The sequence below is a fragment of the Amycolatopsis sp. NPDC001319 genome, from assembly GCF_042896185.1.
GTDB lineage: Bacteria > Actinomycetota > Actinomycetes > Mycobacteriales > Pseudonocardiaceae > Amycolatopsis.
Genome location: NZ_JBIAWY010000007.1, coordinates 333709 through 386946, shown reverse-complemented (window position 1 = coordinate 386946; position 53238 = coordinate 333709). Strand labels below are relative to the sequence as shown.

62 protein-coding genes, 1 tRNA gene and 2 pseudogenes (1 of these 65 only partly in view) are annotated in these 53238 nt (G+C 69.7%); 37 read left to right on the top strand and 28 right to left on the bottom strand.

Annotation, left to right across the window (positions count from 1 at the left end):
• Nucleotides 1–33 precede the first annotated feature (33 nt).
• Both ACFY1H_RS28295 and ACFY1H_RS28290 read left to right on the top strand, forming a co-directional pair.
• Nucleotides 34–367, top strand: a pseudogene (locus ACFY1H_RS28295) (winged helix-turn-helix transcriptional regulator).
• A 55-nt stretch (nucleotides 368–422) separates the two neighbouring features.
• Nucleotides 423–584 carry a hypothetical protein gene (locus ACFY1H_RS28290; RefSeq protein WP_386951173.1) on the top strand — a complete coding sequence of 54 codons (162 nt, stop codon included), beginning with the start codon at nucleotides 423–425 and terminating at the stop codon, nucleotides 582–584.
• A 36-nt stretch (nucleotides 585–620) separates the two neighbouring features.
• On the opposite strand, the gene ACFY1H_RS28285 is transcribed toward ACFY1H_RS28290, so the two are convergent.
• From ACFY1H_RS28285 to ACFY1H_RS28275, 3 genes and pseudogenes are all read right to left on the bottom strand, one after another.
• Nucleotides 621–693, bottom strand: a tRNA-Arg gene (locus tag ACFY1H_RS28285).
• Nucleotides 694–2252: 1559 nt separating this feature from the next.
• Nucleotides 2253–2648, bottom strand: a complete 396-nt coding sequence (locus ACFY1H_RS28280; RefSeq protein WP_386951170.1) for a hypothetical protein — start codon at nucleotides 2646–2648, stop codon at nucleotides 2253–2255.
• A gap of 16 nt (nucleotides 2649–2664) precedes the next feature.
• A pseudogene (locus tag ACFY1H_RS28275) lies at nucleotides 2665–2841 on the bottom strand (cytochrome b); the annotation flags it as partial.
• Nucleotides 2842–3103: 262 nt separating this feature from the next.
• Between ACFY1H_RS28275 and ACFY1H_RS28270 the strand changes: the two are divergent.
• The 8 genes from ACFY1H_RS28270 (at nucleotide 3104) to ACFY1H_RS28235 (ending at nucleotide 7399) form a co-directional block, all read left to right on the top strand.
• Nucleotides 3104–3682: a VOC family protein gene (locus ACFY1H_RS28270; protein WP_366584780.1), complete on the top strand. Its 579-nt coding sequence runs from the start codon at nucleotides 3104–3106 to the stop codon at nucleotides 3680–3682.
• Nucleotides 3679–4080: a nuclear transport factor 2 family protein gene (locus tag ACFY1H_RS28265; RefSeq protein WP_366584783.1), complete on the top strand. Its 402-nt coding sequence runs from the start codon at nucleotides 3679–3681 to the stop codon at nucleotides 4078–4080. The genes ACFY1H_RS28270 and ACFY1H_RS28265 overlap by 4 nt, the downstream gene beginning before the upstream one ends.
• On the top strand, nucleotides 4080–4916 hold the full coding sequence (locus ACFY1H_RS28260) for a fumarylacetoacetate hydrolase family protein (RefSeq protein WP_386951166.1): 837 nt from the start codon (nucleotides 4080–4082) through the stop codon (nucleotides 4914–4916). Before ACFY1H_RS28265 ends, ACFY1H_RS28260 begins: the two co-directional genes overlap by 1 nt.
• A 1-nt stretch (nucleotide 4917) precedes the next feature.
• Complete coding sequence (locus ACFY1H_RS28255) at nucleotides 4918–5556, top strand: TetR/AcrR family transcriptional regulator (RefSeq protein ID WP_386951164.1); 639 nt, start codon at nucleotides 4918–4920, stop codon at nucleotides 5554–5556.
• A gap of 165 nt (nucleotides 5557–5721) precedes the next feature.
• Nucleotides 5722–5988 carry an SDR family NAD(P)-dependent oxidoreductase gene (locus tag ACFY1H_RS28250; protein ID WP_386951161.1) on the top strand — a complete coding sequence of 89 codons (267 nt, stop codon included), beginning with the start codon at nucleotides 5722–5724 and terminating at the stop codon, nucleotides 5986–5988.
• A complete protein-coding gene (locus tag ACFY1H_RS28245) occupies nucleotides 5931–6131 on the top strand; it encodes a hypothetical protein (RefSeq protein WP_386951158.1) in 201 nt (66 codons plus the stop codon). The genes ACFY1H_RS28250 and ACFY1H_RS28245 overlap by 58 nt, the downstream gene beginning before the upstream one ends.
• Entirely contained in the window at nucleotides 6107–6442 is a 336-nt protein-coding gene (locus ACFY1H_RS28240; protein WP_386951156.1) for an SDR family oxidoreductase, read from the top strand. The genes ACFY1H_RS28245 and ACFY1H_RS28240 overlap by 25 nt, the downstream gene beginning before the upstream one ends.
• Nucleotides 6443–6484: 42 nt before the next feature.
• A complete protein-coding gene (locus tag ACFY1H_RS28235) occupies nucleotides 6485–7399 on the top strand; it encodes an NADP-dependent oxidoreductase (RefSeq protein WP_366584791.1) in 915 nt (304 codons plus the stop codon).
• A 75-nt stretch (nucleotides 7400–7474) separates the two neighbouring features.
• Here ACFY1H_RS28235 and ACFY1H_RS28230 read toward each other — a convergent pair whose 3' ends face one another.
• From ACFY1H_RS28230 to ACFY1H_RS28215, 4 genes are read right to left on the bottom strand one after another with little or no spacing between them, the layout of a single operon-like run.
• Nucleotides 7475–7969: a flavin reductase family protein gene (locus ACFY1H_RS28230; RefSeq protein WP_386951153.1), complete on the bottom strand. Its 495-nt coding sequence runs from the start codon at nucleotides 7967–7969 to the stop codon at nucleotides 7475–7477.
• A 20-nt stretch (nucleotides 7970–7989) separates the two neighbouring features.
• Nucleotides 7990–8916 carry an alpha/beta hydrolase gene (locus ACFY1H_RS28225; RefSeq protein WP_386951150.1) on the bottom strand — a complete coding sequence of 309 codons (927 nt, stop codon included), beginning with the start codon at nucleotides 8914–8916 and terminating at the stop codon, nucleotides 7990–7992.
• 35 nt (nucleotides 8917–8951) lie between these two features.
• Nucleotides 8952–9554, bottom strand: coding sequence for an NADPH-dependent FMN reductase (locus ACFY1H_RS28220; RefSeq protein WP_386951148.1), 603 nt, complete (start codon nucleotides 9552–9554; stop codon nucleotides 8952–8954).
• A gap of 5 nt (nucleotides 9555–9559) precedes the next feature.
• Nucleotides 9560–10009 (bottom strand): RidA family protein, encoded by a 450-nt coding sequence (locus ACFY1H_RS28215; RefSeq protein ID WP_386951145.1) that lies wholly within the window; start codon nucleotides 10007–10009, stop codon nucleotides 9560–9562.
• A 114-nt stretch (nucleotides 10010–10123) separates the two neighbouring features.
• On the opposite strand from ACFY1H_RS28215, the gene ACFY1H_RS28210 reads away from it, so the two are divergent.
• The 16 genes from ACFY1H_RS28210 to ACFY1H_RS28135 all read left to right on the top strand — a co-directional run bounded on the left by ACFY1H_RS28210 (nucleotide 10124) and on the right by ACFY1H_RS28135 (nucleotide 24187).
• Nucleotides 10124–11521, top strand: coding sequence for an amidohydrolase family protein (locus ACFY1H_RS28210; protein WP_386951142.1), 1398 nt, complete (start codon nucleotides 10124–10126; stop codon nucleotides 11519–11521).
• Between the two features lie 89 nt (nucleotides 11522–11610).
• The gene (locus ACFY1H_RS28205; protein ID WP_386951139.1) at nucleotides 11611–12591 is read left to right on the top strand and encodes a tRNA U-34 5-methylaminomethyl-2-thiouridine biosynthesis protein; all 981 of its coding nucleotides are present in this window, start codon (nucleotides 11611–11613) and stop codon (nucleotides 12589–12591) included.
• A complete protein-coding gene (locus ACFY1H_RS28200) occupies nucleotides 12584–13417 on the top strand; it encodes a hypothetical protein (RefSeq protein WP_386951137.1) in 834 nt (277 codons plus the stop codon). Before ACFY1H_RS28205 ends, ACFY1H_RS28200 begins: the two co-directional genes overlap by 8 nt.
• Before the next feature lie 18 nt (nucleotides 13418–13435).
• On the top strand, nucleotides 13436–13732 hold the full coding sequence (locus ACFY1H_RS28195; protein ID WP_220244443.1) for a BMC domain-containing protein: 297 nt from the start codon (nucleotides 13436–13438) through the stop codon (nucleotides 13730–13732).
• Between the two features lie 52 nt (nucleotides 13733–13784).
• Entirely contained in the window at nucleotides 13785–14129 is a 345-nt protein-coding gene (locus tag ACFY1H_RS28190) for a BMC domain-containing protein (protein ID WP_366584808.1), read from the top strand.
• On the top strand, nucleotides 14126–14404 hold the full coding sequence (locus tag ACFY1H_RS28185) for a EutN/CcmL family microcompartment protein (protein ID WP_366584810.1): 279 nt from the start codon (nucleotides 14126–14128) through the stop codon (nucleotides 14402–14404). Before ACFY1H_RS28190 ends, ACFY1H_RS28185 begins: the two co-directional genes overlap by 4 nt.
• Nucleotides 14401–15465 (top strand): PEP/pyruvate-binding domain-containing protein, encoded by a 1065-nt coding sequence (locus ACFY1H_RS28180; RefSeq protein WP_386951132.1) that lies wholly within the window; start codon nucleotides 14401–14403, stop codon nucleotides 15463–15465. The genes ACFY1H_RS28185 and ACFY1H_RS28180 overlap by 4 nt, the downstream gene beginning before the upstream one ends.
• A 43-nt stretch (nucleotides 15466–15508) precedes the next feature.
• A complete protein-coding gene (locus tag ACFY1H_RS28175) occupies nucleotides 15509–17332 on the top strand; it encodes a PEP-utilizing enzyme (RefSeq protein WP_366584814.1) in 1824 nt (607 codons plus the stop codon).
• Nucleotides 17333–17335: 3 nt separating this feature from the next.
• Nucleotides 17336–18037 carry an HAD-IA family hydrolase gene (locus tag ACFY1H_RS28170; protein ID WP_366584816.1) on the top strand — a complete coding sequence of 234 codons (702 nt, stop codon included), beginning with the start codon at nucleotides 17336–17338 and terminating at the stop codon, nucleotides 18035–18037.
• A 17-nt stretch (nucleotides 18038–18054) separates the two neighbouring features.
• Nucleotides 18055–18726, top strand: coding sequence for a histidine phosphatase family protein (locus ACFY1H_RS28165; RefSeq protein WP_366584818.1), 672 nt, complete (start codon nucleotides 18055–18057; stop codon nucleotides 18724–18726).
• 26 nt (nucleotides 18727–18752) lie between these two features.
• The gene (locus tag ACFY1H_RS28160; protein ID WP_366584820.1) at nucleotides 18753–20219 is read left to right on the top strand and encodes a 2-hydroxymuconic semialdehyde dehydrogenase; all 1467 of its coding nucleotides are present in this window, start codon (nucleotides 18753–18755) and stop codon (nucleotides 20217–20219) included.
• A 10-nt stretch (nucleotides 20220–20229) separates the two neighbouring features.
• Nucleotides 20230–21042 carry a 2-keto-4-pentenoate hydratase gene (locus tag ACFY1H_RS28155; protein ID WP_386951127.1) on the top strand — a complete coding sequence of 271 codons (813 nt, stop codon included), beginning with the start codon at nucleotides 20230–20232 and terminating at the stop codon, nucleotides 21040–21042.
• Complete coding sequence (locus ACFY1H_RS28150; protein ID WP_366584824.1) at nucleotides 21042–21974, top strand: acetaldehyde dehydrogenase (acetylating); 933 nt, start codon at nucleotides 21042–21044, stop codon at nucleotides 21972–21974. The genes ACFY1H_RS28155 and ACFY1H_RS28150 overlap by 1 nt, the downstream gene beginning before the upstream one ends.
• Entirely contained in the window at nucleotides 21971–22984 is a 1014-nt protein-coding gene (gene dmpG / locus ACFY1H_RS28145; RefSeq protein ID WP_386951124.1) for a 4-hydroxy-2-oxovalerate aldolase, read from the top strand. Before ACFY1H_RS28150 ends, dmpG begins: the two co-directional genes overlap by 4 nt.
• A complete protein-coding gene (locus ACFY1H_RS28140) occupies nucleotides 22981–23757 on the top strand; it encodes a fumarylacetoacetate hydrolase family protein (protein WP_366590633.1) in 777 nt (258 codons plus the stop codon). Before dmpG ends, ACFY1H_RS28140 begins: the two co-directional genes overlap by 4 nt.
• A 13-nt stretch (nucleotides 23758–23770) precedes the next feature.
• Nucleotides 23771–24187, top strand: coding sequence for a RidA family protein (locus ACFY1H_RS28135; RefSeq protein WP_386951120.1), 417 nt, complete (start codon nucleotides 23771–23773; stop codon nucleotides 24185–24187).
• A gap of 40 nt (nucleotides 24188–24227) precedes the next feature.
• Here ACFY1H_RS28135 and ACFY1H_RS28130 read toward each other — a convergent pair whose 3' ends face one another.
• On the bottom strand, nucleotides 24228–25004 hold the full coding sequence (locus ACFY1H_RS28130) for an IclR family transcriptional regulator (RefSeq protein WP_366590638.1): 777 nt from the start codon (nucleotides 25002–25004) through the stop codon (nucleotides 24228–24230).
• 136 nt (nucleotides 25005–25140) lie between these two features.
• On the opposite strand from ACFY1H_RS28130, the gene ACFY1H_RS28125 reads away from it, so the two are divergent.
• The 4 genes from ACFY1H_RS28125 (at nucleotide 25141) to ACFY1H_RS28110 (ending at nucleotide 29290) form a co-directional block, all read left to right on the top strand.
• Nucleotides 25141–27060, top strand: coding sequence for a maleylacetate reductase and hydroxyquinol 1,2-dioxygenase domain-containing protein (locus tag ACFY1H_RS28125; protein ID WP_386951117.1), 1920 nt, complete (start codon nucleotides 25141–25143; stop codon nucleotides 27058–27060).
• Nucleotides 27061–27126: 66 nt separating this feature from the next.
• Nucleotides 27127–28302, top strand: coding sequence for an acyl-CoA dehydrogenase family protein (locus ACFY1H_RS28120; RefSeq protein WP_386951114.1), 1176 nt, complete (start codon nucleotides 27127–27129; stop codon nucleotides 28300–28302).
• Nucleotides 28303–28427: 125 nt separating this feature from the next.
• The gene (locus ACFY1H_RS28115; protein ID WP_366584349.1) at nucleotides 28428–28919 is read left to right on the top strand and encodes a flavin reductase family protein; all 492 of its coding nucleotides are present in this window, start codon (nucleotides 28428–28430) and stop codon (nucleotides 28917–28919) included.
• Entirely contained in the window at nucleotides 28919–29290 is a 372-nt protein-coding gene (locus tag ACFY1H_RS28110; protein ID WP_366584348.1) for a MerR family transcriptional regulator, read from the top strand. Before ACFY1H_RS28115 ends, ACFY1H_RS28110 begins: the two co-directional genes overlap by 1 nt.
• 48 nt (nucleotides 29291–29338) lie before the next feature.
• On the opposite strand, the gene ACFY1H_RS28105 is transcribed toward ACFY1H_RS28110, so the two are convergent.
• A complete protein-coding gene (locus ACFY1H_RS28105; RefSeq protein ID WP_366584347.1) occupies nucleotides 29339–29896 on the bottom strand; it encodes a DoxX family protein in 558 nt (185 codons plus the stop codon).
• A 455-nt stretch (nucleotides 29897–30351) separates the two neighbouring features.
• Here ACFY1H_RS28105 and ACFY1H_RS28100 point away from each other — a divergent pair, with 455 nt between their 5' ends.
• From ACFY1H_RS28100 to ACFY1H_RS28090, 3 genes are all read left to right on the top strand, one after another.
• On the top strand, nucleotides 30352–31554 hold the full coding sequence (locus tag ACFY1H_RS28100) for an acyl-CoA dehydrogenase family protein (RefSeq protein WP_366584346.1): 1203 nt from the start codon (nucleotides 30352–30354) through the stop codon (nucleotides 31552–31554).
• 16 nt (nucleotides 31555–31570) lie between these two features.
• Nucleotides 31571–32491, top strand: coding sequence for an amidohydrolase family protein (locus ACFY1H_RS28095; RefSeq protein WP_386951109.1), 921 nt, complete (start codon nucleotides 31571–31573; stop codon nucleotides 32489–32491).
• A gap of 93 nt (nucleotides 32492–32584) precedes the next feature.
• Nucleotides 32585–33343 carry an SDR family NAD(P)-dependent oxidoreductase gene (locus ACFY1H_RS28090; RefSeq protein ID WP_386951106.1) on the top strand — a complete coding sequence of 253 codons (759 nt, stop codon included), beginning with the start codon at nucleotides 32585–32587 and terminating at the stop codon, nucleotides 33341–33343.
• Nucleotides 33344–33419: 76 nt separating this feature from the next.
• Here the strand turns inward: ACFY1H_RS28090 and ACFY1H_RS28085 are convergent, their stop codons facing one another.
• From ACFY1H_RS28085 to ACFY1H_RS28020, 14 genes are all read right to left on the bottom strand, one after another.
• The gene (locus ACFY1H_RS28085; protein ID WP_366584343.1) at nucleotides 33420–35015 is read right to left on the bottom strand and encodes a ubiquinol-cytochrome c reductase cytochrome b subunit; all 1596 of its coding nucleotides are present in this window, start codon (nucleotides 35013–35015) and stop codon (nucleotides 33420–33422) included.
• Nucleotides 35012–35401 carry a hypothetical protein gene (locus ACFY1H_RS28080; RefSeq protein WP_366584342.1) on the bottom strand — a complete coding sequence of 130 codons (390 nt, stop codon included), beginning with the start codon at nucleotides 35399–35401 and terminating at the stop codon, nucleotides 35012–35014. Before ACFY1H_RS28080 ends, ACFY1H_RS28085 begins: the two co-directional genes overlap by 4 nt.
• Entirely contained in the window at nucleotides 35398–36699 is a 1302-nt protein-coding gene (locus tag ACFY1H_RS28075) for an NAD(P)/FAD-dependent oxidoreductase (protein WP_366584341.1), read from the bottom strand. Before ACFY1H_RS28075 ends, ACFY1H_RS28080 begins: the two co-directional genes overlap by 4 nt.
• A 244-nt stretch (nucleotides 36700–36943) precedes the next feature.
• Nucleotides 36944–37225 carry a muconolactone Delta-isomerase gene (gene catC, locus ACFY1H_RS28070; protein WP_366584340.1) on the bottom strand — a complete coding sequence of 94 codons (282 nt, stop codon included), beginning with the start codon at nucleotides 37223–37225 and terminating at the stop codon, nucleotides 36944–36946.
• A gap of 7 nt (nucleotides 37226–37232) precedes the next feature.
• Nucleotides 37233–38078 carry a catechol 1,2-dioxygenase gene (gene catA, locus ACFY1H_RS28065; protein WP_366584339.1) on the bottom strand — a complete coding sequence of 282 codons (846 nt, stop codon included), beginning with the start codon at nucleotides 38076–38078 and terminating at the stop codon, nucleotides 37233–37235.
• Between the two features lie 27 nt (nucleotides 38079–38105).
• Entirely contained in the window at nucleotides 38106–39206 is a 1101-nt protein-coding gene (locus tag ACFY1H_RS28060; protein WP_366584338.1) for an enolase C-terminal domain-like protein, read from the bottom strand.
• Between the two features lie 24 nt (nucleotides 39207–39230).
• Nucleotides 39231–40286, bottom strand: a complete 1056-nt coding sequence (locus ACFY1H_RS28055; RefSeq protein ID WP_386951099.1) for an NADH:ubiquinone reductase (Na(+)-transporting) subunit F — start codon at nucleotides 40284–40286, stop codon at nucleotides 39231–39233.
• Nucleotides 40287–40300: 14 nt separating this feature from the next.
• Entirely contained in the window at nucleotides 40301–40621 is a 321-nt protein-coding gene (locus ACFY1H_RS28050; protein WP_366584336.1) for a phenol hydroxylase subunit P4, read from the bottom strand.
• A 1-nt stretch (nucleotide 40622) separates the two neighbouring features.
• Nucleotides 40623–42149, bottom strand: a complete 1527-nt coding sequence (locus tag ACFY1H_RS28045) for a YHS domain-containing protein (RefSeq protein WP_366584335.1) — start codon at nucleotides 42147–42149, stop codon at nucleotides 40623–40625.
• Nucleotides 42150–42152: 3 nt separating this feature from the next.
• Nucleotides 42153–42437 (bottom strand): MmoB/DmpM family protein, encoded by a 285-nt coding sequence (locus tag ACFY1H_RS28040; protein WP_220244472.1) that lies wholly within the window; start codon nucleotides 42435–42437, stop codon nucleotides 42153–42155.
• Nucleotides 42434–43450 carry a phenol 2-monooxygenase gene (locus ACFY1H_RS28035; RefSeq protein ID WP_366584334.1) on the bottom strand — a complete coding sequence of 339 codons (1017 nt, stop codon included), beginning with the start codon at nucleotides 43448–43450 and terminating at the stop codon, nucleotides 42434–42436. The genes ACFY1H_RS28040 and ACFY1H_RS28035 overlap by 4 nt, the downstream gene beginning before the upstream one ends.
• Nucleotides 43451–43465: 15 nt before the next feature.
• Complete coding sequence (locus ACFY1H_RS28030; RefSeq protein WP_366584333.1) at nucleotides 43466–43873, bottom strand: hypothetical protein; 408 nt, start codon at nucleotides 43871–43873, stop codon at nucleotides 43466–43468.
• Nucleotides 43874–44005: 132 nt separating this feature from the next.
• Nucleotides 44006–44899: a LysR family transcriptional regulator gene (locus ACFY1H_RS28025; RefSeq protein WP_366584332.1), complete on the bottom strand. Its 894-nt coding sequence runs from the start codon at nucleotides 44897–44899 to the stop codon at nucleotides 44006–44008.
• Nucleotides 44900–44927: 28 nt separating this feature from the next.
• Complete coding sequence (locus ACFY1H_RS28020) at nucleotides 44928–46160, bottom strand: NAD(P)/FAD-dependent oxidoreductase (protein ID WP_386951092.1); 1233 nt, start codon at nucleotides 46158–46160, stop codon at nucleotides 44928–44930.
• A gap of 220 nt (nucleotides 46161–46380) precedes the next feature.
• On the opposite strand from ACFY1H_RS28020, the gene ACFY1H_RS28015 reads away from it, so the two are divergent.
• Nucleotides 46381–47070 carry a fumarylacetoacetate hydrolase family protein gene (locus ACFY1H_RS28015; protein WP_386951089.1) on the top strand — a complete coding sequence of 230 codons (690 nt, stop codon included), beginning with the start codon at nucleotides 46381–46383 and terminating at the stop codon, nucleotides 47068–47070.
• Here ACFY1H_RS28015 and ACFY1H_RS28010 read toward each other — a convergent pair.
• Nucleotides 47063–47851 (bottom strand): IclR family transcriptional regulator, encoded by a 789-nt coding sequence (locus tag ACFY1H_RS28010; RefSeq protein ID WP_366584328.1) that lies wholly within the window; start codon nucleotides 47849–47851, stop codon nucleotides 47063–47065. The two genes, ACFY1H_RS28015 and ACFY1H_RS28010, sit on opposite strands and share 8 nt — an antisense overlap.
• A gap of 172 nt (nucleotides 47852–48023) precedes the next feature.
• Between ACFY1H_RS28010 and ACFY1H_RS28005 the strand changes: the two genes are divergently transcribed.
• Entirely contained in the window at nucleotides 48024–48530 is a 507-nt protein-coding gene (locus tag ACFY1H_RS28005) for a RidA family protein (RefSeq protein ID WP_366584327.1), read from the top strand.
• 18 nt (nucleotides 48531–48548) lie between these two features.
• On the opposite strand, the gene ACFY1H_RS28000 is transcribed toward ACFY1H_RS28005, so the two are convergent.
• The 4 genes from ACFY1H_RS28000 to ACFY1H_RS27985 are packed head-to-tail and all read right to left on the bottom strand — an operon-like array spanning nucleotide 48549 to nucleotide 51711.
• The gene (locus ACFY1H_RS28000; protein ID WP_386951083.1) at nucleotides 48549–49319 is read right to left on the bottom strand and encodes an SDR family NAD(P)-dependent oxidoreductase; all 771 of its coding nucleotides are present in this window, start codon (nucleotides 49317–49319) and stop codon (nucleotides 48549–48551) included.
• Between the two features lie 12 nt (nucleotides 49320–49331).
• Nucleotides 49332–49928 (bottom strand): ester cyclase, encoded by a 597-nt coding sequence (locus ACFY1H_RS27995; RefSeq protein WP_366584325.1) that lies wholly within the window; start codon nucleotides 49926–49928, stop codon nucleotides 49332–49334.
• Nucleotides 49929–49930: 2 nt separating this feature from the next.
• Entirely contained in the window at nucleotides 49931–51067 is a 1137-nt protein-coding gene (locus ACFY1H_RS27990) for a luciferase family protein (protein ID WP_386951079.1), read from the bottom strand.
• A 14-nt stretch (nucleotides 51068–51081) separates the two neighbouring features.
• The gene (locus ACFY1H_RS27985; RefSeq protein ID WP_366584323.1) at nucleotides 51082–51711 is read right to left on the bottom strand and encodes an NADPH-dependent F420 reductase; all 630 of its coding nucleotides are present in this window, start codon (nucleotides 51709–51711) and stop codon (nucleotides 51082–51084) included.
• Between the two features lie 109 nt (nucleotides 51712–51820).
• On the opposite strand from ACFY1H_RS27985, the gene ACFY1H_RS27980 reads away from it, so the two are divergent.
• On the top strand, nucleotides 51821–52267 hold the full coding sequence (locus tag ACFY1H_RS27980; protein ID WP_366584322.1) for a MarR family transcriptional regulator: 447 nt from the start codon (nucleotides 51821–51823) through the stop codon (nucleotides 52265–52267).
• 63 nt (nucleotides 52268–52330) lie between these two features.
• Nucleotides 52331–53238 carry the 5' portion of an LLM class flavin-dependent oxidoreductase gene (locus ACFY1H_RS27975; RefSeq protein ID WP_386951075.1) on the top strand. 223 nt of this gene lie beyond the right edge of the window, so 908 of the gene's 1131 nt are visible here — the first part of the coding sequence; it begins with the start codon at nucleotides 52331–52333; the stop codon falls past the right edge of the window.

Below are 53238 nucleotides of genomic sequence, written 5' to 3'. Positions count from 1 at the left end.
ACTTTCGGGTGCCCCCGTTCCCAAGAGGTAACCATGACCGCGGACGACGAGTGCCGGACCCGCGAGGTGCTGGACATCTTCGGGGACAAGTTGTCGCGGCTCGTCGTGCGCCATCTCAGCGACAGGCCGCCCCGGTTCACTGAGCTCAGGCGCGCCGTCGGCGGTGTCAGCCGGCGCATCGTCACCGTCACCCTGCGTACCGTGGAACGCGACGGGATCCTGGCGCGCCGTCATGCCGCCGCACGTCAGCTACGAGCTCACCGCGATGGGCAAAACCCTCCGTACGGCCGTCCTGCCGCTGCTGGAGTGGAACACCAAGAACCTGCCCCACATCGACCGCGCCCGCACCGAGCACGACACGCAATGAGGTGTCCGCGACGTCTTCCGCCACCATTCGGCCTCCGGCCGAAGGAGCGTGCACGATGGCCTACCCGGAGCATGTGCTGGTCACGAAACCCGCCGCCCGCATCTGCTGGCTTGCGATGGCCAGTGCCATCCCGTTGGCTTCGCGCCGAGACGTCAACACGATCTCTTCCGGCCCGCGAGCCGTCAACGCCTCGCCCGCCACCCCGCGTCTGAGCTGACGAAACCCCTGGTCATACCCATGACCAGGGGTTTTGTGCCCCCGGCAGGATTCGAACCTGCGACACCCGCTTTAGGAGAGCGGTGCTCTATCCCCTGAGCTACGAGGGCATGCGGACGTACCTTAGCACCCCGGGAGCACCACTCCCGAAGCTCAAGCCGCCGCAGCTCAGGCCGATCGCGGGGCCATCGCGGCGAAGGGCAGAGTGATCTACGCCGAATTCGTGGTGGCGACGCCGTCGGCGGCCCCGCGGGCTCGCCCGACAACCACGACGTCGGACGTGCGGTAACGACCCTCGACGGTCGAGGCGGTAACGCGGTCGTCGGGCTCTCGGCGAGGTCGACTTCGGGCATCCTCCTGCGGCGGTTGCTCGGTCCAGCCGAACAAAGTCGTGCCATTCAGGTCCACCCCGGCCTCGGCGGCGATGCCTTTGTCCGCCGTAGGCACGCGGCGGATATCAGGGATCGATTGGCGCGGGTCAGCGAAACACCGTGAGCCTCAGCCTTGACAGCCTCCGGGGACAGGTCGGATTCAAGCCAGGCCCAGGGTGATCGTGACCACTGCCCTGGGCAGGAGCAGACGTTAGGCCGTCTCCTCCGCGGCGACGTCCTCGGCGTGAACAGCAGCATCGCCAGCAAAGTCGTGGTGTGGCAGAAGTAGGTAGAGGGAGACCAAGACGTCCGCTTCCGCCGGCGGCTCCGTGACGCACCACCGCGGCGATTGGTCGTGGAACCGTTCCGCGGTCAGCGCTACGGCCGGTCCGCCTCGACGCGACATTCGGGGAAGTACGCGTGACAAGGACGAAGATGCCGACCTGTCGTGCGGACTCATACAAGCAGGGTGGGCGGCGCATCGCCGGCATTGATCAAGGTGCGGGAAACTGAGTTCGCCCGTTGGACACCGAGGGCACGCGGTCGTGGTATTACCTCGACGAAACAGGGCCGCAGGTGCTCGGTCTGGTCGAATGCACGTACGGGCGCCCGCAGTCGGGCCCGGCCCCACCGGGAAACTGGCCACTCGACCCACTGGTGGAAGACGGGTTGTCTCGGTCGAGACAATCTGAAGCTCCTCGTGGACCCGCCGAGCAGCCTGTAGCTGAGCGGCGCCCAGCACGAAGGTGGGATCAACGACGACCGAGCGGTCGCTCACCGATCACTCAACCCGATCCACGTAGGCAACGTGACGTTCAGCGAATACCAGATAACGGAGTAGGGCATGACGCTGCATGGTCGGGGCAGGTACGTGACGACCATGTCTACCTACAAAGCGTTGGACATCGCGCAGATCCACCGCTCCAGAATTCGACACACCAAGCCTCACGGACACGCCAACGGAGTATCGTAACGTCCACTGGCGGTTTTTTCACATTTCCCGACTTGGACGCCCCCAACTTTGCAGGCGCACCAATTACTTTTGAATGCCGTCAATCACGGATCGAACGTTCGCCGCAGTGGGATGCACCTGCCCGTACGACGAGATTAAATTCGTAAGCACCGGCGGCGAGGTGCACATTCCAATCTGTCGGCGTAGTTCCGTTGGCCGCGGATCCCGATCGCCATATACTGTCAGTTCGTCGGCAAGAAGCGCCCCCGCGACATCAACAGCATTGTCGAACTCTCCCAGCGATGCACAACAGAGAGCTTGCTGGAACCGACAACGTAACACGAACTCATCGGGTGATGCCGAGCCGGTGTAGCTCTACGATGGCGATGCGCTGCTTCAGCGGAACCACGTCGTCGTCGAGAATGGCCGAGCGATGGTCGCCTGGGACTGCGTAAAGTCTCCGCGCAAGAGGTTGGCGACAGACCAGCTGAAGCTCGCCGACGGCCTGGGCGCCCTGCTCACAAAAGATCCCCTCCACGGCCACCGTACGGTGATCTAGTCGTCGATGGGGAAGGAAACGTTTCCCGTCGTTCGGCTCGTCGGTTCCGTGGAAGAGGCCGTCTCCCAGCTGCAGGGCCAGGGCAGCACGAAGGTCGGTGGTGTGCCGCAGACCGGAGGCGAAGGTTTCCAACCGTGGGAACAACTCGCCGAGCCGGCGATGCCGGCCCCGATCGAGGACCACGCTCGGAGCGAGTTGTTAACAGCAGCAGCATTCCGATCGCGCCGGGGAAGAACACGGCCGGGATCGTGTAGTTCCCGAGGTAGAGCTCCCAGGCGGGCCAGATGCGCAGCAGGCCGTCGGCCCACGCCAAGTACCAGTCGGGTTGCGAACCGGCCGAGACCTGCGACGGGTTGTACGGGCCGATGTTCCAGATCTCAGGACGTGCGCACGGTCGTCGAGTTTGCCGGGCCGGTGGTGCGCCACTAACCCCGACGTGGCTCGCGGTGCGGCGCTCGGATCACCTGATCGAGGTGCTCGACATCGCGACCGGAGCGGTGCTGCGCCGCGGTGAAACCGGTGGCTGACCAGGTCGAACGTCGATCCACACTCGCCCAGCAACAGTGGCGACGCGAACTTGACTTGGAGTCAAGTCAGTCTTAGCTTCAGGGGATCGAACCGACCTCGGAGGAGGAAACGTGGCTTCACCGGCGAAGCTCTCCCACGTCGTCCTGTACAGCAGGCAGGTGCCGGCGATGCGGGACTGGTACGTGAAGACCCTCGACGGCCGGGTGGTGCACGAGACGCCCGGCATGGTTTTCGTGACCTACGACGACGAGCACCACCGCATCGCGGTCGCGGACCCGACGTCTGCGATGGCCGACGGGGAGGTCGCGGCGCTGCTGGGCGGCCCGAAGACGGAGCTGTCGGCCGAGGAGCTGGCGGCGCTGCCGTTGCACGGGCTGGCGCACGTGGCGTTCACCTACGGCAGCCTGCGGGAGCTGCTCGAGACGTGGGAACGCCTTGACGCCGAGGGGGTGCGGCCGCTGCAGGCTGTCAACCACGGGCCGACGACGTCGGTCTACTACGCCGATCCCGACGGCAACCAGATCGAACTCCAGATCGACAACTTCCCGACCACCGAGGAGGGCACGGCCTTCATGCAGTCCGAAAGCTTCGCGCGCAATCCGTTCGGAGTGGTCTTCGACCCCGCCGCACTGCTCACCGAGCTGCGCGCGGGGAAGACCGAGGCCGAGCTGACGGTGCCGACGTGGTGAGCGAGGCGCGGTTCGCGTGCGAGGACGTGGTGCGCACGTCGTTCCGGCTCATCGACGAGGGCCACGCGAGCGAGTCGGCCGAGTGCTACACCGCCGACGCGACGCTGGTGATGACCAGTACGAAGGAGATCCGCGCGGAGGGCGCGCAGATCCGCGAGGCCATGCGCCGCCGGGAGCAGGAGGACCGGCCGACGCTGCACGTGGTGTCGCCGTCGTGGTTCGACCTCGACGGCGACCGCGCCGAATGCCGCTGCGACCTGCAGGTGTACGCCCTCAGCGACCCGGCCGCGCCGCCGCACCTGCGGACGGTGAGCCGCGTCCACGACGTCCTGACCCGCGAAGCGGGCCGCTGGCGCATCGCCGAACGCCGCATCACCGTGCTGGCCGGGGGCGCCTGATGCGGCTCTACCGGACCACGCAGGGGCTGGCCCGTGGCGAGGGCGACGAGCTGCTGTTGCTCGACGCACCGCACCACGACGTCGCCGAGCTCCTGGTGGACAAGGCGCAGAACGCGCCCGTGCGGGGCCGGGTGCCGCTGTCGGAGGCAACGCTGCTCGCGCCCGTGGCGCAGCCGAAGACCGTGGTGATCGTCGGGGCCAACTACGCCGGGCACATCGCGGAAGCGGGCCTGAAAGTCCCGGCCACACCGGCGTTTTTCCCGATCACGCCGGGGCCGGAGCTGTTCATCGGGACCGGGAAGCCGATCGTCCTGCCGGCCGAGGCGCCGGATCGGGTCGACTACGAAGCCGAGCTCGCCGTCGTCCTCGGGGCGCCGGCGCAAGACGTCCGAGCCAGGGACGCGGCCGGGTACATCGCGGGGTTCACCGTCGCCAACGACGTGTCGGCGCGCGACGTCCAGTTCCGCGGGATGCGCGACGGTGCCGTCGTCGACCTGTCGCTTCTCCAGCGCGCCAAGGGATTCCCGACGTTCAAGCCACTCGGCCCCACGCTCGTGACGCCGGACGAGCTCGGCGAAGACGTCGCCGTCACCACCCGGGTGAACGGCGTGCTCAGGCAACAGGGGCGCACGAGTGAGATGCTGTTCCCGGTGGCCGAGCTCGTCGCGGCCGTTTCGGCGAAGGTCCCGCTCGCGGCGGGAGACGTCATCCTCACCGGAACGCCCGCCGGCGTCGCACTCGCGTCGGGTGAGTACCTGCGGGCGGGTGACGTCGTCGAGGTGAGTGTGGAGGGGATCGGCAGCCTGCGCAACGAGGTGAGCACAGGAGGCAGCTGACATGAGTTCCGAGAAGCGCACGGCGCCGCCCCGCGGGCAGCGGCGCGCGGCGCTGATCGAGGTTGCCGCCGACCTGTTCGCCCGCAAGCCCTACGACGAGATCTACATCAGCGAGATCGCCGAGGCCGCGGGCGTCGCGCACGGGCTGTTGTTCTACCACTTCAAGGACAAGCGCGGCCTGTACCTCGCGGTGCTGCAGCAGGCGCTCGACGAGCTCATCGAGCTGCACCGCCCCCGCGACGACGAAGACACGCGCGAGCAACGCATGCGCGGCCTGCTGCGCCGCCACATCGAGTACCGGCGCGCGCACGTCCACACCATGCTCGCGTTCATCCGCGCCGGCGGGCAGGACCCGGAGGTGGACGAGCTCTTCGAACGCGCCCGCCGCGCCGGCGCCGAGTTCGTGGTCGACCTGCTGGGCCTCACCACGGAACCGCCGCCGCGCGTGCGCGTCGCGATCCGCGGCATCATGGGCATGCTCGACGAAACCACGCTCGACTGGCTCACCCACGACTGCGACGTGCCCGCCGCCGAGCTCGAAAACCTCGTGTACGACGCGGTTGTCGCCATTCTCGCCACGGTTTCGTCGGCGCACCCCGAGCTGGGCGACGTGGTCGCGGAGCTGCACGCGGCCGCCTGATGGGTACCCACGCCAAGGAGCGGCGCGTGAACTCTCCGGGCGGGTAAATCTGGACCTCCAGGGGAAATTCGCTCCGGCGAGCGCAAGCGTTCCGGGGTCGGCGGCAGATTTCCCACGGCACCTCGCGATGAGCCACCGCGAGGTCGAAGGTGGGCCGGAGGAATCATGAGTCTCGACGGAAAAGCAGCGCTCGTCACGGGTGCCTCGAGCGGAATCGGCAAAGGCGTCGCGGAACGGCCGGCCAAGGACGGCGCCCGGGTGATCGTCGCCCATCATCCGGCCCAGCGGGGGCAGGCCGAGGAGGTGGTAAACGGCATCGCCGCCACGGTGGCACCGCGATCACAGCGGCGGCCGACGTCGCCGACGCCGCACAAGTGCGGGGCCTGTTCGACGTCGCCGAGACGGAGTTCGACGGGGTGGACATCGTCGTGAGCAACGCGGCCGACTACCGCTTCAAGAGCTTGGCCGGCAGCACCGACGAGGACTTCGACACCGTTTTCGCCACCAACACCCGCGCCGGCTTCGTGGCCATGCGGAGTCGGCGCTCCGCATGCGGACCGGCGGGCGAATCGTGATGATCTCCGCGGGGCTCACGCTCATGCCCACGGCCGGCACGGCTCTCGACGCGTCGAGCAAAGCGGCCCTCGACCACCTCGTCCGGGTGGCGGCCGTCGAGCTCGGGCCCAAGCACATCACCGTGAACAGCGTGCTGCCCGGCATGGTCAGGACTCCCTCGACGGCGCACTTCTCCGACGAGGAGATCGCCGCCGAAGCCCAGAGCACCCCGCTCGGCCGCATCGGCCGACATCGCGGACGTCGTGGCCTTCCCGGTCTCCCACGACGCCCGCTGGGTCACGGGGCAGCGCATCAGCGCCGGTGGCGGTAAGTTCTGACCACCACGGTCCTTCTCCTGCAGAGGCTGGGAACCATGAAAGCCATCACCGTCCAGGATCGCACCGCCGGCGTCGGCGGCATGTCCCTTGTGGACCGTCCCCATCCGCACGCCGCGGAGAACGACGTGATCGTGCGGGTGCACGCGGCCGGCTTCACGCCCGGCGAGCTGGAGTGGCCCGGCACGTGGACCGACCGCGCCGGGCGGGACCGGACGCCGAGCGTGCCCGGGCACGAGCTGTCCGGGGTGGTGGCCGAGCTCGGGTACGGCACGACCGGGCTCACGGTGGGGCAACGCGTGTTCGGGCTCGCCGACTGGACGCGCGACGGGTCACTCGCCGAGTTCACGGCCGTGGAGGCGCGCAACCTCGCGCCGCTGCCTGCCGACATCGACCACTCCGTCGGCGCGGCGCTGCCGATCTCCGGGCTGACAGCGTGGCAGGCGCTGTTCGACCACGGCCGGCTCGAGCCCGGGCAGACGGTGCTGGTCCACGGCGCCGCGGGCGGCGTCGGGTCGATCGCCGTGCAGCTCGCGCGGGAGGCGGGGGCGACCGTGATCGGCACCGGGCGGGCGCACAACCGCGAGGCGGCCCTCGATCTCGGCGTGCACTCGTTCGTGGACCTGGAGGCCGACCGGCTGGAAGACGTCGGTGAGGTCGACCTGGTGCTGGACGTGTTCGGCGGGGACACCGGGGACCGTTCGGCCGGGATCGTCCGCGCCGGCGGGACGCTGGTGACCATCGCGGGACCGCCCAACGCGTGGCCGCGGGACGGGCGCGCCGTCTTCTTCGTGGTCGAAGCCGATCGGGCAAGGCTGGCCGACCTGGCGCAACGGGTCCGCGACGGACGGCTCCGGGTGCTCGTCGGTGCCGTTCACCCGCTGGCGGAAGCCGCGACCGCGTTCGCACCGGGCCGGCGCAGCCAGGGAAAAACGATCATCCGCACCAGCTGAGCCGGCGTGAACGCGCGGGATCAAGCGCGTTCACGCCGAATTTTGCAATCGTTTGCAAACTGGCACGGAAAAACTTCACGCACTCTGGGCCAGCAACGAATGCGTGCCGAACGTCCGCGAGTGGTACGTCAGCGGAGCCGCCGTGGCCGTGGAAGCCGAGACGACCTGTCCGAAAAGGACGATGTGGTCACCGCCTTCGACCTCCTGGCTCAGCGTGCACGCCAGCCATCCGGGAACGCCCGCCAGCCGGGGCAGTCCGTTGTCGTGCTGCCAGTCGACGCCGGCGAACTTCTCCCCCATTTCGAGCTTCTTCGCGAACGACCGTGCCGTCTCGGCCTGTGCCGCACCGAGGACGTTCACTCCGAAGCGCTGCGACTTCCGGATCAGACCCAGGAGCCGCGACGTTTTGTCCAGCGACACCAGCACCATCGGCGGGTCCATGGACAGCGAGGTGAACGCGCTGACCGTCGTCCCGTGCGGCGCGCCCTCGTGGAACGCGGTCACCACCGAGACCGGGGTGGCGACTCCCGCCATGACCTCGCGAAAGTCGTTCTGCAACTGCGTGAGCATGCTACCTCCTTGTGGCACGGCTAACGTCGGTCGAAAAGATCCACAATGGACTCGGTGAGATCACCGCGGTCATCGGCGAGCGCGTCGAGCTCGTCGAAGTGGTTGAATCCGGGCCGCGGCAGACAGCGAACGTCCAGGCCGTGCGCCTTCGCCGCGGCGAAGTAGTCGGTGGACTGGCGCACGAACTCCGCCGTCTGCTCCGTGCCGTAGGTGATCACCAGCGGCGGCATCGTCTCCGGCAGCGCGAGCACCGGACTGTTACGCAGCACCTGATCCGCCGTCAGCCGCAGATCGGTCTGCACCGAGGTGAACGGCAGCGGCCGCAGGTCGAACAGGCCGCTGATCGCGCACCCGCCCTTGATCACCGACGGATCGATGCCGTAGTTCTCGGCCCAGCGCGTGGCCAGCACCATCGCAACGCCGTGCCCGCCGGCCGAATGCCCGGCGACCACCACCCGCCGCGGATCCGCGCCGTACGAGGCGATCGAGCGCACCGTCCACGCGACCGCCGCGCGCTCCTGCCGGACGATCTCGTCGAGCGACACCGCCGGGCACAGCGAATACGTCGGGACCACCACGGTCACCCCGCGCGCCACCAGGCCGGCCGCGGCGAAGCTGAACTCCGCCGACGTCAGCGCCCGCCAGTACCCGCCGTGCAAGAACACCACCACGGGCGCGCCCGGCGAACCGGGGAACACGTCGAGCCGCTCGTCGACGGTCGGGCCGTAGGGGATGTCGAGGAAACACTTGAGCCGGCCGCGGGTCTCGGCACTGCGGGCGACGAAACTCGCGGCCACCGCGGGGAAGTCGGGCACCGTCCACTCGATGTCGTACTCGCGCGTCAGCTCACCCGCGTCGGTGAACCGGCGCCCGCTCGGGGCGAGGTAGAGCGTTTCACCGGTCGGACGGACGCCCGGCGGCGCACCGAGGTCGGGCGGACTGTCCACAAGGCACCATCCCTTCGTCGGAATCTTCAGGAGCGTCAGAAAACGAATTCCCGTTCCCGCGGGTCGAGGCCACGCGCCTTGGTGCTCCGTGTGAATTCCACGAAGTCGGACAGGAACCGGCGAAGCAGCGCCCGGACTTCCTCGTCCTTCAGGTTTCCCTCGTCGTCGAACTTCATCTTGCCCAGGCCGACTGCGACCTCCGGCCGGCCCATCAGCATCGCGTCGAAGAACAGCAGGGCACCGCGCAACGCCGACTGGCCACGCAGCGTGCCGCCGGTGCCGATGCTCGCGCCGACCAGGCCGATCGGCTTGAACCGCAGGCAGTTGAACGGGGGCGGGAAAGAGAGCCAGTCGAGCAGGTTCTTGAACGCGCCCGGCACGCTGTTGCAGTACTCCGGCGTCGCGATCACGAGGCCGTCCGCCGCGCGCACCTGCTCCGCGACGGCCCGCACCACCGCGGGCGGCTGCCCGTCTTCGAGGAGGTCGACGTTGAGGTTCGGTACCTCGCTCCAGTCGCCGAGGAGGTCGAGGGTGACGCCGGCGGGTGCCTCGTCAGCGAGGGCTTTGAGCAGCCCGTGGTTGTAGGAGCCGGAACGAAGGCTGCCGCAAATTCCGAGTAGGCGAAGATCTTTGGTCATGAGAATCAGCCGCTCTGATCCAGGACCACGGGACCAGAACGAGCTGGCACGGCCGCGATCGCGTTGACTTCGAAATGAAGACCCCTGGGCACGAGACGGGAAACCTCGACTGTGGTCGAAGTAGGCATCACGGGGAACAGTTCGCGCATCACGGTCGTGACGATCGCATTGTCCCGTTCGACATCGGTCAGGAACTTGGTGAGGGAAACTACGTGCTCCAGGCCCGCTCCCGCAAGCTCCAGAACCCTTGCGAGATAGCGGAAAGCCCGGCGCACCTCGGCTTCGACCTCCGGTGAGTCGTCGTCGCCGTCTGGTACACCCGGACACCCCGCGACGAAAACGAGTTCGCTGCCCGGCGAAATCCGGATCGCCGGTGTGAACGGCAAACCGGGAGTGCGGAAGATTTCGGAAGCGTCGCCATAGGACGTGAACGCTGGAGATCGAGTGTCGTGCACGACGGTGCACCTTTCGTCTTACAAACGTTTGCAGTACTATAAGCAGGCGTTCCGGACCCGTCAAGCAACGATTCAGCCGACGGCGGCGCACCACATCCAAGGAGGCATCAGCCCGTGAAGAAGACCTTGCTCAAAGGCGGCTCGGTCCTGACGATGGACCCGGCGCTCGGCGATTTCCGCGGCGACGTGCTGATCGGCGACGACAGGATCCTCGACGTGGCACCGAAGATCGACGAGATCGAGGTCGACGAGATCATCGACGCCGCCGATTCGATCGTGCTGCCCGGACTCGTCGACTGCCACAACCACATGTGGCAGGCCCCCATCCGCGGCCTCGCCTCGAACTGCTGGGGCCGCGAGTACTTCGGTGTCATCCACCCCCTCGCCGGCCGCTACCGCCCGCAGGACATGCACGACGCGACGTTCGGCGCCGGCGCGGAGCTGCTGCTCAACGGGGTGACCACGGTGTTCGACTTCTGCCACGCCACCAACTCGCCCGAACACGCCGAGGCGTCGCTGGAAGCACTGGAAGCCGTGGGAATCCGGGCCGTGTTCGGGTTCTGCTTCCGGCCGCGGCCCGAAGCGGGCACCAGCTCGTTCGACACCCTCGACGAGCGCATCGCCGTGCTGCAACGGCTCGCGAATGCCCGCGCCACCACCGACCGCGTGCAGCTCGGCGTCGCGCTGAACAACATCGACCACGTCTCGCTCGAAGCGCACGCCCGCGAGGTCAAGGCCGCCCGCGAGATCGGGCTCGTCTCCACGCTGCACTCCAACCTGCAGGGCCAGGTCACCTCGTCGCACGAGCTCGGCCTGCTCGGCCCCGATGTCCTCTGGGTGCACGCCGGCCCGGCGACCGACGCCGAGCTCACGATGCTGCGCCAGAACGGCGGCACGATCGTCAGCACGCCCCAGATCGAGGCCGGGCACATGGGCGTGGTCCCGATGATCGGGCGCGCGGTGCAACAGGGAGTACCGCTCGTCTTCGGCGTCGACGCGACCGCCGCCGTGAGCGGTGATTTCCTCACCCACCTCAGGATCGGCCACGCGCTCAGCCGCCTCACCGAGGTGATGGCCGAACGCCAGGTCGGCCGTTCCGGTGTCCGGACACCGACCTTCCCCTCGATCGACGCGCCCGCGTTGCTGCGCATGGCCACCCTCGACGCGGCCCGCGCGCTCGGCCTCGACGACCGCGTCGGCAGTCTCACCCCGGGCAAGCAGGCCGACGTCCTCGTGCTGCGGACAGGCCCCTTCGGACTCGCCGCGAGCTCCGTGGCCGACCACGTGGTTTTCCAGGCGTCCGCGCGCGACATCGACCTCGTGTTCGTGGACGGCGTCCCCCGCGTCCGGGCTGGCGCCCTCGCGGGCGTGTCCCTGCCCGAATTGCGCGCCCGCCTGGACGGAGTGCGCGACTGGGTCCTCGGCCGCGCCCCGGGCAGCCACTGGACCGAGCTGACCGCCGAAGACCGCAAGCGCTACGAAGAAGGTCAGGGCAAGGCCACCCCGGCCTGACGGGGCCCGCGCGGCGGCTGAAATTCGTGTCCGGGTGCACCGGACAACAACACGAACCCGCGGCGGTCTGCGGCCTAACGTCAACCAGCATGTCACGGGTATTCCACTTATCGCCGGCCGGCGAGCGGGCCCGAACGCCGCAGGCCCAGCCGGCCGAGCCGGCCGCGCCGGAGCCACCGCGGGCCGGCATCGTCGCGGGTTACCTCGCTCCGCACCCGCCGCACCTGATCTACGCGGACAACCCGCCGCAGAACGAGCCGCGCAGCACCGGCGGCTGGGAAACGCTGCGGTGGGCCTACGACGAGGTCCGGCGCCGGATCCGGGAGCTGCGGCCGGACGTGCTCGTGGTGCACGCGCCGCACTGGATCACCATGGTCGGCCACCACGTCAACTGCGTGCCCAATCCGCGCGGGGTGTCGGTCGAGCCGATCTTCCCGAACCTGTTCCGCTACCACTTCGACTTCCGCACCGACGTGGAGCTCGCCGAGGCCATGGTGGGCAGTTTCGAGGAGCACGGCCTGGTCACACGGGCCATGCGGGAGCCGGGTGTGCGCGTGGACTACGCGACGATCGGCGCGCTGCACATGGCGAACCCGCGCTGGGACATCCCGGTCGTGTCGATCAGCGCCAACAACAACCCGTACTTCTACGCCGACGCCGAGCTGGAGCAGATGGACGTGCTCGGCACCGCGACCCGCGTCGCGATCGAGCGGACGGGACGGCGGGCGGTGCTGCTGGCGTCGAACTCGTTGTCACACCTGCACTTCGACCGCGAGACCGAGCTGCCCGAGGACATGGGCCGCGAGTACGCGTACAACAACGACCAGTACCGCGCCGACATGAAGCTGCTGGAAACCGTGCGCAGCCAACCGACTTCGGCGTTGCGCACGGCGATCCCCGAGCACATCGAGGCCAGCGAGGCGGAGACCAAGTCGGGCAGCCTGAGCTGGTTGCTGGCCGCGCTGGGCTGGCCGGACACCACCGGCGACATCCTGGGCTACGGCACGATCATCGGCACCGGCAACGCCGTGGTCGAGTGGCGCCCCGAGGGGGTGCACGCTCGTGGCTGACGCCGTGGTCGCCGCCGCCCTCGTGCCGGGCATGCCGCAGCTGCTCGCGAAGAGCCCCGCGCCGAGCTGGGCCGACCTGCGGGCCGGCGTCGAGCAGGTCGGCGAGGACTTCCGCGAGGCCGGAGTGGACACCGTGCTGCTCATGTCGACGCAGTGGTTCACCGTGCTCGGGCACCAGTTCCAGCTGGACCCCAACCCGCGCGGCGAGCGGATGGACGAGAACTGGTACGCCTACGACTACGGCCGCATCAGCTACGACCTGCAGGTCGACACCGACCTCGCCGAACGCTGGGTCGGCCTGACCGCCGACCGCGGGCTGCAGGCGCGGCGCACGCGCTACGACGGTTTCCCGATCGACACCGGCACCGTCACCATCGCGAACCTGCTCGACCCCGGGCGGCGCTTCCGGTACGCGATGGTGTCCTGCAACCTCTACGCCGAGGTCGACAACATCGCCACGCTCGGCGAAACCGGTGTCGCCGCCGCGGCCGCGACCGGCCGCCGGGTCGGCGTGGTCGTGGTGTCCGGCCTGTCCGCCGGGCTCATCCAGCGCTGGATCGAACCGTCCGAAGACGGCATCGCCACGCCCGGGCAGGACAAGTGGAACCGCCGGATCCTCGACGCGCTCGTGCGCGGCGACGTGAAGGAGGCCCTGGACCTGCGCGAAAGTTTCGCCCGCGAAGCCGCGGCCGACAGCCAGTTCCGCGCGCTGGCCTTCCTGCTCGGCGCCGGTGTGCTGGACCAGCCCGGCGAACTCCTGTCCTACGGCCCGATCTGGGGCACCGGCGCCGCGGTCGTCCGCTGGCGTCCCACCACTTCCCGCTAGTCAGAAAGAGAGAGCCCCATGGCCAACACCGCGGTCGGATTCGTGGAGACGGAAGGGTTCGTGCCGATCTTCGACGCCGTCGACGCGATCGTCAAAGCCACCAACGTGACGGTGGAAGGCGTCGTGCGCCTCGGCGGCGGCATCGTCGCGGTCGCGCTGTCCGGCGACCTCGCCACCGTCGAGGAAGCGACCGAAATCGCCGAGGAAACCGCGAAAGCGGTGTCGGGTGCGCAGGTGCGTTCGGTCGTGTTCGCCAACCCGTGCGACGCCGTCGCGGCCGTCGCCGCCCACACCGCCCTGCTCGAAGGCAACTGAGCCAGCACTGCGCTCACCGCAGAACGCTCACCGAAGAACAAGGAGAACACCCATGGCCGGCAACACGAATTCGGCTGGCGCGATCGGTGTCGTCGAGACCCGCGGCATCGTGGCGCTCACGGCGGGGATCGAGGCGATGATCAAGACCGCCGACGTCCGGTGCATCGCGGTCGACCGCGTGTCCAGCGGCTACCTCGTGGCCGCGATCCAGGGCCAGCTGGCCGCCGTCCGCCAGGCGCTCGACGCCGGCACCGCCGCCGTGAAGCGTTACGGCGACCTGCGCGCCGCCCAGATCTACCCGCGCCCGAGCGAGGCCGCGGCCACGCTGCTCGAGACCCGCCGCGCGGAGTCGTTCCGCGAAGCCGTGCTGGAGTTGCCGAGCGGGGGCCAGTCGTGATCCTCGGCCGCGTCATCGGCCGGGTGTGGTCCGACCGGCAGCTGCCCGGGCTGTCGACCCGGCGGCTCGTGCTCGTCCGCGCGATCGGCGTGGACACCATCACCGTCGCGGTCGACCTGCTCGACGCCAGCCCCGGGGCCACCGTCCTCGTGAACACCGACGAAGCGGCCGCCGCGGCCACCGGCGAAGCGACGGTCGACGCCGCCGTGGTCGCGCTGGTGTCCGACTACGACGAACCCAGCGACCGCGAGAACAAGGAAAGGACCGATCGATGACCGCAGCGAGCACTCTGCACATCGGGATGGGCGACAACGCTGTCACCACCGCACAGGCCGGTGGCAAGGGTCGCTCGCTGGACACGTTGTGCCGCCTGGGAGTCCGGGTTCCCGAAGCGTTCGTGGTGACCACGGACGCCTACCGCGCGGCGGTGACCGGCGGCTTGGGCCAGGAGCTGGACCGCCGGATCCGCGCACTGCACCCGGAAGCCGACCTCGACGTGCTGACGGAGGAGTCGGCCGCGATCCGCGAGCTGCTGTTCGCCGAGACCGAGCAGCACGGCGCCGACGCCGACATCCGCGCGGCCTACGCGGAGCTCGCCGAGCGCACCGGCGTCGCCGAGCCGCCCGTGGCGGTGCGGTCGAGTTCGGCCGCGGAGGACTCCGCGGACCGCAGCTTCGCCGGCGAGCACGACAGCTACCTCTGGGTCATCGGCGCCGACGAGGTGTCGGCCGCCGTCCGGCGCTGCTGGGCGAGCCTGTTCACCGCGCGCGCCATCAGCTACCGGGCGCGTGACGGGGTCGAGAGCACCGACGACGCCATGGGCGTGGTCGTGCAGCGCATGGTCGACGCGAGCGCGGCCGGCGTGTTCATGACCCTCAACCCCGCCAACGGCGACCGGTCGAAGGTCGTCATCGAATCCGTGTGGGGCCTGGGCGAACCGCTGGTGAGCGGCACGGTGACGCCCGACCGGTTCGTGGTCGACAAGATCACCCGCGAGATCCTCACCCGCGACATCGCCGAGAAGGCCACCCGCGCGACCCGAGACCCCGAGACCGGCAAGGGCATCGCGACCGTGCCCGTCGACGACGCGGACCGGTCCCAGCCGTCCCTCCACAAGGGACACATCGAGCAGCTGCTCGAAATCGCGGCGCTGATCGAGAAGCACGCCGGCACCCCGCAGGACGGCGAGTTCGCCATCGACGGCGACGACGTGCACGTGGTGCAGGCCCGCCCGGAAACCGTGTGGAGCACCAAACCGCCGAAGCAGGTGTCGCAGGAGAACCGGGGCGCGCTCGCCCACGTGCTCGCGGCGCTGACCGGCGGCGCAAAACCCTGACCCGCATCCCCCACTGACTGCGCAGACGAGAAAGGGACCGACGATGGTCGCTTCCACCTTCCCCGGGCCGTTCGACCTCGACCCACCGCAAGGTGCCGAGGGCTGGGAATCGCTCTACAACTGGTACCACCTGTTCGGCGAGGACCGCCGCAAGGCCGACGAGGGCAAGTTCTGGTTCCAGGACGCCCTGCACCACCCCTACGTGCTGCACCCGTACGACGAGATCCAGTGCGAGTGCTGGTGGCAGGCCCTCGGCGCGATGAACACGCGCGTGTTCGCGGTACCGCCGGCGTTCGGCCTGGAGCAGCGCATCCTCAACGGCCGCCTGTACGTCTCGCCGGTCGCCGCGCCGGCCGACCAGATCGCCGCGCGGGCCGAGGAGTTCGGCGAGCGGGCCGGCCACTACTACGAGCGCTGGGACGAGATCTACGCGGAGTGGAAGGAAAAGGTCGCCGAGCGCATCAAGCTCATCCGCGGCCTGAGCTTCGCGCCGCTGCCGGAGCGCGAGCCGCTGTCCACTGTGACCGGACACCTCGGACACTCGGCCGGGTATCGCTGGGAACGCGACTTCAGCCTCATGATCACCACGATGTACGAGACGTACCAGTGGCACTTCGAGATGCTGAACATCGGTTACGCCGCGTACCTCACGTTCTTCCAGTTCTGCCAGAACGCCTTCCCCGGCATCGGCGACCAGTCCGTGTCGCGGATGGTCGGCGGCCTGCACGTGGAGCTCTACCGGCCCGACGACGAGCTCAAGCGCCTCGCCAAGGAAGCCGAACGCCTCGGCGTGAGCGACACGATCCTCAACGCCTCCCACCTCGACGCGGCCCTCGCCGTGCTGAGCGGCACGGAGTCCGGCCGCGCCTGGGCCGAGGACTGGGAAGCCACCAGGGATCCGTGGTTCCACATCAACGCCGACCCCGGCCACCCCGGCGGCGACCACCGCTTCGGCACCTGGGACGACCACCCGGACATCCCGTTCGGGGCCGTGCGCACCTACCTCGAACGCCTGCGCAAGGGCGAGGTCATCGACCGCCCGACCGAGCGGGTGCTGGCCGAACGTGAGCGCATCACCGGCGACTACCGCGCCCTGCTCAACCCGGCCGACGTGGACCTGTTCGACGAGCTGCTCGCGCTGGCGCGCAAGGTGTTCGTCTACATCGAGGAGCACGTGCTCTACATCGAACACTGGATGTGGGCCGCGTTCTGGGGCAAGTCCAAGGAGCTCGCCCGGTCCCTGGTGGACATGGGTGTGTTCGACGACCCCGAGGACCTGTTCTTCCTGCGCCGCACCGAAGTCGCGGAGCTGATCTTCGACACCGTCGCCTCGTGGTCGACCGGCGCGCCCGGCCGGGGTCGCGCGCACTGGACCCCGATCATCGCCGAGCGCCGCCGCATCTTCACCGCGCTGGAAGCCTGGGAGCCGCCGCCCGCGCTCGGCCCGCCGCCTGAGGCCGTCGCCGAACCGCTCACGGTCATGCTGTGGGGCATCACCACCGACTCCGTCGCGGGCTGGCTGGCCGACTCCGAAACGGAAGACCCCGGCACGCTGCGCGGGGTCGCCGGTTCACCCGGGGTGGTCGAGGGACCGGTGCGCGTGGTGCGGTCCGTGGCCGAGCTGGCCGAGGTGCAGGACGGCGACGTGCTGGTCTGCCCCGCCACCTCACCCGCATGGGCGCCGGTGTTCTCGCGGATCGCCGCGACCGTCAGCGACGTCGGCGGCATCATGAGCCACACCGCGATCGTCTGCCGCGAGTACGGCCTGCCCGCCGTGGTCGGCACCGGCCGTGCGGTCTCGACGCTGCGCACCGGCCAGCGCGTGCGCGTCGACGGTGACACCGGCGTCGTCACGGTCCTGGACTGATCCGTGACCTTCGAAGAACCCTGGTCGCGGCCCGGCCGCGGTCGTGCGCTCCGGCGCGCGGCCGCGGTCCGGTCCCGGGCGGACACGCCCACGCTACGGCTCACGACCATCGTGCTCGACCTCGGCGGCGTCGTCGTGCCCACGCTGTTCGAGGTGGTCGACGACCCGACGTTCCCCAAGGGCCCGTTCGGCGACGACAAGCTCTACGACGGGGTCGAGCAGGGCAAGCAGCAGGAGCGCGACTACTGGGCCGAGCTGTCGCAACGACGGCCGGACCTCGACCTCGGCGCGTTCATGCGGACCCGCATCAGCGTGCGCGACGAGGTGCGCGCGATGCTGCGCGACATCGGCGGCCGCGTGCGCCTGGCCGCGCTCACCAACGACATGGGCCACTGGTTCGGCCAGGACTGGGCGGCGAAGTTCCCCGAGTTCGGTGGCTTCGACCTGCTGCTCGAAGCCGGCCGCTACGGCGTGCTCAAGCCCGACCCGTCGGTGTTCCGGTGGGCGCTCGGGCAGCTGCGGGAAGAGCCGGCGAGCTGCCTGTTCGTCGACGATCTGCCGTCGAACCTCGCCGGGGCGCGTGCCGTCGGGATGGAGACCGAGCACTTCGCCGTCGGTGACCCCGCGGGTTCGGTGAAACGCATCCTCGACCGCGTTGGCCTGCACCCGGCCCGCTCCAGCCACCGCGTGTTCCGCCCGAGCTGACCGACCTGGAGGCACCGATGATCCTGCACCTCGTCCGCCACGGCGAGACGGCCAGCTACGAAAGCGACGCCGGCCTCACCGAACGCGGCATCGAGCAGGCCCGGGCGCGCGGCGAGAGCCTCGCGGCCGAACTTCCCGACGGCACGGCGGTTTCCGTGGCCTACGCGCCCACCGCGCGGGCGCGGCAGACCGCCGAGGTGCTGCACGCGACCCTCGCCGGCGCGCCCGGGCTGAAACTCGGCGGCAACGAGGTCGCGCCGGAGTTCCGCAACCTCCAGCTCCGCGTCGACGGCCGGGACTACGAACCCACCCAGGTGCGCGAGCTCATCCCGGCCGCCGGCGGCGCCGGCTGGGCCGAAGAGGCCCGGCGGTTCTGGCAGGCGCACGAAGACGGCGACGCGATGGGGTTCTGGCTGCAGATCCCGCTGCTCTGGCACGAATCGCCGGACGCGGTCGTGCGCCGGTTCCTCGCCGCCACCGTGGCCGCGGCCGACCGCGTGCCGGCCGACGAGCACCTCGCCGTCGCCACGCACTCCGGGTGCATGCGCGCGGTCGTCGCGTGGGCGGCCGGGCGCGACCTGGGGGAACCCGACAACGCCGAGGAAGTCGTCCTCGTGCCCACCGGCGGGTCGGTCGCGGTCACCTACCGCGGCGAGACCTGGCACCACACCGTGCCCGAGCACGCGTGAACAGTTCCGACGAAAGGAAACCAGTGATGCCGCAGGGGATCCCGAAGGCGTTGCGCAACTTCATCGGGGGCGAGTTCGTCGACGGCCCCCGCACCTTCGACAAGGTGAGCCCCGTCGACGGTTCGCTGATCGCGAAGGTGCACGAAGCCGACCAAGAGCTCGTCGACCGCGCGGTGCGCAGCGCCAGGCAGGCGCTGAACGGCGCGTGGGGCAAGACCACGGCGACCGAGCGCGTCGCCCTGCTGCGGCGGGTCGCGGACCGGATCGAGGAGCGCTTCGACGACCTGCTCGCGGCCGAGATCGCCGACACCGGCAAGCCCGTCGCACTGGCCACGAACCTCGACGTGCGGCGCGCGTCGGCCAACTTCCGCGCGGCCGCGGACATCATCGCCGGGACGGGGCTCGACTCGTTCCTCACCGACGTCGCGACCGGGCAGGCGCTGAACTACGCGATCCGCAAGCCGCTGGGCGTGGTGGGCGTGATCGTGCCGTGGAACCTGCCGTTGCTGCTGCTGACGTGGAAGGTCGCGCCCGCGCTGGCGAGCGGCAACGCCGTGGTGGTGAAGCCTTCGGAGGAGACGCCGTCGAGCGCGACGCTGCTGGCGGAGATCCTCGCCGAGGCGGGGATGCCGGCCGGCGCGTTCAACGTCGTGCACGGCTTCGGGCCCGCGTCCGCGGGTGAGTTCCTCACGACCCACCCGGACGTCGACGGCATCACCTTCACCGGCGAGTCGGCCACCGGCTCGGTGATCATGCGCGCGGTCGCGCCCCACGTGCGGCCGGTTTCGTTCGAGCTGGGCGGGAAGAACGCCGCGGTGGTGTTCGACGACGCCGACCTCGAGCGGGCGGTCGACGGGCTCGAACGGTCCGTGTTCACCAACACCGGGCAGATCTGCCTGTGCACCGAGCGCGTCTACGTGCAGCGCGGCGTCTTCGACGAGGTCGCCTCCGGTCTGGTCGAGCGGGCGAAGGCGCTGCGCTTCGGCCGGCCCGACGATCCCGCCACCACCACCGGGCCACTGATCTCCCAGACGCACCGGGAAAAGGTCATGTCGTACTACGCCGTGGCCGAGAAGGAAGGCGCCGAGCTCCTCGTGGGCGGCGGCATCCCCGAGCTCGGCGCGGATCTCGCCGGCGGCGCGTGGGTGGAACCCGCGCTGTGGACCGGCGTGGACAACTCCGCCCGTGTGGTGCGCGAGGAGGTGTTCGGGCCGGTCGCGACCCTCATCCCGTTCGACACCGAGGACGAGGCGATCCGCCTGGCCAACGACACGTCGTACGGCCTCGCGTCCTCGGTGTGGACCACGAACCTCGAGCGCGGCCACCGCGTCGCCGCCGCGATGCGCGTGGGCATGTCGTGGGTGAACACGTGGTACCTGCGGGATCTGCGTTCGCCGTTCGGCGGCGTCGGGCTTTCGGGCATCGGCCGCGAAGGCGGCGTGCACTCGCTGCACTTCTACAGCGAGCCCACCAACATCTGCATCCAACTGTGAGGCTTCCTCGATGACAACGACCAAAACCGCCTTCGCGACGGCCGTGGAGACCGCGGCGGGGCGGCTGATGCGCGCCGAACAGACGCGCACCCCCGTGGAACCGGTGCGGGACCTGATCGGCGACGCGGACGTCGACCTCGCCTACGCGGTACAGGCCGCGGTGCTGGAGCGCAAGCTCGCGGTGCCGGGCCGGCGCGTGGCGGGGCGCAAGATCGGCCTGACGTCGGCGGCCGTGCAGAAGCAGTTCGGCGTGTTCCAGCCCGACTTCGGTGTGCTGCTCGACGACATGGTCTTCGGCGACCGGGCCGAGCTGCCGCTGGCGAAGTTCCTGCAGCCGCGAGTGGAAGGCGAGGTCGCGTTCGTGCTGGGCGCCGACCTCCCCGCCGGCGCGACGCTGGTCGACGTGCTGCGCGCGACGGAGTTCGTGCTGCCGGCCATCGAGATCGTCGACTCGCGCATCGCCGGGTGGGACATCAAGATCGCCGACACCGTCGCGGACAACGCGTCCAGCGGCGCGGTCGTGCTCGGGACGACGCCGAAGAAGCTCTCCGACGTCGACCTGCCTTCGCTGGGCCTGAGCCTGGAGCACGGCGGCGAACCCGTGTCGACGGGCGTCGGCGCGGCCTGTCTCGGCTCGCCGGCCAACGCCGTGGCCTGGCTGGCCACCGAGGTCGCCCGGCGTGGTGCGCCGTTGCGCGCGGGTGAGGTCGTGCTCGCCGGCGCGTGGGGGCCGATGGTGGCGGTGCCGCAACCCGGTACCTACCTGGCCCGCTTCGAAGAGGTGGGCGAAGTGCGCGTGACGTTCACCGGAGAGGACGCCTGATGGCCACACCCGTCGCGATCATCGGGTCCGGCAACATCGGCACGGACCTGATGTTCAAGGTCAAACGCCTGTCGGACCAGCTGGAAGTCGCCGCGCTCGTCGGCATCGACCCCGCGTCGGACGGCCTCGCCCGGGCGAAGCGGCTCGGGATCGCCACCACGTCCGACGGCGTGGAGGGGCTCGTCAAGCTGCCGGAGTTCGCCGGCGTGCGGCTGGTGTTCGACGCGACTTCGGCCGGTGCGCACAAGCACAACTACGAGGTGCTGCGCGAGTACGGCCTGCCGATGGTGGACCTGACACCGGCGGCGATCGGCCCGTACGTGGTGCCGCCGGTGAACCTCGACGCCCACCTCGGTGCGGCGAACGTCAACATGGTCACGTGCGGCGGCCAGGCGACCACGCCGATCGTCGCCGCGGTGTCGGCCGTGACGCCGGTGGCGTACGCGGAGATCGTCGCGTCCATCGCGTCGCGCTCGGCCGGGCCGGGCACGCGGGCGAACATCGACGAGTTCACCGAGACGACCGCGCGGGCGCTCGAAGTCGTGGGCGGCGCGGAGCGGGGCAAGGCCGTGATCATCCTCAACCCGGCGGAGCCGGCGATGAAGATGCGAGACACGGTCTTCTGCCTGGTCGAACAGTCCGAAGTGGACGAATCCGCGGTGAGTGCGTCCGTCGAGGACATGGTGGCACAGGTGCAGAAGTACTTACCCGGCTACCGGTTGAAGCAGCAGGTGCAGTTCGACGCGGTGGACCACCCGTTCGTACCGGGGCTCGGGCGGGCGTTCCGCGGGGTCAAGGTGTCGGTGTTCCTCGAGGTGACCGGCGCCGGGCACTACCTGCCGGACTACGCCGGAAACCTGGACATCATGACGTCCGCGGCCCTGCGCACCGCCGAGCGTCTGCTGGAACTGAAGGAAGGGGCGGCGCGGTGACGGAGCAGTTGTACGTCCAGGACGTGACGCTGCGGGACGGCATGCACGCGATCGGGCACCAGTACTCGGTCGAGCAGGTGCGGACGATCGCGGCCGCGCTGGACGCGTCCGGGGTGGCGGCGATCGAGGTCGCGCACGGCGACGGGCTGGCCGGGTCCAGCGTGATCTACGGCCACGGCGCCGCAGCGGATTCCGGGTGGATCGCGGCGGCGGCCGAGGTGGTGTCACGGGCGAAGCTCACGACGTTGCTGCTCCCGGGCGTCGGCACGATCGACGATCTGCGGGCGGCCCGGGATCTCGGGGTGTCGAGTGTGCGCATCGCCACGCACTGCACCGAGGCCGACATCGCGATCCAGCACATCGGCTGGGCGCGGGAGAACGGCATGGACGTCGCCGGGTTCCTGATGCTGAGCCACATGAACTCGCCCGAGGACCTGGCGAAGCAGGCGAAGATCATGGAGGACGCGGGCGCGCACTGCGTGTACGTCACGGATTCCGGTGGGCGGCTGACCATGAGCGACGTCGCCGCTCGGGTCGACGCGTACCGCGAGGTCCTCGACCCGGACACGCAGATCGGCATCCACGCCCACGAAAACCTGTCGCTGTCGGTGGCCAACAGCGTCACCGCGGTCGAGCACGGTGCCTACCGGGTCGACGCTTCCCTGGCCGGCCAAGGTGCCGGCGCGGGCAACACGCCGATCGAAGCGTTCGTCGCCGTCGCCGACCTGCTCGGCTGGGACCACGGCTGCGACCTGTTCGGCCTGCAGGACGCGGCCGAGGACCTCGTCCGTCCACTTCAGACGCGGCCGGTGCGGGTGGACCGCGAGACGCTGACGCTGGGCTACGCCGGCGTCTACTCCAGCTTCCTCCTCCACGCCGAACGCGCCGCGAGCCGCTACGGCCTCGACGCGCGCGACATCCTTGTCGAGGTCGGGCGGCGTGGCCTGGTCGGCGGCCAGGAGGACATGATCGTCGACGTCGCCCTCGACCTCACGGAGGCGGCGCGATGACCGGGCACGTCGGTGAGCTCGCCACCCGCCTCGACGACGCCGCCCGCGACCGCGTGGCCGAGCAGCAGCTGTCGGCCGACCACGACCTGTCGCTGGCGGAGGCGTACGCGGTGCAGCACGCACTGGTGTCGCGGCGGCTCGGGCGCGGCGAGACGCGCGTCGGGGTGAAGCTCGGGTTCACGAGCCGGACCAAGGCGGCGCAGATGGGCGTGTCCGAGGTGATCATCGGGCAGCTGACTTCCCGGATGCACGTCGAAGAGGGCGCGGAGATCTGGCTGGGCGCGTATGTGCACCCGCGGGTCGAGCCCGAGATCGCGTTCCGGTTGGCGCGCAACATCGATCCGCAGCTGTGGACGGGCAACGTGACCGAGGCCGTCAACGCCGTCGCGCCGGCCGTGGAGATCATCGACTCGCGCTACCGCGACTTCCGGTTCAACCTCGCCGACGTCGTGGCGGACAACACCTCGGCGTCGGGGTTCGTGGTCGGGGCGTGGCAGCCGTTGCCCGCGTCGCTGGACAACCGCGGGATGGTCCTCGAGCTCGACGGCCGTCTTGTCCAAAGTGGATCCAGCTCGGCGATCCTCGGTGACCCGCTGCGCGCGGTGACCGCGGCGATCCGCATGGCCGGGCGGTACGACATCCCGCTGCGCGCGGGTGACGTGCTGCTGGCCGGGGCGGGGACCCCGGCCGTCGCGCTGGTTTCGCCCGGCACCGTCAGCGCGACGGTGTCCGGGCTCGGCCGCGTGCGGTTCCGTGTGACGTCCGTTCGGTGATGAGGAGGAATGCATGAGTGACGCCAGGACCGTCGCCGGCAAGGCGACGCCACGGGGCCGGTTCCCGCACCTCAAGGTGGCGGGTGGGTTCGTCTACATCTCGGGGACGAGCAGCCGGCGGCCGGACAACACCATCGCGGGTGCCGACGCCGACGAGTTCGGCGCGACACGGCTGGACATCGAGGCGCAGACGGCGGCCGTGATCGAGAATCTGCGCGACCTGCTCGCGGAGGTCGGCGCGGAGCTGACGGACCTCGTCCAGGTCACGGCCTACCTCGTGAGCATGAACGACTTCCGCGGCTACAACGAGGTTTACGCGCGGTACTTCGATGAAAACGGCCCGACCCGCACGACGGTGGCCGTGCACCAGCTGCCGCACCCGCACCTGCTGATCGAAATGCAGGCGGTGGCTCTGCTGCCGCGTGCCTGAGCAGCCCGGCCAAACTGACGGCCCTCCCCCGGGAGGGCCGTCAGCGTGTCCAGGCCGGTGCGGCGCTGATGAGCCGGGCGCTGATCAGGCCGGCCGCGTTGGTGACGGACACGCGAGCCGACTCGACCACGGCCGTGGTGAACATTCCGGCCGGGCCGGACAGCGAGACCCCGCCGAGCGGATTTCCCGAGGAGTCGAAGATCGGTGCCGCGACCGACGTCCGGCCCTGCTGGACGGACCGCGAGGCCAGGTACCCGTCCTGCCGGGCCTGGGTCAGCTCGGCTTCGAGCTGCTTGAGGTCCGGCGGCGGCACGGCGCTTTCGGCGCAGCACTTCTCGACGTGCGCCACGACTTTGTCGAACGGCAGCCACGACAGCGCCACCTTCCCGCAGACCGTGAGGTGCGCCGGCGCGCGCTGGCCCACCTGGTTGGCCGCGGGCACGTGCGACGGGCTGGAGTTGCGGTCCAGGTAGACGATCCAGCCTTGCGTCAGCTGGCAGAGGTGCGCGTCCTGCTCCGGCGCGCGGACCAGCGAGTCGAGGATGCCTTCGCCGGCGCGCAGCAGGCCTGTGCGTTCGATGATCTGGCCCGCCAGCTCGAGCAGCAGCGGGCCAAGCTGGTAACCACCGCCGGCGCCTTCCAGCATGCCTTCGGCGACGAGCGTGCGGCACAGCTCGTGCGCGGTGCTGCGCGGGATCCCCGCACGGGCGGACACCTGTCGAACAGACAGGACACCCACGGTCGGGCTGAAGGCGCGCAGCACTTTGCACGCCTTCGCGACCGAGGCCACGCCACCACGTGATTCGTCGTTCGTCATCTCACCACGATAAGTGCGATTTCGAACGATTCCACCAAATGTGTCCCGGGCTGCCGGACACGAACGCTGACTTCTCGGGCGCTCGCTCCTACCGTCATCGCCACCGCACCCGGCGCGCCAGGCAAAGGAGCCCTCGATGTTCAGCTACACCGCCAATCCGGCTCGGGTCGTCTTCGGCACGGGCACGATCGCGACGCTGGCCGACGAGGTGCGCCGGCTCGGGGCTTCGCGCGTGTTGCTGCTCGGGACTTCTTCACTGGCGGGCCCGGTGGACCGGGTCGCCGACGCGCTGGGTTCGCTGCTCGCCGCCCGCTTCGACGAGGCCGCGATGCACACGCCGGTGGACGTGACCGAGCGTGCCCTGGCGGTCGTTGCGGAGAACAAAGTGGACTGTCTGCTGGCGATCGGCGGGGGTTCGACGACCGGTTTGGCCAAGGCGATCGCGTTGCGCACGGATCTGCCGCAGATCATCGTGCCCACCACCTACGCCGGGTCGGAGATGACCCCGGTCCTGGGCGAGACCGCCGATGGACGCAAGACCACCCAGACCTCACCCAAGGTGCTGCCCGAGGTCGTCGTCTACGACGTCGACCTCACCCTGAAACTGCCGGTCCAGGTGTCACTCACCAGCGGCGTCAACGCCATGGCCCACGCCGTCGAGGCCCTCTACTCACCCGACGCCAACCCGATCGTCGACCAGTTCGCCCTCGAAGCGATCCGCCTGCTCGCCACCGCCCTCCCCCGCATCGCCGCCGATCCCTCCGATGCGGACGCCCGCGGCAACGCCCTGCGCGCCGCCTGGCTCGCCGGCACCTGCCTCGGCTCCGTCGGCATGGCCCTGCACCACAAGCTCTGCCACACCCTCGGCGGCAGCTTCAACCTGCCCCACTCCGAAACCCACACCGTCGTCCTGCCCTACGCCATGGCCTACAACACCGCCGGCGCCCCCGACGCCATGCGCCGCATCGCCGAGGTCCTCGGCGCCCCCGACGCCGCCACCGGCGTCTACGACCTCATCGCCGCCCTACCCGTCCCGCACTCGCTGGCCGAACTCGGATTCACCGAAACCGCCATCACCCAGGCCGCCGAAATCGCCACCGCCAAGCCCTACCCCAACCCCCGCGAAGTCACCCGCGACGGCATCGAGGACCTCCTGCACCACGCCTGGACCGGCACCTGCCCCACGCCCGCCGCAGGCACCAAACCCGACCTGCGCAGCCTCACCACCGAAGTCGTCGACAGCTTCGCCGCCACCCCCGACCCCCGCCTGCGCGAACTCCTCCAAGAACTCGTGCGCACCCTGCACTCCTACGTGGTCCGCACCGACCTCACCCAGGAGGAATGGGAATACGCCATCGGGTTCCTCACCCGCACCGGCCAGATCTCCGACGACAAACGCCAGGAGTTCATCCTCCTGTCCGACACCCTCGGCGTCTCCAGCGTCGTCGACGTCCTCACCAACTCCCGCACACCCGACACCACCCCCTCCGCCGTCCTCGGCCCGTTCTACGTCCAAGGCCCACCCGAAACCGCCCAGGGCGCCGACCTCGCCGAAGGCCTGCCCGGCACTCCCCTGTGGACCGACGTCACCGTCACCGACACCCACGACACCCCGGTGCCCGACGCCATCGTCGACGTCTGGCAGTCCAACCAGGACGGTTTCTACGACGTCCAGCTCCCCGACGCCGACGGCCCCGTCCTGCGCGCCCGCTTCCGCACCGACACCGACGGCCGCCTCAAGTTCTGGACCATCGTGCCGTCCCAGTACCCCATCCCCGTCGACGGTCCCGTCGGCGGCATGCTCGAAGCCGCCGGCCGGCATCCGTTCCGCGCACCGCACCTGCATTTCCTCATCGCCAAGCCGGGCTTTCGCACGCTGGTCACGCAGCTGTTCGTGGCCGGCGGCGACCACCTCGACTCCGACACCGTGTTCGGCGTCAAGAACGGGCTGATCGTCGACTTCGCCGAGCAGTCCGGCCCGGCGCCCGACGGCCGTGAACCGGAGGCCGGCTGGCGCCGCCTCGAGTTCACCTTCCGCGTCTCCCCCACCCACTGAACAGAGCGCCCACGCGCCTCCAGCGCCGGCGCAGCCGAGATAAAACCCGTTCAAGGGAACACGAATATGAACAACACCACCCCCACCTCCGTAGAACTCGTCGCCCGAGCCGAAGCCTTGCGATCCCAGCTCTGGGAAGACGCCCCGGAGGTCGACCGCACCCGCCGGCTGACCGACCGGAACTTCGCGGCCATGCGCGACGCGCAGCTGATGCAGCTGTTCACCCCGCGGCGCTTCGGCGGCCTGGCCGCGGACATGCGCACCTACTTCGAGGTCACCGCCGCCCTCGGGCGCGGGTGTTCGTCGTCCGCGTGGGTCGCCGGCGTGCTCAACGCCGGCAACTGGATGGTCGCGCAGTTCCCCGAGGAGGCCCAGCGGGAAGTCTGGGGCGCCGACCCGCTGGCCACCTCGTGCAGCATCCTGCAGCCGACCGGTGAGGCCGAGATCGTCGACGGCGGGATCAAGCTCAACGGCAAGTGGGGCTACTCGTCGGGCTCGAACCACTGCGACTGGGCGATCGTCGCGTACCCGAGCCCGAACGCGGTCAAGCCCGAGATGATGCTCGCGCTGGTGCCGATGAGCGACGTCGAGGTCGAGGACACCTGGTTCGTCACGGGTATGCGCGGCACCGGCAGCAACACGATCGTCGCGCGCGACCTGTTCGTCCCGGACCACCGGGTGCTGCCGCTGATGCCGATGTTCCGCGGCGACAACCTCGACGCGCCCGACGCCGTGCACCGCACGGCCCTCGCCGGCGTGCTGCCCGTGTCGCTGATGGGCTCGCAGATCGGTGCGGCCGAAGCAGCGCTGGAGTTCGTGATCGAAAAGGCCCCGAAGCGCCAGATCACCGCGTCGACGTACTCGGTGCAGGCGCAGTCGGTCGGGTTCCAGGTGGACCTCGCCGAGGCGGCGACCACGATCAAGGCCGCGCGGCTGATCGGGCAGCAGGCCGCCGATGTGCTCGACGAGCACGCCGGCCAGAGCCACCTGCCCGACGAGACCATCCGCTCGGGGCTGCGCATGGACATGGCGTGGGCCGTGAAACGCGCCAACGAAGGAGTGGACCGGCTCGTGACCGCCCACGGCACGTCGGCGTTCGGCGAGTTCAGCCCGCTGCAGCGCATCTGGCGCGACACGGGTGTCGCCACGCGCCACGCGGCCTTCAACATCCGCATCTCCCAGGAGATCTACGCGAAGGCCCTGCTGGGCCTCAACCCCTACGAGATCAGTTTCCTGGTCTGAGATCCCGGCCGGCTTCACCAGACGTGCGGCAGGGGCGTTCCGCCCGCCCCTGCCGCGCCCGGCACCGCATTCCCCCCGAACGCGACCGAACGCGGGTCGCGGGCAAGCACGAACAGGAGAGACCGATGTCCGAAGACCTGCAGCAGCAGTTCCGCGAAGTGATGGCGCGGGTGGCCACGCCGGTTTCCGTGGTGACGGGACTGGCTCCCGACTACACCCCCTACGGCAGCACGGTGAGCGCGTTCGCCTCGCTGTCGATGGAACCGCCGATGGTGCTGGTGTCCCTCGTCAGGTCGTCCCGGCTCCTCGGGGTCATCCGGCAGTCGGGCCGGTTCGGGCTCAACATCCTCGGCTCGTCGCATTCCAAGCTGGCGCGCACGTTCGCCACCAACCTCACGCCGGAGGAGAAGTTCGACGGCGTCGAGTGGGACGTCGAGGGCGAGGTACCGCGGCTGGCGGGGGCGCTGAGCTGGCTCGCGTGCTCCGTCGAGCAGGAAGTGGAAGGCGGGGACCACATCGTGCTGTTCGGTTCGGTCCGGTCGCTGTGCAGCTGCGCGGGCGAACCGCTCACCTACCACCGCCGTTCGTTCGGCACGCACGCGACGCTCGAAGGCTGATGACCGGGGACGAGCCCGCCGAGCGCCTGACGATCGGGGCGCTCGCCCGGGCCACGGGGGTGGCCGCGTCGGCGCTGCGGTACTGGGAGAAGATCGGCCTGCTGCCCCCGCCGGAGCGCGTTTCGGGCCAGCGGCGCTACGCCGCGTCGGCGGTCGGGCTCGTCAAGTTGCTCCTGCTGCTGCGCGATTCCGGGTTCTCCCTGATCGAGGCGAAAGAGCTCGTGACGGCCCGGGCGATGGCGCCCCGGACCTGGCGTGAGCTTCAGCAACGCCGGCTCGCGGAACTCGACGAGCGCATCGCGTCCGCCCAGGCCGCGCGGGCCGAGATCACGAACGGGCTCGCGGGAACCTTCGGCAGCGCACCGGACTGAACCGGGGACTTCGCCGGGGGCGCCGACCTCGTCGACGCCCCCGGCACGCTACGCGGTGGCCGCGACCTCCTGCTCCGCGGCCGCACGCCGGATCCGCACCGTGCGGAAGATCGGCGGCACCGCGGCCACGATCGCCAGCACGACCGCGGCCAGGCCGATCAGTGCCGCGCGCTCACCCGTGCCGTACCACGGCAGGCCGAGCCCGCCGTCGAGCGAAATCGAGCCCGGGCCGCTGAAGGCGAACGAAATCGCCATGATCGCCAGCGTGAGCGGGTACTCGCCGCCGCCAAGGGAATTCCACAACGCGCCGCTCTTCGCGCTCATCGCGAAACCCGCCACCAGCATGGTGCCGGCACCGATGGCCGCGCCGAGCGGCGTGGCGAAACCCAGGACGATCAGCAGCGCCGCGCTCAGTTCGCACCAGGCGGCGAGTTTCGCCAGCGGCCGCGCCGGCACCTGCCCGAGTGCCGTGAAGACGACCGCGATCCCGTCCAGGCCGGGGCCCCGGAACCACCCGCGCAGCTTCTGGGTGGCGTGCGCGTACAGGATGAACGCCACGAGCAGCCGCAGGAGCAAGAGACCGACATCGGCCATCGTCACACTCATTTCCAGGTACCTCCGAACTAGAGTCACCGTCGTCGGCGAAACGCAAATCGCGAGCCACTCGGCCGAAATGCACCGAGCGCGAGAACCGTTCCACGACCGTTGCCGGGAATCCAGGTATTCGTCCCCCAGAACTGGACACCGCGTTGATACCGGAAATCGGCGACGGTAAGTCTCCGACCGCCGGCCGCTTCCGGCCGCCTCGTCCACATCGCGGGAAGTCGTGTCCGGCCTCGCAGGACACCGGTACTGACTTCGGTGTCCTGCGCACCTAGCGTCTGCGCCATGGCACCCGTCTTCCTGCTCGCGCCCGGCACCGACGCCGGGCGTCCGGATGTGGCCGGGACGCGCACACCGTCAATTCGACAGATCGGCACACCGCACGCGGAGCCGGATTCGACAAATTGAACGGCGACCCTGGTCGACGACGCCATGAACAGTGCGACTAAGGAGAGATCATGACCACGGAATCCGCTGCGCCTGTCGCGCAGAAGGTGCCCAGCCGGGAAGAGCTGGTCGAGCGTGCGAACAGCCTGCGCGCTCAGCTGTGGGAAGCCGCCCCGGAAGTCGACCGCGAACGCCGCCTGAAGACCGCGAACTTCGAGGCCATTCGCGATGCCGGGCTGATCCAGCTGTTCGTGCCGAAGCGGCTCGGCGGGTTCGACGCGGGCATGCGCACCTTCCTCGACGTGACGATCGCACTCGGTCGCGGCTGCGCGTCGTCGGCCTGGGTGACCGGGGTCCTCAACACCGGCAACTGGTGGGCCGCCAGCTACTCCGAGCAGGCGCAGGACGAGGTCTGGTCCACGAACCCCTTCGCCACCACCGCCGGCGTGCTCGCACCCACGTCCGCGGTCGAGGTCGTCGAAGGCGGCGTGAAGCTCAACGGCAAGTGGGGCTACGCCTCGGGCTCGAACCACTGCGACTGGGCCAGCGTCTGCTACCCCAGCGTGGTCCCCGGCGGCCGTGACATGAACCTCGCACTGGTGCCGATGAAGGACCTCACGGTCGAAGACACCTGGTTCATCGCCGGCATGCGCGGCACGGGCAGCAACACCCTCGTCGCCCGTGACGTGTTCGTGCCCGAGCACCGGTTGCGCTCGGCCACCGGCCTGCTCAACGGCGACAACGTCGCCGCGGGCCCGGACGCCAGCCACCGGGTCAGCCTCGCGGGCCTGGCCCCGCTTTCGCTCGCCGGTGCCCAGCTCGGCCAGGCACAGGCGGCGCTGGACTACGTGATCGAGAAGGCGCCGAAGCGGTCGATCACGACCACGACCTACTCGGCGCAGTCGGAGTCGGTCGGATTCCAGATCGACCTCGCCGAGGCCTCCGCCATGATCGCCGCCGCCGTCAAGACCACTCAGGACGCCGCCGACCAGCTCGACGACTACGCGGCCAAGGGTGAGCACCCGCCCGAGGTCGTGCGCACGGGCCTGCGGGTGGGCATGGCGCAGGCGATGCGCCAGACCTTCCACGCCGTCGACCTCCTGATGTCCGCGCACGGTTCTTCGGCCTTCGCCGAGGTGAACCCGCTGCAGCGCATCTGGCGCGACGCCGGGGTCGCTTCGCGGCACGCGGCCTTCAACATCCGCGTCAGCCAGGAACTGGCGGGCAAGTCCCTGCTCGACCAGAACCCGACCGCCGTCAGCTTCCTCGTCTGAAAAGGACAACTCGATCGTGATCGACGTTCACGCACACTGGTTTCCCCCCGCACTCACCAAGGAGTTCGACCGAGTCGCCGGCAAGAAGGTGTGGCCCGAGCACAGTCCCGAGCTGATCCCGCGGGTCGAGGAGCTCGAAGCCGACGGTGTGAACCTGCAGGTGCTCGGGCTCGGCCACAACCAGCCGTACTTCGAGGACGCGAGCAAGTCGTTGCACTGCGCGAAGTTCGCGAACGACCTCTACGCCGAGGCGGCCGACTTCGACGGCCGGCTCGAAGCCTTCGGCGCCATTCCCCTCCCGCACACGGAACAGGCCATCGCGGAAGCCGTTCGCTGCCTCGACGAGCTCCACTTCGCCGGGATCGGCCTGGGCACGACCGCCGTCGGCACCTCGCTTGACGACCCCGCCTACGAAGAACTCTGGGCCGAGCTCAACCGCCGCCGCGCGGTCATCTTCGTGCACCCGGTCGGCACGCCCGACACCTTCTCCACCGGGCTCGACGCGTTCATGATGGGTCCCAAGTACGGCGGCCCCATGGAAGCCACGCTGGCGACGACACACCTGGTCGTGTCCGGTGTGACGCAGCGGTACCCGGACATCCGGTGGATCATCGGCACGATGGGCGGCTCGATCGGCTACCTCTGGCGGCGCTTCGAGGAGATCACCGAGTCGGTCCACCAGGACCAGTGGCTGGAGAACAACCCCCGCCAGGAGCTCAAGAAGCTGTACTACGACACGACCCTGACCGACGACCCCGCCGCGATCAAGTTCTTCGCCGATTCCTTCGGCGCGGACCGGCTCGTCCTCGGCACCGACGCGCCCCGCGTGCGCGCCGGTGACTGGGCGAACCGGATCAAGGCCGTCCCCGGCTTCGACGAGCAGCAGTTGCGCGGCGTGCTCAACGACACCGCGGCGTCGCTCGGGATCGGGAAGTAGCCGGTTCCTCGAATCCGGGCACGGTTCGGGCCTTCCCCGAGCCGTGCCCGGTTTTGTTTCCCCGTCTCGCGAACGACCAGGAGTCACCTGCCCGTGGACACCAGAATCGCACTTGTCACCGGCGGCAACCGCGGCTTCGGCCGCTCAGCCGCGCTGGCTTTGGCCGGCGACGGCGCGGACGTGATCATCACGTATCGCGAAAACGTGGAGGAAGCACACGCCGTCGTCAAGGAGATCCGCGCGCTCGGCCGGGAAGCGGGTGCCCTCCGCGTGGACCTGAGCCAGGCCGAGCGCTTCACCGAGTTCGACTGGGAGCTCGGCGAGCTCCTCGGCGACGTATGGGGCCGGACCACCTTCGACCACCTGGTGAACAACGCCGGCCACGGCATTCTCACCACGCTCGGGACCACGGCTCTCGACGACGTTCAGTCCCTTGTGGACGTCCACTTCACCGGCGTCTACTTCCTCACCCAGCAGCTCGCTCCCCGCATCGCCGACGGCGGCTCGATCGTGAACATCTCCAGCGTGCTCGCGCGCTCCGCCGGCGAAGGCTGGTCGGTCTACGCGGCGATGAAGGGCGCGGTCGAGGTGCTCACCCGCTACCACGCCCAGGAGCTGGGCAAACGCGGCATCCGCGTCAACGTGGTCGCGCCGGGCCCGGCGGCCACGGATTTCCTCGACGGCACGATCCGCGACGACGCCGCCGTGCGGGAAATGCTGGGCGCGCAAGCAGCCCTGGGCCGCGTGGCCGAGGCCGACGACATCGGTCCCGTGATCGCCGCCGTCCTGTCCGACCGGTTCGGCTGGGTCACGGGCCAGCGCATCGAAGCCTCCGGCGGCGCTGCGCTGTAAACCGAACGCCGGGGGGGGAGCCGCCGGGGCGAACCTTGTGTGAGGTTTGCCCCGGCGGCGGTGGTGGTCGGCGTGGTCAGTGGCCTCGGTTGACGTGCTGCACGGCCGCCGTTTCCTCCGGTGGGTCCGGCGTGAGGAGCGAGCCGGGGACGGCGCGGCCGGCGGCGCCGAGCTTGTTCATCTTCTTGGGCACCGTCGCGCCCTGGTAGTCGAGCGGGACGGGGTGGCCGTGGCCGTCCACGGGGCCCAGGGGCTGGTGGATCTCCAGGTAGCCGCCCGAGGGTGAGCGGGTGATGATGCCCGTCTCGATGCCGTGTTCGAGGACTTCGCGGTCGGCGCGTTGCAGGCCGAGGCAGACGCGGTAGGTGATGAAGTACGCCAGCGGCGGCACGATCAGCACGCCGATGCGGCCGGCCCAGGTGGTCGCGTTGAGGGAGATGTCGAACTGGTCGGCGATGATGTCGTTGAAACCGGACAGCTCGATCACCAGGAAGAAGCCCAGCGACATCATGCCCAGCGACGTGCGGACCGGCGCGTCGCGCGGGCGTTGCAGGATGTTGTGGTGCGCGGTGTCCTTCGACAGCCGGCGTTCGATCCACGGATAGGACAGCAACAGCGTGAACAGCAGCGGCATTCCGATCGCGCCGGGGAAGAACACAGCCGGGATCGTGTAGTTCCCGAGGTAGACCTCCCAGGCGGGCCAGATGCGCAGGAGGCCGTCGGCCCAGGCGAGGTACCAGTCGGGTTGCGAGCCAGCGGAGACCTGCGACGGGTTGTACGGGCCGATGTTCCAGATCGCGTTGATCTGGAAGAGCCCGGCCAGCAGCGACAGCACGCCGGTCACGATCGTGAAGAACGCCAGCGCCTTCAACGCGAACGCCGGGAAGATGCGGATGCCGACGACGTTCGTTTCCTTGCGCTTCACGCCGGGGAACTGTGTGTGCTTCTGGTACCAGACGATCGCGAGGTGCGCGGCGATCAACGCGAGCATGATGCCCGGGATGATCAGGATGTGCACCGTGTAGAGCCGCGGGATGATCTGGTTGCCCGGGAACTCGCTGCCGAACACGGCCCAGTGGATCCACGTGCCGATCACGGGGATCGACAGGATGATGCCCGACAGCGTGGCGCGGATGCCGGTGCCGGACAGCAGGTCGTCGGGCAGCGAGTAGCCGAAGAAGCCTTCGAACATGCCGAGGATCAGCAGCGTCGCCCCGATCAGCCACGTCGCTTCGCGCGGCCGGCGGAACGCGCCCGTGAAGAACACGCGGCACATGTGCACGGTCATCGCGGCGATGAAGATCAGCGCGGCCCAGTGGTGCAGCTGCCGCACGAACAGCCCGCCGCGGACCTCCATCGAGATGTCCAGCGTGCTCGCGAAGGCCCGTGACATCTCCAGACCCTGCATGTTGGTGAAGCTGCCGTGGTAGGTGACCGTCTCCATGGACGGGTCGAAGAACAGCGTCAGGTAGACGCCGCTGAGCAGCAGCACGATGAACGCGTACAGGCCGATCTCGCCCAGCAGGAACGACCAGTGCGTCGGGAACACCTTGTTCATCTGGTGCCGCAGGCCCTTGGCCAGGTGGTAGCGGTCGTCGACCGCCTTCGCCGCCACGCCCGCAGCCTTGAGCGCGCCCGGGTCGGACTTGGTCGGACTGGTCAGTGAGTTCATGTGATCCTCACTCGCCTACGCAGGACGGCCACCGCGAACACGGCGCCCAACACTTCGACGACGGACAGCACCCCATTTGTGACAACTCCCGCCGGTAACCACGCTCCGCACCCGAACGACACCACCATCGAGACGCCGAGCAGCACCGCGCCCAGCCGCCCGCGCGTGCGGAAGTGCCGCCAGACCCCCACCGCCGACAGCCCCGCGATCCCCACGGCCACGCCGACGGACAGCGCGGTCGGGTGCACCACCGCTCGGGCCACCGCGCCCACGCAGTGCAGCGCGACGATCACCGCCAGCACCCGGTCGATCCGCGCGACCAGCGGCGGGTCCTTCACCACGGCGTGGCCGTTCACCCGCCGCACGACCTCCGGCCCCGGCGTCATCGCTGATCACCCGGCGCTGTCGTGTCCAGCGGAACCGCGGCCGACCGGACCAGGCCCAGCTGTACCGACTGGCGGGGCAACAACGCGTCCAGCAGCCAGTCGACCGCGGTGCGCACGCGGTTGCCCGGCATGGCGAGCAGGTGGTAGGCGCGCGTGACGAGCTTCGCGACCCAGCCCGACAGCGGGACGTGCAGCGGGTTGGCCGCGGCCTGCGCACCACCGAGGTCGACGACGAACCCCAGGTCGTGGTGCTTGTACTCGCGCGTGATGCCGAAACCGAGGGACGCGGCGACGTTGCGGCCGGCCAGCGTCCCCTGGCGGGTGGCGTGCTGCGCGGTCATGGCGGTGACCTCGCCGGGCCGGGTGAGGTCGGGAACGGCGGCCGCGTCGCCACAGGCGAAGACGCGGCGGTGGCCCGGGACGGCGAGAGTGGTGTCGACGACGAGGCGCCCGCGTTGCGTCTCGAAGCCGGCGACCAGCGGGTCGGGGCGGACGCCGACGCACCACGCGATGGTGCGGGTCGGCACGAACTCGCCCGAGGTGAGCCACACGCCCTCGGTGGTGGCTTCGCGGACGGAGGTGCCCGTGAGCACCTCGACGCCCCGCTTGCGGAGGACTCGATCCGCGGCCCGGGACAGCCGCGGATCGAGCTCCGGCAGCACCTTGGGAGCCAGGTCGAGCAGCAGCCAGCGCGTCCGCTGCCCGTCGAGCTCCCGGTGCCGCCGCTGGACGGCCCGCGTGAACAGCGGGCCCTGGGCCGCGACCTCGGTCCCCGTGTAGCCGGCGCCGACGACGACGAACGTGCACCGCGCGTCCCGCTCCGCCGGTGAATCGGCGGTCGCCGCGAGCTCCACCTGGCGGATCACGTGGTCGCGCAGGTACAGGGCTTCGGCGACGCCGCGGAAACCGTGCGCGTGTTCGGCGACGCCGGGGATCGGCAGGAGCTTGGTGACGCTGCCCGCCGCGATGATCAGGCGGTCGTACCGAAGCTCGTGCACCGAACCCTCGGGGTCCGTATAGGACAGTCGATCTTTGTCCGGCGCGATCGACGTCACCGTGCCGAGAGCGAGCCGGACGCCGGGCAGGGTCGCCGGGATCGACACCGTCACCCGCCGCGGGTCGACGACGGCGGCGGCCACTTCCGGGAGCAACGGCAGGTACAGGAAGTAGTCCGTCTCGTTGACGATCACGATCTCGATCCCCGCCGCCTCGGGTAAAGCCCGGCGCAACGCGCGGGCGGCGTTGTAGCCGGCGAACCCGCCGCCGACGATGACGACCCTGGTCGGATCACCGTCCATGCGCCCAGCCTTTCTCCACGAGAGCCCTGACCCCGGTCAGCCTGCCACCGCGTGCCCGATTTGTACCCGCACTCGTCCGGTCACCCAGGACGGGATTAAATCTGGATATTTAACATCCAGGTTCACGCCACACGGCGAGGGCAAACCAGCCACAGCTCCTCATAACCAGGACATTAATCATCCCGATTAAGGGTGTCAAGACGGGCGTGCGAGCCGGGAATCCGGCCCGCACGCCCGTGAACTCTCAGCCCGCCAGCGCAGACGGATGCTGCGCCAACGGCGTCACACTGACCCTCATGTACTTGAACAACGGCAGGTTCCACAGCAGGTCGTGCAGCTCGCCGTTGTCCGAGACGTCGAACACACTCAGGTTCGAGTACTCACCCACGACCCGCCACAGGTGGACCCACTTCCCCTCCCGCTGCAGCTTCTGGCTGTACGCCTTCTCCGTCGCCAGCAGCTCGTCCCGGAACGAGGGGTCGAGGTCCAGCGGCAGAGAGACGTCCATCCGCACCGCGAACAACATGCCGGCCTCAGGCGGGGTCGAGCACGAAGTCGTACCGGACCTCTTCGCCGGCGCCCGACGAAGCCGCGGTCGGCGAAAGGATCAGCGCGTCCTTCACCGCCGTGGCGATGTCGTCGCCGACGTGTTCGCCGCCGGAGAAGTACAGCTGCGTCGTGATCAGCTGGTGGCCCGGCGCGGACACCTTGATGTGCAGGTGCGCCGGGCGCCACGCGTGCCAGCCGGCGGCGGCGATCAACGCGCCCGTCGCGCCGTCGGTCGGGATCTGGTACGGCGCCGGGTGGATCGTGTGGATCGCGAAGTTGCCGTCGGCACCCGTGGTGAAGCGGCCGCGCAGGTTCCACTCGGGAATGCCGGGCGCGAACTGCGAGTACAGGCCGTCGTCGTCGGCCTGCCAGAAGTCCACGACGGCGCCCGCGAGCGGTTCACCCGACACCGAGCGCGCCTGGCCGAAGAAGCGCAGCGGCTGCCCGCCCTCGCCTTCGCGCATCGGCAGCGTGCCCTCCGCGCCGAACTCCGGAGCACCCTCCACGTAGTACGGACCTTCGATGCTCCCGGCGGTCCCCTCGCGGCTGGCGTTCGCGACCTTCTCCACCTCGTGCTCGATGAACACGTCGAGGAACAGCGGCCACTCACCGTCTTCGCCGACCCGGATCAGCCACGCCTTGAAGGCGTTGTACTCGTCGTAGGTCAGCTGGTGCTTGCGGACGACCTCGTGCAGCGCGGCCAGCGCGTCCGTCGCGATCGCGTCCACGCGGGCGGCGTCCGCCGAGGCAGAACCCTTGGCCCGCTCCTGGAAACGCTCGGTCGCCGACGCACCCGAAGCTGCGGCTGTGGGCGAAACGACTTCAGTCATGGCAAATACCTCTCTTCGTGGTGGGAATCAGTCCTGGCGGTAGCGCGCGAGCTTGTCCTCGTCGAGCTGGATGCCGAGGCCGTGGCCCTGCGGCACGCGCAGCTCACCGTGCTCGATGCGCAGTGGTTCGGTGAGCAGGTCGTCGGTCATGTCGAGGAAGTTCGACAGCTCACCCGCCCGCCGCGAGGTGAGCTCGAACGCGGCCCCGAACGTCGCCGCGCACAGCGAGCCGATCTGCCCGTCGATCTGGTTGCCGAGCACGACCTCGACGCCGAGCCCGGAGCACTGGCTGAGCACCCGCTGCGAGTACGTGAAGCCGGTGCGCGCCGTCTTGATGCTCACGCCGTGGGCCGCGCCGGCCAGCAGCTCGCGGGTGACCTCGCCCGGCCGGGTGGCGCTTTCGTCGGCGTAGAGCGGGATCCGGCTCTGCGTGGCGAGCCAGCGGCGGCCGAGCACGTCGTCGGCCGGGCACAGCTCCTCGGCGAACAGCAGCCCGACGTCCTCCAGCGCCCGCAACGCGGCGGCCGACTCCGAGGCCGTCCAGCCGCGGTTGCCGTCGATGTAGAGCTCGACGTCCTCGCCGAGCCCGGCCCGCAGCGCCCGGCAGACGTCCACGTCGAGGCGGAACGGCTTGCGGCCCACCTTCACCTTGAACGTCGTGATGCCGTAGAGGTCGCGCACGCGCTCGGCCTCGTCGACCATCTCGCCCGGCTGCGCGAACCCGACCATGTGGCACACGCGCATGCGGTCGGTGTAGCCGCCGAGCAGCTCGGTCACGGACACGCCGAGGCTCTGTCCGATGAGGTCCCACAGCGCCATGTCGATCGCGCTCTTGGCGGCCGGGTTCCCCACCGTGCGGTCGAGTTTGGCGTGCACGGCCTCGCGGGCCAGCGGCGACATCCCCAGCAGCTGGGGTGCGAAAACCGAGTCGATGACGGCCTTGATCGAGCCCTGGGTCTCGCCGTAGGTGAACGGCCGGGGCGGGGCTTCGGCGGTCCCCACCAGGCCCTCGTCGGTGTGCACCCGCACGAGGATGTGCGCGGCCGTGTCCACCTCGCCACTCGCGAACCGCAACGGTTTGCGGTATGGGATGGCGAACGGGATCGCCTCGATTTCGGTGACTTTCATCGCGGTCCTTTCACAGGGGCCGGATCAGCGCCTGATCAGCGGACTGCGCACCACGTGGGTGCCCGCGGCGCGGTCGGCGGAGTCGAAGAAGTCCTCGCGGTAGATGTCCCGGGGGAACAACCGCGCCTTCATCAGCGCCTTCATGGTGTCCGACACCATGTCGGGGCTGCCGCAGATGTAGGCGACGTTCCCGCCCGCCCGGGGGTAGTCCTCGGCCAGCAGTGCCGGGACCCGCCCCGACCGGCCGTTCCAGTCGTCGCGCGAGAGCGCCGGCCGGTAGGTGAACCAGTCCGTGCGCGCTTCGAGCTCCTCGAAGTACTCCCGGTCGTACAGATCGTCCTTGGTGGCCACGCCGTGGTACAGCGTGACCTGGTACTCGCCGCCACCGTCCTCGTCGATGTGGCGGATCATCGCCTTCAGCGGCGCCAGTCCCGTGCCCGAGCCCAGCAGCAGGATCGGCTGAGTCCGAAATGGACGGAACGAGAACCGCCCGTAGGGACCGGACAGCGTCACCTCGTCGCCGACCTTCAGGCCGGCGAAGACCCAGCCGTCGGTGGCGATCCCGTTTTCCGAGCGCTTCAGGTGCAGCTCGATCAGCGACCCGTTCGACGGCGTGCTGGCGATCGAGTACGGCCGCTGGTGTCCGCCGGGCACGTCGAGCAGCACGTACTGCCCGGGGTTGAACTTCATCGGTTCCTCGAGGGCGAGCACCAGCCGACGGACGTCGGGCGCGATCTCCTCGAGGCTGTCCACCCGGGCGCGGAAGTCGCGCACCGGGTGGACACCGACGCCCTCGTCCATGTCGACTTCACCCTCGAGCACCACGTCGCCGCGCGGCTGGGCCACGCAGATCAACGCGGCGCCCTCGTCGCGTTCGCTCTCCAGCAACGCGTACGGCGACGCGTCGCCCAGGTCGACCTCACCGTCGAGGATCTGGGCCTTGCAGGTGCCGCACGTGCCGTGGGTGCACGCGTGCGGCAGCCAGATGCCCTCGCGCAGGCACGCGTCGAGCACGGTCTGGTCCTCCCGGCACTGGATCTCGGCACCGATCGGTTCCACGCGGATGGTGTGCGTCGTCAAGACGAATTCTCCGTTCAGGCGGCGAACTGCAGCAGCGCCTTGTGGCCGATGCCGAGTTCGGTGAGCGAGGTGTCGGCGGAGCCGTCGAGTGGCCGGCCGTTCACCCGCCAGTCACGCACCGCCGCCGGGTCGAAGTCCGGGTCCGACGCGGCCCAGGGGCCGACGACCGTCTCCACGAACTCGCCGAAGCCCAAGGCCTTCGGCACGCGGAAGCACGCAGCCGAGCAGAACAGCGGGTTGCCTTCCCAGTGCACGTAGACCAGCTGGTCGTCGCCGAAGAGCTCGGCGCGGTCGGCCGACGGGAAGTCGTAGTCGTAAAGAGCTTTCACCGCCATGTCAGACTCCCTGTTCCACGTCGCCGTTGTGCCAGCCGATCCACGACTTGTGGTCGAGCGAGCCCTTGTACTCTCCGTTGTCGCCTTCCTGGATCCCGTACCACTCCAGGACTTCCGGCACCGACGGGCCACCGCAGTTGCCCTGGTAGATCTGGTGCACGGGCAGCCACGCCTGCACGAACTTCTCCGGCTCGCGCTCGAAGATCCACTGGCACCCGTCGCTGCAGGTGTGGAACTGCTCGCCGCGGAACTCGCTGGAGCGGAAGGAGGTCTTGGCCGGGTCGTCCTTCTCGGTGAACACCATGGGGATCTGGCAGACCTGGCACAGCTGGGGCAGGCCCTGGAAGAACATCCGGCCACCGTTGGCCTCGATGCGGTGGTGCTTCTCCCACACGGGCCGGTAGTGCTGGTCGAACGTCTCCGGGTACTGCTCGGCCAGCCACTTCATGTGCTGCTCGTTCGGCGCCTGCGTGGTGAACGAAGCGGCGAAGGAGAAGTTGTGCAGCACCTTGTAGACCTCGTGCGACAGCTTGTCCTTCTCCGCGATCGCGTCCTGCACGTGGCGCGGCGGGCGGATGCCGTAGAACTCCAGGTCCGGGAAGAGGCCACCGAGCATCTGGTCCTCGAAGTAGAGCTCGAACGCCTCCTTCCAGCTCATCACCGGCTTCGGCAGCATGTAGTCCATCATCCCGGCGACCAGCGCGGACATGCGGTACGCGCGCCAGAACCACTTGTCGATCCAGTCCTGGATGATCGGCACGTTGCCCTCGTCCTGCTCCAGCAGGAACTTGATGGCCTCCAGGCCGAGCGTCATGTGCCGGCTTTCGTCGGACTGCGCCGAGAACCCGAACGACATCGTCGGCATGTCACCGTTGAAGCTCGCGCCACTCATGAACGGCACGAACAGCAGGTTGGTGAGCAGGTACTCGAAGCTGAACGAGATCGAGATCAGGAACTCGAACGGCCCGGCCGTCATGGCGTCGTCGAACAGCGACTTCGGCACCGACAGGTACCACACGCGGTCGTGCATCTTCGACCAGCTGTGGAAGCCGCCGTAGTACTTGTTGTAGTTGCTGATCGTGTGGATCTGGGTCTGGCAGTGGCGCAGCTCGTCCACGCTCTGGCACAGCGCGGCGAACCGCGGCGCCGGACCTTCGAGATACCGCGCGAGATAAGCGAAGTGGCGGTGCGCGGCGTACTCCAGCGGCGTCACGCCCTGGATGAACAGCTTGATGGCGTTGAGGTAGCTGGCGTCCGCGAGGCCGAGGTGGCCCTGGCTCTGGGCGAACCCGTCGAGCACGGCGTAGAGCCGCTTGTCCTTTTCGGCCTGGTACTTGTAGTAGGCGTCCACGGTGAGGCGGAACGGGTCTTCCCAGCCGTCCCAGTCGTGGACCTTGATGCCCTCGTAGCTGGTGTAGGGGAAGAGCTGTTCCTTGGTGACGTAGCTCGGGTCCCAGTCGAGGTCACGGGTGAGCAGCGCGTAGCGCTCCTTGAGCGGCAGCTTGCGGCGCGGTGCGGTCTGAGTCATGTCCTAGTGCTCCCACTTCACGATGATCCGGTCGTCGTCCCACTCGGAGAGGTTCCCGGCGAACGAGACGATGGCCAGCTGGAACTCGCCGGTCTCCCACTCCCGCCCGAGCTCGCGCTCCACCGACTCCCGGTTGATCACGATCTGGCCCGCGGCCTGGATCTTCACCAGGCCCGGCAGGTGGCGGACGGTCAGCTCCGGGTTGTCGGCCCGGATGGCGGCGACGAGGCCGCGGTTCTCTTCGGACTCCTGGATGTCGATGCCGACCTGGCGCAGGGTGTCGCTCACGCCGCACCCCCGGTGACCTTGGCCCAGCGCTGCTCGGCGGCGGCCGTGGTGCGCGCGAGCGCGGCGACCGTGCCGGCGTCGGGCAGCTGGTGGTCGACGACGCGGGCCAGCTCCGTGGCCGCTTCGTGCGCGAGCGGGTTCCACGTCGCGACGATGCGGGACAGGTGCTCGCGGTTCTCCGCGCCGTGCTCCTCGTCGTCGGCCCATGCCTTGATCAGCGCGTCGAGCCACTTGCGCTGGTCCTTGAACCAGGTGTGCAGGTACTGCGTGAACAGGCTGTACGCGCCGGCGCCGGTGGTGAGCGCGATCTCGTCCAGCTCTCGGTAGAGCACCGGGTAGACGAGCGAGTCGACGAGGTCGATGGCGACCAGCCCCTCGGCCCAGTCGGGAGTGACCATGGCTTCCTCGGTGAAGCGGCGCAGCGGCTGCAGGTGCTCGCTGTCGAGCCACTCGCGCTTGGCGACCTGCAGCAGGTCGCCGGTGCCCGCGCCCAGCGCGATGCCGACGCGGGAGAGCATCTGCGCGTTGCCGATGCGGTCGAACGCCGCGTAGGTGCAGCACTGCTCCAGGGAGGTGCCGTACGCGAACCGCGCACCGCCGACGCTCACCATCTGCGCGCCGGATTCGTAATGGCGCAGGGGAAGGATGGCCGTGGTGAGCACCGTGCGCCACGCCGTGGGCAGCTTCGCCAGCAGCTCGCGCTCCTCGAGGTACGCCATCTGCTTGGTGAACTCGTCGTGCAGGTTCGCGCGGTTCGTGACGTACGGCGTGTAGTAGAACTGGCGCGGATCCGTGTAGCTGTAAGGATCCTTGAGTTTCAGTGCGGTGTAGTCCGCGTCGTAGAGCGCACGGTGCTGGTCCCACGTGGGCCGGTAGTGGAAGTTCTCGCGCGGCTCGACGTCGAGCGTCGCCTCGAGGTAGCGGCTGGCCGGCTGGTCGCCGAACCGGTCGATCACGTTCTGGTAGGTCTGCCTCTTCGGCTCGATGACCTGATACCGCAGTTCGTATTGCATCAGTCCTCTTCCAGGTCAGTGGTGGGCGGGGAGGGGGGCCGGCGTCAGCAGGCTCAGCAGCAGCGCCCGGAGCTCCTCGTCGCCGGCCAGGCGCCGCGGAGCGTCGTCGGGTTCACCGGCGATCACGAGCTGCACGGTCGCTTCCCGGCCGGACATCGCGGTGCGGATGCGCGCGCTGCGGTCGGAAAAGCCCACGGTGAAAGCGAGTTCGCCGTCGGCGCTGTCGTCGACGAGGCTGAACACCGGCCCGTGCTCGCGGAGGATCGCGTTGGCTTCGCACACCAGCTGCTCGGCGAGGGAACGGATGATCACCTGCTCGTCGGTGGCCACGGCCACCGATCTCGGGGCGGCCGGTTCGGTGGCCGGCACGGGGGCTTCCTCCCCGTCCAGCAACGACTGGACAGCCAGCATGAACGGGGTCACGGCTCCTCCTTGAGTCCGGGAAAACCTCGACCAGGGAATACCTGGCATTTCCCGATTGTTTCCGACGGATTCGGAAATGAGAAATACTTACAACTTCACGATCGATAGATGCGGCTTATCAATCGCGCTGGCTCAGCGCGGACCGCCGAGCAGCGAGTGCGCGCGAGAGAGCACCTTGGCGACGTGCGGCGAGAGGTCGTCCGCGCGCGTCGCGGCGGCCAGCTGGACCTCACGGGTGGTGCCCGCCAGCGGCCGGTACTGCGAACCGGTGATCTGCAGGTGCCGCACGGACGCGGGCACCAGCGCGACGCCCAGCCCACCGGCCACGAACGAGACCAAAGTGGACGTCTCGCCGACTTCCTGCACCACGGACGGCACGAAACCGGCCTGCTGGCACGCGTCGAACACGGCGTCGTAGACCACCGAACGGTGGCGCGAGGGGTAGCAGATGAAGGGCTCGTCGCGCAGGTCCGCGAGCCGCACGGTGTCCCGCTCGGTGAGCGGGTGGCTGGCGGGCAGCACCGCGATCAGCGGCTCGCGGCGCAGCACCTGCACGACCAGCCCCGGCTCGCGGACGGGCGGGCGGAGGAAACCGATGTCGAGGGTCTCCTCCACCAGCGCCGTCACCTGGTCGGGGGTCAGCATCTCGCCCTTGAGGTCCAGCTCGATGCCCGGGAAGTCGCGGCGCAGCACCCGCGCAAGCGAGGGCAGCAGCTCGTAGGTGGCCGAGCCGGTGAAGCCGATGGCCACCCGGCCGACGTCACCGCGGGAGACCCGCCCGGCCTCGACGCCCGCGGCGTCCACCGAGGCGAGCACCCCACGGGCCCGGTCGAGGTACCGCTCGCCGGCCGGCGTGAGCTGCACCTTGCGCGTGGTGCGCGTCAGCAGTTCGACGCCGAGTTCGGCCTCGAGCTGCTTGATCTGGTGCGACAGCGCGGGCTGAGCGATGTGCAGCCGGTCGGCGGCCCGGCCGAAGTGGCACTCCTCGGCGACGGCGACGAAGTACCGCAGGTGCCGCAGCTCCATCCGGACCTCACCTCCGACCCACCTCGGTTCACACCGCCAGCGACTCCACTGTTCCAGCCGGCTCGTACTCCGGCCAGGCCGACTGCGGACCCGCCTGGTTCAGCAATTCTGCCGGGTCGTCGACCGGAGGGTAGATCCACTGCTCGTTGATCGTGTGCTTCAGGTCCTTCGCGATGTGCTCGGTCATCTGCACGTCGCGGTCCCAGCCCGACGTGACGACCGCACCGGCCGGCCCCAGCGAGAGACAGGTGACGTACGGCGCGGGCTCGAACCGCACCAGGGCCTCGTCCAGCAGGTCCGCGGCCACGTTGTGGCCCGCGAACTTGCCCTGGGGCAGGGCGTGCTGGCAGCTCTGCATCACCACGCGGCCCTCGGCGGGCGACACCGCGGCAGCCGTGTCGCCGGCCGCGTAGACGTCCGGCACGCCGCGAACGCGCAGGTACTCGTCCACGTCCAGGCGGCCGAGGTGGTCCTTCTCCGCCGCGATGAACGACGTGAGCGGGCTGGCCGTCATGCCGGCCGTCCACACGACCGTCGACGCCGGGATCACCGTGCCGTCGGACAGGCGCAGCTCGTCGTGGGTCAGCTCCTCCAGGCTGACGCCGAGCCGGACTTCGACGCCGAGGTCGGCCAATGCCTTCTTGATCGCCGGCCGCGGGCCCTCGCCCAGCTCCGGCCCGACGGCGTCGAGCCGCTCAACGAGCACCACCCTGGCGTCGTCGGCCAGCTCCTTCAGCCGCCCGACGAGCTCGGTCGCGATCTCCAACCCGGTGAACCCGGCGCCGACGACCACGGCGGTGAACCGGCCGGGCCCCGCTTCGCGGTCGGGCGGCCGGCGCAAGTGTGAGTCGAGCGTCGCCGCGCCGGCGAGGGTGTCGATGTCGAAGAGGTGCTCGGCGCCGGGAAACGTGGGGCGGACGACCTGGCTGCCCGAGGCGAGCACGAGGCGGTCGTAGCCCAGCGTGGCGGTGGTCCCGTCGCGGCGGACCGCCTCGACGGTGCGCGCGCCGGTGTCGATGCCGACCACGGTGCCGGCGACGCGGCGCACGCCGATCGGCCCGAGCACCCGGTCGAGCGGCACGCGCATGCGGTCGGGATCCGCCTCGTAGAGCCGCGGCCGGATCACCATGTCGTCACCGGCGTTCACGACGGTGACCTGAAGGTCCTTTTCGGACAGTCCGCGTTCCTGGCGGAGCTTCACGGCACTCGCGGCGCTCCACACCCCGGCGAAGCCGCCGCCTACGATCAGGATCCTTGCCATCCGGATTCTCCTCCTGCACGACACCGTGTCGACCACCGTCGGTCAGCGGCCAGTGACGTCGAACCCTACGAATCTGGATATAGACTGTCAAGGTTCCGCGAGCCCGGACGCCCACTGATAAACGGGAACGACGAATCCATATCTTCGCCGTCCGAATCTCGCCACACCGATGTCCCACCAGCCCGGACGTCATCCGCTCGAACCTTCCAGGAGGCTCGGCATGAAGCTGACCACCATCCGCACGAGAGGCGGCACCCGCGCGGCGCGGGCCGAAGGCGACGGCACGCTCGTCGAGCTGCCGTACCCGGACATCGGCGCCCTGCTGCTTGATCCACTGGCTGATCCACAATGGCCGGTCGCCCCGGCACGACGGGTGCACGAGGTGATGTTCTGCGACCGGGCACCGTTGCTGACCCGCCCGGGGAAGGTGGTCCGGGTCGACCTGGCGCGGCGGTCTTTCCGCGTGACCCGGCCGGAGTCGTTCGCCGGGCCGCGAGACGCGATCGCGCTGGCTCAGGAATCCGTGGCGGCCACGTGGAAAGCCGAACTCGCGGTGGTCATCGGGCGGCTCGGCACCATCGCGGGGTTCTCGATCCTCAACGAGGTCACCGTGGGGTGGTTGTCACTCGGGCCGGCGCTGGTGACCCCCGACGAGCTGCCGGGCGGCCTGCGGCCCCGGCTGGCCTTGCACAGCTTCGTCGACGGCCGGCCGGTACAGAAGACCGACACGGGCGACCTGGACTTCGCCGCGTTGGTCCACCGCGTTGCGCAGCGCGTGCGACTCGAGCCGGGTGACGTCGTCGCGGCCGGACACGACGAGGTTCCGTTGTTGCTCAGCGAAGGTTGCGTGCTCGAAACGGAGATCCACGAGATCGGTTTCCACGAGAACGTCGTGGAACGGGTTACGTGAGTGTCGCCGTCGCCCGGAAGGTGCCGAGCCGGTCGGCGATGCGGTGGCTGATGGCGAGGCTCGCCTCGGTGACGTGGTGGGCGGCCTCGGCCACGGCTTTGCGGGTGAACGTCTCGCTCAACCCGGCGATGGAGACGGCGCCGACCGGGGTACCGGTGAGGTCGGTGATCGCGGCGGCGACCGAGGTCGTGCCGCGCTGGAACGACTGGCTGACGACGAACCCGTCGCGCCGCGCCGCCGTCAGCACGGCGGCCAGCTCGGTGAAATCGGGCGCGGGCAACCGTTCCGCGTCGCAGGTGAGCGTGACGAGCCGCCGCACCGCCTCGGGTTCCAGCACGCTGAGCGCGGCCTTGCCACAGCCGGTGCGGTGCGCGGGCGCACGCAGGCCGACGCGGTTGCGCATCGGTCGCGGCTGCCGGCCGGTGATGCGGTCGAGGTACACGACCCAGCCGTCGACGAACTGCGCCAGGTGCGTTTCCTGCCACGTGCCCAGCGGCAGCCGCCGCAACAGGCCTTCCGACGCGGTGGCCAGGCCGGTCCGGTCGATCACCTGCCCGCCGAGCCCGACCAGCGCGGCGCCGAGCCGGTACCCGCGCCGCGGCACCTGTTCGAGCATCCCGGCCTCGCACAGGGCCAGGCACAACGAGTGCGTGGTGCTGCGCGGGAGCTGCGTGCGTTCGGCGAGCTGCCGCACGCTGAGGGTCGGCTGAACGGGGGTGAACGCGTTGAGCACGACCATCGCCTTCGCGACGGACGCGTTCCCTTTCGACGCGACGACCATGATTGCCTCCGTTCGCCCCCGATGCGGAAAATACGCCTGCCGGGGCGAGATCCGCGATCCTCCGTCCGGCTGTACCGGACGCGAGAATTGCGCTTCCGGTGCGGCAGAAGGAGTCCGGCCTGACCGGACGCTTCGGCTGCGTTCCGCCGGCGCGACCTCTAGCGTGCCGAGGATGTCCAGCGTGTTCCGGATGTCCCCCGAGAGGAGCCCGCGCGTGCCTGGTGCGACGCCGGAAGAACGGTTGCGAGCCACCGGTCTGACCTTGCCCGTGCTGCGGCCGGCCGCCGGCAACTACGTCGGCGCGTACCAGGAAGGGTCCCTCGTCCACCTCGCCGGGCAGGGCTCCGAGGACTGGTTCGGCCGGGTGGGCGACACCCTCACGGCCGAAGACGGCTACGCGGCCGCGCGCGAATGCATGCTGCACCTGCTGGCCCAGCTGCGGCAGACGCTCGGCAGCCTCGACCGGGTGCGCGGCATCGCGAAGGTCGTCGGCTACGTCTCGTGCACCGACGACTTCACCGGTGTCGCGCAGGTCCTCAACGGCGCGTCCGACCTGCTGGTCGAGGTCTTCGGCGACGTCGGGCGCCATCCCCGCTCGGTCGTCGGCGCGAAGGCGTTGCCCAAGGGAATCGCCGTCGAGGTGGACATGATCGCGGTCGTGGAGCCCGCCGGCCGCTGACCGGCGGGCTCCACGCGGTCACGGGATGATGGCGGTGACCACGCCACCGTCGACCCGCAGCGCGCCACCGGTCGTCGCCGCGGCTTGGTCGGAGGCGACGTAGGTGATCATGTTCGCCACTTCCTCGGGACGGATCAGCCGGCCGAGCAGCGACGTCGGCCGCTCGTTCGTCATGAACTGCCGCTCCGCGCCGGCGAAGTCGAGGTCCGGGTACAGACCCTGCACGAACTCGCGCACGCCTTCGGTCAGCGTCGGTCCGGGCAGGACACTGTTCACGGTGACGCCCGTGCCCGCCACTTCCTGGGCCATGCCACGGGAAATCGCCAGCTGGGCGGTTTTCGTCATGCCGTAGTGGACCATCTCGGTCGGGTTCTGGATCGCCGACTCGCTGCTGACGAAGATCACCCGGCCCCAGCCGCGCGCGACCATCCGCGGTGTGTAGTGCCGGGCCAGGCGCACGCCCGAGAGCACGTTGACCTCGTAGATCCGCAGCCAGTCGGCGTCGGGGATCTCGAACACCGGTACCGGCGCGAAGTAGCCCGCGTTGTTCACGAGCACGTCCACGTCGGGCAGCTGTTCGACGAGGGACGCCACGCCCTCGGCCGTGCCGACGTCGGCCGCGATCCCGCGTGCGCCAAGGCGTTTGGCGACCTCGTCGACGCGGTCGGCGTTGCGGCCGTTGACCACCACGTCGACGCCTGCGGCGGCGAGTGCGGCCGCCGTGGCCGCGCCGATCCCGGACGTCGACCCGGTGACCAGCGCGGTCCGGCCGTTGAAGTCGAGCTTCACGAAGGTCTCCGATCAGGCCAGGCCGAGCTGCTGGTTGAAGGTCTGGTTGTCCCAGAACAGGAATTCCTCGTCCATGGTGCCGCGGCGGTTCCAGATGCCGACGGTGGCCATGTTGATCGCGTACTTGCGGCCGGTCGGCTTGATGAAGCCGCCCTTGCCGTCGGGCATCGGGCGAGTGAAGGTGCCCTGCATGACGCCGGTGACGGCGGTGAGCTCGTTTTTGGCCACGCGCAAGGGATGCGAGTGGATGCGCGTGTCGGGCGCCCAGACGAACATCGCGGCGAGGTCGGCGATGTGCTGGTCGATGCCGTCGGTGTAGTGCCCGTCGGGCCAGTGCACGCGGATGTTGCGCGCGTGGCTCTCGCCGAGGCGCTCCCAGTCGGCGTGGGAGAACACGTCGAAGTCGAGCTCGTCGAACGTCTCCAGGTGCATGCGCTCGTCGTGCGTGAGGTTGCGCGGGTACGGCGGGTTGGGCACGGGGTGCGCGGCCGGGTCCGGCAGCAGCGGCTGCCCGGCGGCCTCGGCCACGTTCCCACTGGCGACGGCGGTGAGGGCGAAGGCACCGAACGCGGCGGCGGCGCCGCCTTTGAGTGCGGTACGGCGATCCATGACTACTCTCTTTCGGCTGGCAGGGGGAGTTCGCGCCCGGTCGCCCAGGCGTGGCTGGTGGAGACGATGGCGGTGACGACGTCGAGTTCGGCCTCGTCGCGAGGCCCGTAGACGAGGACCATGCCCGGCGTGAGCCGGATCCCGGCGAGCGGATGCGCGACGGCCCAGCCGCGTTCGATCGCTTGCGCGGCAAGGGAAACCGGCAGGGCGACGTGCAGGGAACCGTCGGTGCGCGGGTGCAGGTGAGCGAACTCACCGGCCCGCGGCACGAGGAACGCGTCGGCCGGCCCCGCCTGCCCGTCCGCGACCATGAACCCGCGCGCGCCCGGCACGGAGATGGCCGACTGCGTGCTGTGCACCCCGGGCAGCGCGGCGACGCGGGCGAACAGCTTTTCCTGCAGCTCGGCCGGGGCGTTGCCGGTGAGCTGCTGCTGGGGAATGGTGACGCTGACGTCCGGCCGCTTTCCCGCGCGCAGCGGGAGCGTTTCGAGTGCGGCCCACCGTGCCGGCTGGGGTCCGGGCACCCGGCGCCGCCTGAGGAAGTCCGCGCGCTCGGCGAGCCAGCCGCCGAGGGAGGCCAGCGCGTCGGGTGCGATGCCGTGGCCCACCGGGTCGCGCCGCGCGATGGTGGGCGCTCCGGACTCGGCGATGAGGTAGCGCCAGGTGCGGTCCTGCAGGTCACGCGGGATGACCTGGTCGTGCTCCCCGTGCGCGAGGAACACGGGCAGCCCCGCCAGGCGCGCCGGATCGGTCGGCACGCCCGCGTCGAACGGCAAGGTCCCGTAGAGGATCGCGGCGCCGGCGAACCGGTCCGGATCGGCCAGGATCAGGCCGCCGGCGAACGCGGCCCCGCCGCTGAACCCGATCAGCAGCACGGGCCCGCGTTGCCGGTCGAGCCAGGTGCGGAACCAGTCCATGGTGGTGCGCAGCGACTCCGGCGTCGGACGGCCGATGCCGCGGTTGGCGAACCAGGCGAAGCCGCCGCCTTCCGCGATCGGTGCTCGCACTGCTGCGTAACGGAATCCGCTCGGCAACGCGTCGGCGAGCCCGATGATCTCGGTCTCGCGCGAGCCGCGGCCGTGCAGCAGCACGACCAGCGGTCCCTCGTCACCCCGGGTCTCGACGACCGGCTCGTTCATCGGAGTGCCGGCGTTCAGACGGTCGGGCCGAGCAGCGCCCAGCCGGACTGCCAGGGCCAGTTGTTGCCGGCGTTGAGGGCGATGTTGAGGAACGCCATCTCCTCCAGCGCGCGGGCCATGCGCAGGCCACCGGCGTCGATCGGGCGGAAACCGAGCGAGGTGAGCAGCTCCGCGACCACCTTCTTGGCGTCGGTGTCGTCGCCGGCGTAGAAGGCGTCGAGCCGGTGGCCGCTCTCGGTGGGGGTGCCGAGGCGGCCGGCGAAGATGGTGTTGAAGGCCTTGACCACGGCGGCGTCGGCGACCAGGCGCTGCAGCGTCTGCACGGCGGCGGTCTCTTCGATGTCGAGGTCGGTGAAGGTCGCGTTGAGCGGGTTGGTGGCGTCGACCACGACCTTGCCGCGCACGGCGGGCGCGATCTCCTGGGCGACGGCGCCGACGGCGGTGCCCGGCACGGCCAGCACCACGACGTCGGCGTCGGCCACCGCCTCGAGGTTGCTCGCCGCGGCCCGCGCGCCCGTCTCGGCGGCGACCTCGGCTGCCTTCTCGGGGCTGGTCGCGGTCAGGGTCACCGCGTGCCCGGCGTCGACGGCGGCCTTGCTGAGAGCCGAGCCGACGTTGCCGGCTCCGATGATGGCGATCCGCATGATTATCTGCTCCTTCAATATCTGACAGTTCAGATACTGACACGGTAACCACAAGATGCCTTCCGATGCAATAGCTGACGCGTCAACCTTTTCCGCGTACACTGGCGGCATGGACCCGATCGACGACCGCTTGATCACGACGTTCGGCAGGCTGGTCGAGGCCAGCAGCCAGCTGGAGCGCCGGCTCGGTCCCGCCATGCAGGCCGAGACCGGGCTGCAGCACACGTGGTTCGAGGTGCTGATCCGGCTCGCCCGCTCGGAGGGCGGGCAGCTGACGATGAGCGCGCTCGCGAATGAAGTGGCGCTCACCACAGGCGGCATCACGCGGCTGATCGACCGCATCGAGGCGGCCGGCTACGTCGAGCGCCGCCCGTGCCCGACCGACCGCCGGGTGGCCTACGCGGCCATCACCGACGCCGGGCGCAAGGTGCTTGACCAGGCCGCGACCGTGCACGCGCGCAACCTGCGCACCGCGTTCGCCGCGTTTTCCGAGGCCGATCTGGACACGCTCGACGGGCTGCTGGACCGCGTCCGGCGCGGTTTTGAGATTGCTTGAAGGTTCAAGTCCGGCGGCGTAGCGTTTGACTGAACGTTCAACTGCCAGCGCTTGGAGACGTCCGTGCGATTCCAGCTCCTCGACATCCTGCCGCACCTGCAGAACCCGGTCACCGGCCGAATCGTCAGCACGTCCGACCGGTATGCGCAGGCGTTGAACACCGCGCAGCGCGCCGAGCAGGTCGGCTTCGACGCGGTGGCGCTCGGCGAGCGGCACGCGGGCCCGTTCCTCTCGGCCGGCGTGACCGTGCTGCTCGGCGCGATCGCCGCGACCACGAGCCGGGTCCGGATCCAGACCGGCGTCACCGTGCTGTCCATTTCGGACCCGGTGCGCATCGCCGAGGACTTCGCGACGATCGACCAGCTCTCCCGCGGCCGCGTCGAGATCGTGATCGGCAAGGGCAACGAGGCCCGGCAGCTGCCGATGTTCGGCGTCGAGCCCGGGCAGCAGTGGGACCAGCTGGCGGAGAAGTACGAGCTGCTCCGTCGCCTGTGGCGCGAGGAAAACGTGACGTGGGAAGGAAAGTTCCGCGGCGCGCTCGACGGGGTCACCACCCTGCCGCGCCCGTACGCGGGCGCACCCCGCGTCTGGCACGGCTCAGCGACCACGCTGACGTCCGCCGAACTCGCCGGGAAGTGGGGCGACCCGCTGTTCAGCGCCAACGCCATCCAGCCGCGCGACAACTACAAGGTCCTCATCGACCACTACCGCGCCGAGTACGACCGCCACGGCCACGACCCCCGCTACGCCTTCGTCGGCGCCGGCGCGGGTTTCCTGTACCTGGCCGATTCCACACAGGACGCTCGCGAGCACTTCGGCCCGGTGTACGAGAAGATGGTCGAGTTCTTCAACAAACCGGGCAACCACACGCCGGGCAACGAGATGGTGTTCCGCGACATCGACCACGCCATCGCCGAAGGTCCCGTGCTGGTGGGCAGCCCGCAGCAGATCATCGACAAGATCCTGTACTT

What these genes read in the sequence shown, in the direction of transcription:
- ACFY1H_RS28290 (WP_386951173.1), top strand. Translation starts at nt 423, where the DNA reads ATGGCCTACCCGGAGCATGTGCTGGTCACGAAACCCGCCGCCCGCATC.
- ACFY1H_RS28260 (WP_386951166.1), top strand. Translation starts at nt 4,080, where the DNA reads ATGCGGCTCTACCGGACCACGCAGGGGCTGGCCCGTGGCGAGGGCGAC.
- ACFY1H_RS28255 (WP_386951164.1), top strand. Translation starts at nt 4,918, where the DNA reads ATGAGTTCCGAGAAGCGCACGGCGCCGCCCCGCGGGCAGCGGCGCGCG.
- ACFY1H_RS28250 (WP_386951161.1), top strand. Translation starts at nt 5,722, where the DNA reads ATGAGTCTCGACGGAAAAGCAGCGCTCGTCACGGGTGCCTCGAGCGGA.
- ACFY1H_RS28240 (WP_386951156.1), top strand. Translation starts at nt 6,107, where the DNA reads ATGCGGACCGGCGGGCGAATCGTGATGATCTCCGCGGGGCTCACGCTC.
- ACFY1H_RS28235 (WP_366584791.1), top strand. Translation starts at nt 6,485, where the DNA reads ATGAAAGCCATCACCGTCCAGGATCGCACCGCCGGCGTCGGCGGCATG.
- ACFY1H_RS28230 (WP_386951153.1), bottom strand. Translation starts at nt 7,969, where the DNA reads ATGCTCACGCAGTTGCAGAACGACTTTCGCGAGGTCATGGCGGGAGTC.
- ACFY1H_RS28220 (WP_386951148.1), bottom strand. Translation starts at nt 9,554, where the DNA reads ATGACCAAAGATCTTCGCCTACTCGGAATTTGCGGCAGCCTTCGTTCC.
- ACFY1H_RS28205 (WP_386951139.1), top strand. Translation starts at nt 11,611, where the DNA reads ATGTCACGGGTATTCCACTTATCGCCGGCCGGCGAGCGGGCCCGAACG.
- ACFY1H_RS28195 (WP_220244443.1), top strand. Translation starts at nt 13,436, where the DNA reads ATGGCCAACACCGCGGTCGGATTCGTGGAGACGGAAGGGTTCGTGCCG.
- ACFY1H_RS28190 (WP_366584808.1), top strand. Translation starts at nt 13,785, where the DNA reads ATGGCCGGCAACACGAATTCGGCTGGCGCGATCGGTGTCGTCGAGACC.
- ACFY1H_RS28180 (WP_386951132.1), top strand. Translation starts at nt 14,401, where the DNA reads ATGACCGCAGCGAGCACTCTGCACATCGGGATGGGCGACAACGCTGTC.
- ACFY1H_RS28175 (WP_366584814.1), top strand. Translation starts at nt 15,509, where the DNA reads ATGGTCGCTTCCACCTTCCCCGGGCCGTTCGACCTCGACCCACCGCAA.
- ACFY1H_RS28165 (WP_366584818.1), top strand. Translation starts at nt 18,055, where the DNA reads ATGATCCTGCACCTCGTCCGCCACGGCGAGACGGCCAGCTACGAAAGC.
- ACFY1H_RS28160 (WP_366584820.1), top strand. Translation starts at nt 18,753, where the DNA reads ATGCCGCAGGGGATCCCGAAGGCGTTGCGCAACTTCATCGGGGGCGAG.
- ACFY1H_RS28155 (WP_386951127.1), top strand. Translation starts at nt 20,230, where the DNA reads ATGACAACGACCAAAACCGCCTTCGCGACGGCCGTGGAGACCGCGGCG.
- ACFY1H_RS28150 (WP_366584824.1), top strand. Translation starts at nt 21,042, where the DNA reads ATGGCCACACCCGTCGCGATCATCGGGTCCGGCAACATCGGCACGGAC.
- ACFY1H_RS28140 (WP_366590633.1), top strand. Translation starts at nt 22,981, where the DNA reads ATGACCGGGCACGTCGGTGAGCTCGCCACCCGCCTCGACGACGCCGCC.
- ACFY1H_RS28135 (WP_386951120.1), top strand. Translation starts at nt 23,771, where the DNA reads ATGAGTGACGCCAGGACCGTCGCCGGCAAGGCGACGCCACGGGGCCGG.
- ACFY1H_RS28130 (WP_366590638.1), bottom strand. Translation starts at nt 25,004, where the DNA reads ATGACGAACGACGAATCACGTGGTGGCGTGGCCTCGGTCGCGAAGGCG.
- ACFY1H_RS28125 (WP_386951117.1), top strand. Translation starts at nt 25,141, where the DNA reads ATGTTCAGCTACACCGCCAATCCGGCTCGGGTCGTCTTCGGCACGGGC.
- ACFY1H_RS28120 (WP_386951114.1), top strand. Translation starts at nt 27,127, where the DNA reads ATGAACAACACCACCCCCACCTCCGTAGAACTCGTCGCCCGAGCCGAA.
- ACFY1H_RS28115 (WP_366584349.1), top strand. Translation starts at nt 28,428, where the DNA reads ATGTCCGAAGACCTGCAGCAGCAGTTCCGCGAAGTGATGGCGCGGGTG.
- ACFY1H_RS28110 (WP_366584348.1), top strand. Translation starts at nt 28,919, where the DNA reads ATGACCGGGGACGAGCCCGCCGAGCGCCTGACGATCGGGGCGCTCGCC.
- ACFY1H_RS28105 (WP_366584347.1), bottom strand. Translation starts at nt 29,896, where the DNA reads ATGAGTGTGACGATGGCCGATGTCGGTCTCTTGCTCCTGCGGCTGCTC.
- ACFY1H_RS28100 (WP_366584346.1), top strand. Translation starts at nt 30,352, where the DNA reads ATGACCACGGAATCCGCTGCGCCTGTCGCGCAGAAGGTGCCCAGCCGG.
- ACFY1H_RS28085 (WP_366584343.1), bottom strand. Translation starts at nt 35,015, where the DNA reads ATGAACTCACTGACCAGTCCGACCAAGTCCGACCCGGGCGCGCTCAAG.
- ACFY1H_RS28080 (WP_366584342.1), bottom strand. Translation starts at nt 35,401, where the DNA reads ATGACGCCGGGGCCGGAGGTCGTGCGGCGGGTGAACGGCCACGCCGTG.
- ACFY1H_RS28075 (WP_366584341.1), bottom strand. Translation starts at nt 36,699, where the DNA reads ATGGACGGTGATCCGACCAGGGTCGTCATCGTCGGCGGCGGGTTCGCC.
- catC (WP_366584340.1), bottom strand. Translation starts at nt 37,225, where the DNA reads ATGTTGTTCGCGGTGCGGATGGACGTCTCTCTGCCGCTGGACCTCGAC.
- catA (WP_366584339.1), bottom strand. Translation starts at nt 38,078, where the DNA reads ATGACTGAAGTCGTTTCGCCCACAGCCGCAGCTTCGGGTGCGTCGGCG.
- ACFY1H_RS28060 (WP_366584338.1), bottom strand. Translation starts at nt 39,206, where the DNA reads ATGAAAGTCACCGAAATCGAGGCGATCCCGTTCGCCATCCCATACCGC.
- ACFY1H_RS28050 (WP_366584336.1), bottom strand. Translation starts at nt 40,621, where the DNA reads ATGGCGGTGAAAGCTCTTTACGACTACGACTTCCCGTCGGCCGACCGC.
- ACFY1H_RS28045 (WP_366584335.1), bottom strand. Translation starts at nt 42,149, where the DNA reads ATGACTCAGACCGCACCGCGCCGCAAGCTGCCGCTCAAGGAGCGCTAC.
- ACFY1H_RS28035 (WP_366584334.1), bottom strand. Translation starts at nt 43,450, where the DNA reads ATGCAATACGAACTGCGGTATCAGGTCATCGAGCCGAAGAGGCAGACC.
- ACFY1H_RS28025 (WP_366584332.1), bottom strand. Translation starts at nt 44,899, where the DNA reads ATGGAGCTGCGGCACCTGCGGTACTTCGTCGCCGTCGCCGAGGAGTGC.
- ACFY1H_RS28020 (WP_386951092.1), bottom strand. Translation starts at nt 46,160, where the DNA reads ATGGCAAGGATCCTGATCGTAGGCGGCGGCTTCGCCGGGGTGTGGAGC.
- ACFY1H_RS28015 (WP_386951089.1), top strand. Translation starts at nt 46,381, where the DNA reads ATGAAGCTGACCACCATCCGCACGAGAGGCGGCACCCGCGCGGCGCGG.
- ACFY1H_RS28010 (WP_366584328.1), bottom strand. Translation starts at nt 47,851, where the DNA reads ATGGTCGTCGCGTCGAAAGGGAACGCGTCCGTCGCGAAGGCGATGGTC.
- ACFY1H_RS28005 (WP_366584327.1), top strand. Translation starts at nt 48,024, where the DNA reads ATGTCCAGCGTGTTCCGGATGTCCCCCGAGAGGAGCCCGCGCGTGCCT.
- ACFY1H_RS27995 (WP_366584325.1), bottom strand. Translation starts at nt 49,928, where the DNA reads ATGGATCGCCGTACCGCACTCAAAGGCGGCGCCGCCGCCGCGTTCGGT.
- ACFY1H_RS27990 (WP_386951079.1), bottom strand. Translation starts at nt 51,067, where the DNA reads ATGAACGAGCCGGTCGTCGAGACCCGGGGTGACGAGGGACCGCTGGTC.
- ACFY1H_RS27985 (WP_366584323.1), bottom strand. Translation starts at nt 51,711, where the DNA reads ATGCGGATCGCCATCATCGGAGCCGGCAACGTCGGCTCGGCTCTCAGC.
- ACFY1H_RS27980 (WP_366584322.1), top strand. Translation starts at nt 51,821, where the DNA reads ATGGACCCGATCGACGACCGCTTGATCACGACGTTCGGCAGGCTGGTC.